The sequence below is a fragment of the Floridaenema flaviceps BLCC-F50 genome (genome assembly GCF_041929275.2).
In the GTDB taxonomy this organism is placed as follows: domain Bacteria; phylum Cyanobacteriota; class Cyanobacteriia; order Cyanobacteriales; family Aerosakkonemataceae; genus Floridanema; species Floridanema flaviceps.
In genome coordinates this window covers 1,744,946-1,802,616 of the sequence record NZ_JBHFNR020000002.1, presented here as the reverse complement: position 1 = coordinate 1,802,616, position 57,671 = coordinate 1,744,946, and the positions used below count along the sequence as shown (strand labels likewise).

General features: G+C 40.5%; 46 protein-coding genes and 2 pseudogenes (2 of these 48 running past the window's edge). 28 read left to right on the top strand and 20 right to left on the bottom strand.

Annotated features, from left to right (window positions below; genetic code table 11):
* Positions 1–1,794: the 3' portion of a GAF domain-containing protein gene (locus tag ACE1CI_RS28320; protein WP_413267658.1), read on the top strand. The gene continues 1,737 nt to the left of window position 1, outside the view; only the last 1,794 of its 3,531 coding nucleotides appear in the window; its start codon lies beyond the left edge, outside the window; its stop codon occupies positions 1,792–1,794.
* A 298-nt stretch (positions 1,795–2,092) separates the two neighbouring features.
* Entirely contained in the window at positions 2,093–5,323 is a 3,231-nt protein-coding gene (locus ACE1CI_RS28315; protein WP_496615875.1) for a response regulator, read from the top strand.
* A gap of 144 nt (positions 5,324–5,467) precedes the next feature.
* Here ACE1CI_RS28315 and ACE1CI_RS28310 read toward each other — a convergent pair whose 3' ends face one another.
* Positions 5,468–7,012, bottom strand: coding sequence for a DUF8628 domain-containing protein (locus ACE1CI_RS28310; protein WP_496615874.1), 1,545 nt, complete (start codon positions 7,010–7,012; stop codon positions 5,468–5,470).
* 364 nt (positions 7,013–7,376) lie between these two features.
* Between ACE1CI_RS28310 and ACE1CI_RS28305 the strand changes: the two genes are divergently transcribed.
* From ACE1CI_RS28305 to ACE1CI_RS28290, 4 genes are all read left to right on the top strand, one after another.
* Complete coding sequence (locus tag ACE1CI_RS28305; RefSeq protein WP_496615873.1) at positions 7,377–8,120, top strand: general stress protein; 744 nt, start codon at positions 7,377–7,379, stop codon at positions 8,118–8,120.
* Positions 8,121–8,256: 136 nt separating this feature from the next.
* Positions 8,257–8,769, top strand: coding sequence for a BON domain-containing protein (locus tag ACE1CI_RS28300; RefSeq protein WP_413263588.1), 513 nt, complete (start codon positions 8,257–8,259; stop codon positions 8,767–8,769).
* Positions 8,770–8,898: 129 nt separating this feature from the next.
* Entirely contained in the window at positions 8,899–9,186 is a 288-nt protein-coding gene (locus ACE1CI_RS28295) for a type II toxin-antitoxin system Phd/YefM family antitoxin (protein ID WP_413263587.1), read from the top strand.
* Between the two features lie 7 nt (positions 9,187–9,193).
* Complete coding sequence (locus ACE1CI_RS28290) at positions 9,194–9,523, top strand: Txe/YoeB family addiction module toxin (protein WP_413263586.1); 330 nt, start codon at positions 9,194–9,196, stop codon at positions 9,521–9,523.
* Between the two features lie 53 nt (positions 9,524–9,576).
* On the opposite strand, the gene bioF is transcribed toward ACE1CI_RS28290, so the two are convergent.
* Both bioF and ACE1CI_RS28280 read right to left on the bottom strand, forming a co-directional pair.
* On the bottom strand, positions 9,577–10,740 hold the full coding sequence (gene bioF / locus ACE1CI_RS28285) for an 8-amino-7-oxononanoate synthase (protein ID WP_413263585.1): 1,164 nt from the start codon (positions 10,738–10,740) through the stop codon (positions 9,577–9,579).
* A 114-nt stretch (positions 10,741–10,854) separates the two neighbouring features.
* Positions 10,855–11,082 (bottom strand): hypothetical protein, encoded by a 228-nt coding sequence (locus ACE1CI_RS28280; protein WP_413263584.1) that lies wholly within the window; start codon positions 11,080–11,082, stop codon positions 10,855–10,857.
* A 384-nt stretch (positions 11,083–11,466) separates the two neighbouring features.
* Here ACE1CI_RS28280 and ACE1CI_RS28275 point away from each other — a divergent pair, with 384 nt between their 5' ends.
* Positions 11,467–13,485, top strand: coding sequence for a putative bifunctional diguanylate cyclase/phosphodiesterase (locus ACE1CI_RS28275; protein WP_413263583.1), 2,019 nt, complete (start codon positions 11,467–11,469; stop codon positions 13,483–13,485).
* A gap of 55 nt (positions 13,486–13,540) precedes the next feature.
* The gene (locus tag ACE1CI_RS28270) at positions 13,541–14,323 is read left to right on the top strand and encodes a radical SAM protein (protein ID WP_413263582.1); all 783 of its coding nucleotides are present in this window, start codon (positions 13,541–13,543) and stop codon (positions 14,321–14,323) included.
* Positions 14,324–14,619: 296 nt separating this feature from the next.
* Here the strand turns inward: ACE1CI_RS28270 and ACE1CI_RS28265 are convergent, their stop codons facing one another.
* Positions 14,620–15,279 (bottom strand): class I SAM-dependent methyltransferase, encoded by a 660-nt coding sequence (locus tag ACE1CI_RS28265; protein WP_413263581.1) that lies wholly within the window; start codon positions 15,277–15,279, stop codon positions 14,620–14,622.
* A 253-nt stretch (positions 15,280–15,532) separates the two neighbouring features.
* Between ACE1CI_RS28265 and ACE1CI_RS28260 the strand changes: the two genes are divergently transcribed.
* Positions 15,533–16,594, top strand: coding sequence for a tetratricopeptide repeat protein (locus ACE1CI_RS28260; protein WP_413263580.1), 1,062 nt, complete (start codon positions 15,533–15,535; stop codon positions 16,592–16,594).
* 83 nt (positions 16,595–16,677) lie between these two features.
* On the opposite strand, the gene ACE1CI_RS28255 is transcribed toward ACE1CI_RS28260, so the two are convergent.
* Positions 16,678–18,156, bottom strand: coding sequence for an aminotransferase class I/II-fold pyridoxal phosphate-dependent enzyme (locus ACE1CI_RS28255; protein WP_413263579.1), 1,479 nt, complete (start codon positions 18,154–18,156; stop codon positions 16,678–16,680).
* A 199-nt stretch (positions 18,157–18,355) separates the two neighbouring features.
* On the opposite strand from ACE1CI_RS28255, the gene ACE1CI_RS28250 reads away from it, so the two are divergent.
* Both ACE1CI_RS28250 and ychF read left to right on the top strand, forming a co-directional pair.
* On the top strand, positions 18,356–18,580 hold the full coding sequence (locus ACE1CI_RS28250; RefSeq protein WP_413263578.1) for a gamma-aminobutyric acid A receptor, epsilon-like protein: 225 nt from the start codon (positions 18,356–18,358) through the stop codon (positions 18,578–18,580).
* 44 nt (positions 18,581–18,624) lie between these two features.
* Positions 18,625–19,716, top strand: a complete 1,092-nt coding sequence (gene ychF, locus ACE1CI_RS28245; RefSeq protein ID WP_413263577.1) for a redox-regulated ATPase YchF — start codon at positions 18,625–18,627, stop codon at positions 19,714–19,716.
* A gap of 16 nt (positions 19,717–19,732) precedes the next feature.
* Here the strand turns inward: ychF and ACE1CI_RS28240 are convergent, their stop codons facing one another.
* From ACE1CI_RS28240 to ACE1CI_RS28230, 3 genes are all read right to left on the bottom strand, one after another.
* Positions 19,733–20,266 carry a hypothetical protein gene (locus tag ACE1CI_RS28240; protein ID WP_413263576.1) on the bottom strand — a complete coding sequence of 178 codons (534 nt, stop codon included), beginning with the start codon at positions 20,264–20,266 and terminating at the stop codon, positions 19,733–19,735.
* Positions 20,267–20,386: 120 nt separating this feature from the next.
* Positions 20,387–20,854, bottom strand: coding sequence for a hypothetical protein (locus ACE1CI_RS28235; RefSeq protein ID WP_413263575.1), 468 nt, complete (start codon positions 20,852–20,854; stop codon positions 20,387–20,389).
* A gap of 71 nt (positions 20,855–20,925) precedes the next feature.
* Positions 20,926–21,864, bottom strand: coding sequence for a glycosyltransferase family 2 protein (locus ACE1CI_RS28230; protein ID WP_413263574.1), 939 nt, complete (start codon positions 21,862–21,864; stop codon positions 20,926–20,928).
* A 186-nt stretch (positions 21,865–22,050) separates the two neighbouring features.
* Between ACE1CI_RS28230 and ACE1CI_RS28225 the strand changes: the two genes are divergently transcribed.
* From ACE1CI_RS28225 to ACE1CI_RS28210, 4 genes are all read left to right on the top strand, one after another.
* Positions 22,051–22,590 carry a DUF3172 domain-containing protein gene (locus tag ACE1CI_RS28225; RefSeq protein WP_413263573.1) on the top strand — a complete coding sequence of 180 codons (540 nt, stop codon included), beginning with the start codon at positions 22,051–22,053 and terminating at the stop codon, positions 22,588–22,590.
* Between the two features lie 492 nt (positions 22,591–23,082).
* Positions 23,083–23,424: a hypothetical protein gene (locus tag ACE1CI_RS28220; RefSeq protein ID WP_496615872.1), complete on the top strand. Its 342-nt coding sequence runs from the start codon at positions 23,083–23,085 to the stop codon at positions 23,422–23,424.
* A 420-nt stretch (positions 23,425–23,844) separates the two neighbouring features.
* Complete coding sequence (locus ACE1CI_RS28215; RefSeq protein ID WP_413263571.1) at positions 23,845–26,313, top strand: HD family phosphohydrolase; 2,469 nt, start codon at positions 23,845–23,847, stop codon at positions 26,311–26,313.
* A gap of 340 nt (positions 26,314–26,653) precedes the next feature.
* Positions 26,654–29,389, top strand: coding sequence for an SBBP repeat-containing protein (locus ACE1CI_RS28210; protein WP_413263570.1), 2,736 nt, complete (start codon positions 26,654–26,656; stop codon positions 29,387–29,389).
* A gap of 263 nt (positions 29,390–29,652) precedes the next feature.
* Here the strand turns inward: ACE1CI_RS28210 and ACE1CI_RS28205 are convergent, their stop codons facing one another.
* Together ACE1CI_RS28205 and ACE1CI_RS28200 are read right to left on the bottom strand one after the other, a co-directional pair.
* Positions 29,653–30,450 (bottom strand): carbohydrate ABC transporter permease, encoded by a 798-nt coding sequence (locus ACE1CI_RS28205; protein WP_413263592.1) that lies wholly within the window; start codon positions 30,448–30,450, stop codon positions 29,653–29,655.
* A 76-nt stretch (positions 30,451–30,526) separates the two neighbouring features.
* Positions 30,527–31,093 carry a 5-formyltetrahydrofolate cyclo-ligase gene (locus tag ACE1CI_RS28200; RefSeq protein WP_413263569.1) on the bottom strand — a complete coding sequence of 189 codons (567 nt, stop codon included), beginning with the start codon at positions 31,091–31,093 and terminating at the stop codon, positions 30,527–30,529.
* A gap of 264 nt (positions 31,094–31,357) precedes the next feature.
* On the opposite strand from ACE1CI_RS28200, the gene ACE1CI_RS28195 reads away from it, so the two are divergent.
* Both ACE1CI_RS28195 and ACE1CI_RS28190 read left to right on the top strand, forming a co-directional pair.
* Complete coding sequence (locus ACE1CI_RS28195; protein WP_413263568.1) at positions 31,358–32,419, top strand: mannose-1-phosphate guanylyltransferase; 1,062 nt, start codon at positions 31,358–31,360, stop codon at positions 32,417–32,419.
* A gap of 191 nt (positions 32,420–32,610) precedes the next feature.
* The gene (locus ACE1CI_RS28190) at positions 32,611–34,257 is read left to right on the top strand and encodes an ABC1 kinase family protein (RefSeq protein ID WP_413263567.1); all 1,647 of its coding nucleotides are present in this window, start codon (positions 32,611–32,613) and stop codon (positions 34,255–34,257) included.
* 29 nt (positions 34,258–34,286) lie between these two features.
* On the opposite strand, the gene ACE1CI_RS28185 is transcribed toward ACE1CI_RS28190, so the two are convergent.
* A complete protein-coding gene (locus tag ACE1CI_RS28185; protein WP_413263566.1) occupies positions 34,287–35,666 on the bottom strand; it encodes a CmcI family methyltransferase in 1,380 nt (459 codons plus the stop codon).
* A gap of 239 nt (positions 35,667–35,905) precedes the next feature.
* On the opposite strand from ACE1CI_RS28185, the pseudogene ACE1CI_RS28180 reads away from it, so the two are divergent.
* Positions 35,906–35,995: pseudogene (locus ACE1CI_RS28180) on the top strand (fatty-acid oxidation protein subunit alpha); the annotation flags it as partial.
* Between the two features lie 5 nt (positions 35,996–36,000).
* A complete protein-coding gene (locus tag ACE1CI_RS28175) occupies positions 36,001–36,567 on the top strand; it encodes a transposase (RefSeq protein WP_413263565.1) in 567 nt (188 codons plus the stop codon).
* Positions 36,568–36,880: 313 nt separating this feature from the next.
* Here the strand turns inward: ACE1CI_RS28175 and cobJ are convergent, their stop codons facing one another.
* The 4 genes and pseudogenes from cobJ to ACE1CI_RS28155 all read right to left on the bottom strand — a co-directional run bounded on the left by cobJ (position 36,881) and on the right by ACE1CI_RS28155 (position 41,841).
* On the bottom strand, positions 36,881–38,821 hold the full coding sequence (gene cobJ, locus ACE1CI_RS28170; protein ID WP_413263564.1) for a precorrin-3B C(17)-methyltransferase: 1,941 nt from the start codon (positions 38,819–38,821) through the stop codon (positions 36,881–36,883).
* Positions 38,822–38,947: 126 nt separating this feature from the next.
* Positions 38,948–40,507 carry an NAD(P)H-quinone oxidoreductase subunit N gene (locus tag ACE1CI_RS28165; RefSeq protein WP_413263563.1) on the bottom strand — a complete coding sequence of 520 codons (1,560 nt, stop codon included), beginning with the start codon at positions 40,505–40,507 and terminating at the stop codon, positions 38,948–38,950.
* 748 nt (positions 40,508–41,255) lie between these two features.
* Positions 41,256–41,561: a hypothetical protein gene (locus tag ACE1CI_RS28160; protein ID WP_413263562.1), complete on the bottom strand. Its 306-nt coding sequence runs from the start codon at positions 41,559–41,561 to the stop codon at positions 41,256–41,258.
* Positions 41,548–41,841 (bottom strand): annotated as a pseudogene (locus ACE1CI_RS28155) (BrnT family toxin). Before ACE1CI_RS28155 ends, ACE1CI_RS28160 begins: the two are co-directional and overlap by 14 nt.
* 655 nt (positions 41,842–42,496) lie before the next feature.
* Between ACE1CI_RS28155 and topA the strand changes: the two are divergent.
* A complete protein-coding gene (topA, locus tag ACE1CI_RS28150; RefSeq protein WP_413263852.1) occupies positions 42,497–45,184 on the top strand; it encodes a type I DNA topoisomerase in 2,688 nt (895 codons plus the stop codon).
* Between the two features lie 97 nt (positions 45,185–45,281).
* Here the strand turns inward: topA and ACE1CI_RS28145 are convergent, their stop codons facing one another.
* Positions 45,282–46,055, bottom strand: a complete 774-nt coding sequence (locus tag ACE1CI_RS28145; RefSeq protein WP_413263853.1) for a PEP-CTERM sorting domain-containing protein — start codon at positions 46,053–46,055, stop codon at positions 45,282–45,284.
* A 512-nt stretch (positions 46,056–46,567) separates the two neighbouring features.
* Positions 46,568–47,701 carry an RNA-guided endonuclease InsQ/TnpB family protein gene (locus tag ACE1CI_RS28140; RefSeq protein WP_413263854.1) on the bottom strand — a complete coding sequence of 378 codons (1,134 nt, stop codon included), beginning with the start codon at positions 47,699–47,701 and terminating at the stop codon, positions 46,568–46,570.
* Between the two features lie 78 nt (positions 47,702–47,779).
* On the opposite strand from ACE1CI_RS28140, the gene ACE1CI_RS28135 reads away from it, so the two are divergent.
* The 4 genes from ACE1CI_RS28135 (at position 47,780) to ACE1CI_RS28120 (ending at position 51,299) form a co-directional block, all read left to right on the top strand.
* The gene (locus tag ACE1CI_RS28135) at positions 47,780–48,124 is read left to right on the top strand and encodes a thioredoxin family protein (RefSeq protein ID WP_413263855.1); all 345 of its coding nucleotides are present in this window, start codon (positions 47,780–47,782) and stop codon (positions 48,122–48,124) included.
* Positions 48,125–48,273: 149 nt separating this feature from the next.
* Entirely contained in the window at positions 48,274–49,443 is a 1,170-nt protein-coding gene (locus ACE1CI_RS28130) for an LL-diaminopimelate aminotransferase (RefSeq protein WP_413263856.1), read from the top strand.
* 253 nt (positions 49,444–49,696) lie between these two features.
* Positions 49,697–50,641 carry an NF038130 family PEP-CTERM protein gene (locus ACE1CI_RS28125; protein ID WP_413263857.1) on the top strand — a complete coding sequence of 315 codons (945 nt, stop codon included), beginning with the start codon at positions 49,697–49,699 and terminating at the stop codon, positions 50,639–50,641.
* A gap of 229 nt (positions 50,642–50,870) precedes the next feature.
* Positions 50,871–51,299: a response regulator gene (locus ACE1CI_RS28120; protein ID WP_413263858.1), complete on the top strand. Its 429-nt coding sequence runs from the start codon at positions 50,871–50,873 to the stop codon at positions 51,297–51,299.
* 16 nt (positions 51,300–51,315) lie between these two features.
* Here the strand turns inward: ACE1CI_RS28120 and ACE1CI_RS28115 are convergent, their stop codons facing one another.
* Complete coding sequence (locus tag ACE1CI_RS28115; protein ID WP_413263859.1) at positions 51,316–51,495, bottom strand: hypothetical protein; 180 nt, start codon at positions 51,493–51,495, stop codon at positions 51,316–51,318.
* Between the two features lie 346 nt (positions 51,496–51,841).
* Here ACE1CI_RS28115 and uvrC point away from each other — a divergent pair, with 346 nt between their 5' ends.
* Positions 51,842–53,734 carry an excinuclease ABC subunit UvrC gene (uvrC, locus tag ACE1CI_RS28110; RefSeq protein WP_413263860.1) on the top strand — a complete coding sequence of 631 codons (1,893 nt, stop codon included), beginning with the start codon at positions 51,842–51,844 and terminating at the stop codon, positions 53,732–53,734.
* A 111-nt stretch (positions 53,735–53,845) separates the two neighbouring features.
* Positions 53,846–54,367, top strand: a complete 522-nt coding sequence (locus ACE1CI_RS28105) for a pentapeptide repeat-containing protein (RefSeq protein ID WP_413263861.1) — start codon at positions 53,846–53,848, stop codon at positions 54,365–54,367.
* A gap of 58 nt (positions 54,368–54,425) precedes the next feature.
* Here the strand turns inward: ACE1CI_RS28105 and ACE1CI_RS28100 are convergent, their stop codons facing one another.
* Positions 54,426–55,697, bottom strand: a complete 1,272-nt coding sequence (locus ACE1CI_RS28100; RefSeq protein ID WP_459563997.1) for an aspartate aminotransferase family protein — start codon at positions 55,695–55,697, stop codon at positions 54,426–54,428.
* Between ACE1CI_RS28100 and ACE1CI_RS28095 the strand changes: the two genes are divergently transcribed.
* Together ACE1CI_RS28095 and ACE1CI_RS28090 are read left to right on the top strand one after the other, a co-directional pair.
* Positions 55,696–55,851 (top strand): hypothetical protein, encoded by a 156-nt coding sequence (locus tag ACE1CI_RS28095; protein ID WP_413262207.1) that lies wholly within the window; start codon positions 55,696–55,698, stop codon positions 55,849–55,851. The genes ACE1CI_RS28100 and ACE1CI_RS28095 overlap by 2 nt on opposite strands.
* 6 nt (positions 55,852–55,857) lie before the next feature.
* Complete coding sequence (locus tag ACE1CI_RS28090; protein ID WP_413262208.1) at positions 55,858–57,474, top strand: cation:proton antiporter; 1,617 nt, start codon at positions 55,858–55,860, stop codon at positions 57,472–57,474.
* A gap of 146 nt (positions 57,475–57,620) precedes the next feature.
* Here the strand turns inward: ACE1CI_RS28090 and ACE1CI_RS28085 are convergent, their stop codons facing one another.
* Positions 57,621–57,671: the 3' portion of a potassium channel family protein gene (locus ACE1CI_RS28085; protein WP_413262209.1), read on the bottom strand. Its footprint extends 627 nt past the window's final position; only the last 51 of its 678 coding nucleotides appear in the window; the start codon falls outside the window, past its right edge; its stop codon occupies positions 57,621–57,623.

Here is a 57,671-nt window from a genome sequence, read left to right as displayed (position 1 = left end):
GAAACCAAAGCTTACATGACAGTACCAATTTTTGTCGGCGATAAACTTTGGGGTTTATTAGCAGTTTATCAAAACTCAGCACCTCGTCATTGGGAAGAATCAGAACTGAATTTAATGACCCAAATAAGTAGCCAATTAGGAGTTGCATTACGCCAAGGTCAATACGTCGAAGAACTGCAAGCGAAAACCGAAAAACTAGCTTTAGCAATTGAACGGGAAAAAACCCTGACTAAAGTTGTTGACAAAATTCGCCTATCTTTAGATGTTAATAACATCTTCAAAAATGCTACTCAAGAAGTGCGACGCTTACTGAAAGCAGAAAGAGTTGCAGTCTATCAATTCCGTTCAGATTGGAGCGGTATATTTGTTGCTGAATCAGTCGCTACTGGGTTACAAAAATGGGTTGGGCCTGATATTACTACCGTTTGGGAAGATACTTATTTACAAGAAACTCAAGGCGGAAGATATCGGCAAAATCAAAAAAATACCGTCGAAAATGTTCACTCCAAAGCTGATGACATTAACAACGCTGGGTTATCTCAATGCCACGTTGAAATGTTGGAGCAAATGCAAATCAAAGCTTATATAATTGTGCCAATTTTTATTGGTGATAATCTTTGGGGTTTGTTAGCTGCTTATCAACATTCCAATATTCGTCAATGGGATGACGCAGAAGTAAATGTCTTGGCGCAAGTTGGTATCCAAATGGGTGTAGCTTTGCGACAAGCTAAATATTTGGAACAAGTAAAACAACAATCAGAACAATTAGCACAAGCAGCCAGAAGAGAGAAGGAAGCAAAAGAACTATTACAACAACGAGCAATTCAATTACTGAGTGCAATTCAGCCAAGTTTAAAAGGTGATTTAACCGTCAGACTTCCGGTAACAACTGATGAAGTTGGAACCCTCGCTGATGCTTACAATAATACCTTGCAAGCTCTGCGAAAAATTCTGATTCAAGTACAAACAGCTACGGAAAAAGTAGCGCAAACTTCCCACAGTAGTGGGGTATCAATTGCCGAACTTTCCCAACAAGCACAACAGCAATATCAAAAATTATCAGAAGCACTAAAATTAGTGCAAGCAATGGTAAATTCTACCCAAGCTGTAGCGAAAAATGCCGCTTTAGTAGAAGTGGCGGTACAAGAAGCAAATCAAACTGTTTTACAGGGTGATACAGCGATGAACCGCACCGTTGATGAAATTATGGCTATTCGGGAAACGGTGGCAAAAACAGGCAAGAAAATTAAACGCTTGAGTGAATCTTCGCAAAAGATTTCTAAGGCGGTGAATTTAATTGGTAATTTGGCAACTCAAACTAACTTATTAGCACTTAACGCTGCAATTGAAGCGACAAGAGCCGGAGAGTACGGTAAAGGCTTTGCAGTGGTAGCGGATGAAGTGCGGAGTTTGGCGCGTCAGTCAGCAGCAGCAACCACAGAAATTGAGCAATTAGTACAGGAAATTCAATCGGAAACTGGCGAAGTTGTGCAAGCAATTGAAACCGGAATTCAACAGGTAGTAGAGGGTACTAATTTAGTGAATGAAACTCGACAAAGCTTGAATAGAATTGTCGGTGCTACCGCACAAATTCAAGATTTGGTGCAAGGAATTACCCAAGCAACGCAACAGGAAACTCAACAGTCGAAGTTAGTTACTGAAGCAATGACAAGTGTGGCGAAAATTGCTAACCAAACCTCTGAGAATTCCTTACACATTTCTTCTTCTTTCCAAGAATTGCTGACAATGGCTGAAAATTTACAGTCAAATGTTGGTAAATTCAAGCTCAATTAATGTGAGTATTTAGTGATTGTTACTTGGGTTTGGTGCGTTACGTTTCACTTTTCTTGAATGCCGCAGGCTATACGCACCCTACTACTACAAAGTTACTTGGGTTTGGTGCGTTACGTTTCACTTTTCTTGAATGCCGCAGGCTATACGCACCCTACTACTACAAAGTTACTTGGGTTTGGTGCGTTACGTTTCACTTTTCTTGAATGCCGCAGGCTATACGCACCCTACTACTACTACTACTACAAAGTACGATCGAAATGACGAATGCAAATGACAATTGACAAATCACCGGAAAGTCATGAACAGTGATAACGAGATTCGCGAACAAGGCTATCAATATTTTCTCGCTGAAGCGCCAGAGTTGTTGCAGAATATTGAGCAGGAACTTTTAAATTTACGAGAAGATTATAGCTTGGTAAAAGTGCATAGTTTAATGCGATCGACCCACACTTTAAAAGGTGCTGCGGCGAATGTCGGATTAGATACAATTAAAACTATATCTCATCATTTAGAGGATGTATTTAAGGCGCTTTATAACCCGGAAGTAGAAATTGATTCTGACTTGGAAATGCTGCTTTATGAAGGGTATGAATGTCTGCGTCTACCGTTAATGGCAGAAATTACAGGTAGTTATGTAGATGAATCGGAAGCTTTAGATAGAGCGGTAAATGTTTTTGCTAAGCTACAAGAAAAATTAGGCGATTATTTTGGTAGAGAAGCACAGATTCCTAGTTCAGTAGAGTTGGGATTTGATATTACTAAATCTATTTTTGAGGTAGGCGTAAAACAACGCTTGGAAACTTTAGCGACGGCGTTAGATTATGAAAATTCTGAAGAGTTAGAGGCAGTTTTAAGAGAGGAAATACAAGTTTTTATTGGGTTAGGGGAATCTTTAAATTTACCTGGGTTTGGCGCGATCGCACAAACAGTTTTAACTGCTTTAGAACTGCATCCAGAACTAATAAAAACTATTGCTGAAGTAGCTTTAATGAACTTTAGCGAAGGGTGGTCTTTGGTAATGGAAGGCGATCGCACTTCTGGCGGACAACCTTCCCCTGCTTTACAACAATTAGCTTACACAAATCTGGAAACATTAGCAACAGAAGCGATCCTCACAGATGAATTTGTCGAGATTTCGACTGATAATTTAGAGATTATACCTGATACTGAATTAACAGTTGATGAATTACCAGAAACGGAAGTAGAAACAACTTTAGAATCTGACATTGAGGTTGAAGAATTATTTGCTGAACCTAGTTTAGATGATGTTTTTGGTAACTTAACAGAAACCGAAGATCAGCCAATTTTTGAAGATGAAATAGCAGAAACAGAAATCAGCTTTTCCGAAGTAGCAGCGGAAGTTACCCCAGAAGAGAGTTTAACTATTGCGGAAATAGAGGAAGCTCCACCGGAATATACTACAGAAACGCATGAATTTATTCTGGAAGAAAAAGCTGAAATTTCTCAATTTCTGCCCCATCAATTAGTCGATCGATCGCCAACAAAAGTGAAATTTCAAACTTCAGGAGCAACTCCGAAAACTGCGGCTAATACAAAAGCTACTCAGTCATCAGTGCGGGTAGATTTAGAATTACTAGAACGCCTCAGTCACTTAGCAGGTGAAATGTTAATTGGGCAAAATAGACAAGCGAATATTAGCGAACAATTGCAAGAATCGCTCGAGCAATTATGGTATCGTTTGCGAAAACACCAACAAACAATTAGCGAATTACGTGATTGGTCAGATCAATTATTAATCGCCCAAGAACGTCAGCGAGTTATGGAAAATTGGGCTGCTAGTTTTGATTCTTTGGAATTAGATCAATACAGCGAATTACATGAATTGTTGCAGGCGACTTTAGAAGATTTGGTGCAGCTAGAAGAAGCGATCGAATCTACTGATTACTTAGCTAAACAATCCAGTCAAATTTTAGCCAAACAACGCCGTCTATTAAATAATACTCAAGAAGACTTGCGGACGGCGCGAATGTTACCATTAGGCGAAATTTTTAGCCGTTTTCCCCGACTTTTACAACAGTTATCTTCGGTTCACAATAAACGAGTTAAATTAACATTAATTGGTAATGAAGTATTAGTCGATCGCGCCTTAGCAGAAAAGCTTTACGACCCTTTATTACATCTAGTTCGTAATGCTTTCGATCATGGCATTGAAGCACCTGAAATTCGCGCTACTCAAGGTAAACCAGAAATAGGTAACATTGAAATTTGTGCCTATCACCGAGCTAATAAAACCATCATTGAAGTTAGAGATGATGGTCAAGGTTTAGATTTAGACCGCATCCGGCGACGTGCTGTAGAAATGCAAATTTTATCTGTGGAACAAGCAGATAAAGCTTCCGAAACTATTCTGTTAAACTTACTATTTGAACCAGGATTTTCTACCGCTTCTCAAGTTAGCGACCTTTCGGGACGTGGGATTGGTTTAAACGTAGTGCGTTCCCAAATGGAAATGTTATCTGGTTCAGTAATAGTTAACTCAGAACCGCGACAAGGAACTACATTTTTGTTACAGTTCCCCTTAAGCTTAACTATGGCAAAATTAATGATTTGCGAAGCTAAGGGTGTTGTATATGCCTTGCTTTCCGATGCGATCGAGCAGATAATCTTACCCAAATCAGAACAAATACAATATAGTAATGGGCAAAAAGTTCTGCATTTAAATAGTAACGCCAAGGCGGTAATCCCTGTTTACAACATGGCAGAATTAATGACAGGAAACTCAGCCAATTATCGAAACAAATTACCAGAAATAGTTGAGCAGAACAATCCCCAAGTTGAAACCAACAAATTCTCGACAACTCCCTTACTATTACTTCGCCAAACTTCCCAAGTAGATTTATGGCAAGGAACAGAAATTGTAGCGTTAGAAATTGATCAAATTATGGGGGAACAAGAACTAGTAATTAGGGCTTTGGGAGGTGCGATCGCACCTCCTAGCTACATTTATGGTGGCAGCACTTTGGCAGATGGTCGTTTAACATTAGTAATTGACCCAATTATTTTAGTTAGTCGATTACTTGAACAAGTAGCAGGGAAAACCTCAAATTCCGATTGGCAATGGGAAACTAACAACAGCAAATCAACCCCTGAACTTTTCAGTTTCCCAATGGTTTCTACTGGGCCGAAAAAGATTTTAGTCGTAGATGATTCTATTAGCGTGCGGCAAACTTTAGCCCTCACTTTACAAAGGTCAGGCTATCAAGTATTGCAAGCCCAAAACGGTCGAGAAGCCCTGCATCAAATCCAACAAAATAACGGCATTCAATTAGTAATTTGTGATATTGAAATGCCCTCAATGAATGGTTTTGAATTTTTAAACAATTATCGTCAAGATGCAACTTTAGCCCAAGTACCTGTCATTATGTTAACCTCTCGTACTGGAGAAAAACATCGCTTATTAGCTAAAGAATTAGGTGCAGTGGGTTACTTTACTAAGCCCTATCGAGAAAGTGAAATGTTAAAGGCGATCGCTGATTTATTCACTCAAAAAATACCCACCTTAGCTTAATCTAGTAACCAGGTTCGTTGTGAGGACTTTAGTCCTTCAATCTAGCAAAGCAACGACTCAAGTCGTTACAACAAACCGTTGGCTACGACTGAAGTCGTTACAACAAACCGTTGGCTACGACTGAAGTCGTTACAACAAACCTGATTACTTAACTTTACTGTCGCCTATTGGTAAGAAGATGGTAAATACTTCACCTTGTTCGGGACGTTCCCGCACAATTAGCTTACCACCTAAAGCTTGAAAAAGGCTTTTTGTGACATTATGACTGAGGCTTAAACTGCCAGTTTCCGGCTGAAAAGTGAGCAACTGACCAATCAATTTCCGCTTGGAATGATGATTGGCAAAACATTTACCGTCACCATTACCATCTGAATCCTTGGTTTGAGTTAGTAATTGTAACTTTAACTGATCTCCTGCTGGCATTACCTGTACTTGGATATGACTACCTGCTGGTAAACTACGAGTAAAGTTATCGATTAAACTAGTAAGAATTCGCTCCAACATTGTCGGATCGCTAACTACTGGTGGCATTTGCTGCGGTAATAACACATCCAATGTTTGACTACGACGTAAAGCTTGTTTTTGCCAACGAGGAATACTATCTTGAAAAACTTGCGACAATGACGTAGTTGTTAAATAAACGGGTGCTTCTCCAGCATCGCAGGTTTCCATTTCTGCTGCTTGAAACAGCAATTCCATTCTTTCTATTTGTTCAGTACATTCATGATCGATCACTTCCAATTTTTTAATAATATCTTGAGTTAAATCTTTGCGTTTTAACAACAGTCTAGTAAAAGTGCGAATTGTTGCCAAAGGTGTTTTAACTTCATGAGCAAATGCTTGCAACAATTCTACTTCATTAGAATTTAAGTTCTGAATTTTAGCTTTTGAATTTAGCGAAGAATCAGGAGATTTTACATTTTGAATTGGGGATTTTGTACTTTCAGGATGTTCCTGTTCTTCTGGTTGGGGTAAATATTTGAGTAACAGACGACTAAACTGCATCACAGTTCGGTAATCTGGTGCTATGGGCGCAAACCGATGCACTAAAGTATCTAACTCTCCGATTTGATGAGGACAAGTTAGCAACATTCGCAACCGTAGAGAATCCCAAGCTTGCTGTACCACCTCTGGAGCGAAGGAAAATGAGAAAGCGGGATTTCCAAGGCGATCGTTCCCCAAAACCATGACTAAACTAAAATTGGTAGTGAAAACCAGACAAAAGTTTTCCGCACCTAAAGGATCGTTTGGTAATAAAGGTAAAGAACTGCTGCGATCGCTATTTGGCGTTTGGTTTTCTTTCGCCGGAGGTAGCTGAAACGGCATCCAAACCCAAGGTTTCCCTAATTGAGTAGAAAAAACCCAAGTGGGAAAATAATGAGAGAGAGTCGGATCGCTAAAAATTGGCAAAGGACCAGTTAAAATTAATCCTTGAGTTAAGGATGATGCTTCATCTTCATTGAGAGAACTTTCGTCAAATACCCAATTTGCCCGGAGTAATTTTTCTAAGGCGGCGATCGCCCCAAACCACTCTCGCTCTGCTTTCAAATGTTGCAACCCTACTTGACTGGCAGAGGATTGCTCACTTTGAGTCTTCGTCCCACCATTTGGCAATACAACATCTAACGCCGATTTTTCTGTCGTTTCGGCTAAAATTTCGCTTAAAGTTGGCAGCAACCACTTTTGCACTGATAATCACCCACCAAGACTTGCAACTATAACCCACAGGATTCTGTTATGAGCCTATCAGTATATGTTATCTATCAAGGGGGGTAAAACCGAACCCTTGGTTATGGATTACCGTTGTTATTGATAAGTTGTAGATTGATATAAATTTTTTTGAGCAATTTTAAAACAAATACTTAACATTTATTATTGTCTAAACTAGCAAATCACTATTACCTTTCTCTCGATAGAGAGCTAGTTACACCTAAAGACTGATCAATAAATTAGCTAAAAATAACAATATAGGAAATGGAACTAATAATAAACATTTTTACTAAATGTCTGCTTATTAGTTGTTGAGAAAAAGCTTGTGCTTAAGGAGGAAGAAATGGCTTTAGGTAATCACAGACGCGCTGTAGGAGTTTTTAGTAATTATCGGGCAGCAGAAGCTGCACTTCAAGATTTAAAAAATTCCGGCTTTCCAATGGATAGAGTTTCTGTAATTGCTAAAGATGCAGATAGAAATAGAGATCACATTGCAGGTGCAGAAGTTAAAGATGCGCGTGGCAACAAAGCTGATGAAGGTGCAGCTACAGGCGCGATCGCAGGCGGTACTCTAGGCGGATTAACTGGTTTATTAGTAGGTTTGGGTGCATTGGCTATTCCCGGAATTGGCCCTGTAATGTTAGCGGGTGCAACTGCTACGGCGATCGCAACTACCCTTTCAGGAACAGCGATTGGTGCTGCGGCTGGTGGCTTGTTGGGTGCATTAATTGGTTTGGGAATTCCCGAAGAACGGGCTAGAGTTTACAACGAGCGTGTATCTCGCGGTGAATATTTGGTAATTGTTGATGGCGATAGCGATGACATTGCTCGTGCGGAAGCAATTTTACGCCGTCACAATATTGAAGAGTGGGGAGTTTATGATTCCGATCGCGACTTAGATAGAGATGTCCGTCACGAACACATCCATGATCGCGATCGCGATCGCGATGTAGTGCGTCGTGATTACACCAATGCTAGTGATGCTGATGTAATTCATAGGGATGCTGATGTAGTTCACAGTGATGCTGATGTCGTCATTGTCGATCGTCGCGATCCAGTAGTCGATCCTCGCGATCCCGTACTTTAATTTACAACTCAAACAGAAAAAAGTTTCGGATTAATAGACAAAACTCCTCACACTTCAGTTAACAACTAATGCCTGGAGTTTTGTCAAATACTCAACTAGATTTTCAAAATTTATCCTCTTTAGGAGAAGGAAGAAAATGAAAAAATTAACCCCATTTTTACTCGCAGGTGCTTTAATGTTTGGTGCAGTTGCTTGTGCTGATAATGAAAAGACAACCCAAAATGCCCCAAATAGCACCAATCAAGCCCAAACTCAAACCCCCACAGCACAGAATGTCAAAGATGCTCAAGATGACGCTCAGAGTCAAGTGCGGAGAGATCAATTAAACTCTGATATTCGTGCCCGCGAACAACGCAATAATATCACTGGTGGCGATACCGATCGGGCTCAATCAGACCTAGAAAATGAAGTTCGCAATAAATTGGAAGCTAACATTCCCCGAAGTGAATTAACAATTGATGCTAAAGAAGGTGCTGTAACTGTAGCAGGAACAGTTGTCGATCAAAAAGATTTAGCTAAAATTGCACCTTTAGCCAAAGAAATTAAAGGTGTTAAAAGTGTAACCGTTAAGGCAACAGTTGCTCCAGTAAAACCAAACGCTAATAACCAAAACACTAACAACCAAACTAACACCAAGAAAGGTCAGTAAAAGTAACATCAAATTTCTCAGATCCCCGACTTCTTCAAGAAGTCGGGGATATAAATTCGTGGGCAAGGGTTTCTGTTCGTTTATACTAATAGATGCGATCTAATTAAACTAATAACCTGAGAAGCAAAAATGCTAAATCAAACAACTTATAATCAAGCCTGTAAAAACTTCGAGCAAATTTACGATGAAGTCATCTCCACCCGTGAACCTGTAGTTGTTAGTCGAGAAGGCTACGAAAGTGTATCTGTAATTCCTACAGATGAGTTAAATAGAATGATTGAAACTATCTATTTATTCCAGTCTCATGAGAATGCAGTGCGTCTTTTAGATGCTCTACAACGTGCTAAAAAACGGACGAATAAACCTCAAACTCTAGAAGATTTGCGGAAAAGGTTTGGACTGACTGAGGAAGTATAAAAAGTTTATGTCGGAGAATACAGAATCAGAAGATATTCCTCAATCAGAATCGCCTCAAGAGGAAAGTTCAAAACGAGATCTAGTTTTTGATGTTGGATTTCTGGAAGACCTCACATTCTGGGTAGAGACAAATAGGAAAACTGCTCTTCGCTTATTATCTTTAATTGAAGAGATTAGGCGCAATCCTTTTACAGGAACGGGAAAACCAGAACGATTGAAGTATCAGGATGCAAATGTATGGTCGCGCCGATTAACTCAAAGCGATCGAATTGTTTATCTTGTCAGTGAAGATAGAATTGAGTTTTTACAAGCTCGATATCACTATAGCGATCGCTAGTATAACGGCAACTCCCAGATCCCCGACTTCTTCAAGAAGTCGGGGATCTAAATTCACAAACTTTTTAAAGCTGCTACTAGTTTTTCTAGTTGATACGCTTCATGAGTTGCCATTATAGAAATGCGAATTCGACTAGTAGGAACTGTGGGCGGACGAATTGCTGGGGCAAAAATTCCGGCTTCTTTTAACTTGATTCCTGCTGCTAATGCAGTGGCGGCATCCTTTAGTTGTATGCACAAAATTGCTGATTCTGAAGGTAATAATTTTAAGTTAGGTAATTGTTGGGAAATTAAATCTTTGAGAGTTTTTATATTTTGCCATAATTGAGCGCGACGTTCTGGTTCTTGTTGCACAATGTTAATCGCTTCTAAGGCAGCGGCAGTGTCAGCAGGTGATAATCCAGTAGTATAAATCCAAGTTGGGGCGCGATTACGTAAAAAGTCAATTAAAGTAGCTGAACCTGCAACATAACCGCCTAAACTTCCCAAGGCTTTACTTAATGTACCAATTTGAATTAATGGGCGATCGCTACAATTAAAATGTTCTACAGAACCCGCACCATTTTTGCCTAAAATTCCGGTGGCGTGTGCTTCATCAACTAATACCATGCAGTGAAATTTTTCGGCTAAGTCCAATAATTCTGGTAAAGGGCATAAATCCCCATCCATACTAAAGACAGTATCGGTAATAATTAAGCAACGACGGTATTTTTCTCGATGTTGATTGAGGTGATTTTGTAATTGAGCTAAGTTGCAATGGTCATAATCAATTATTGTGGCACCACTGAGAATCGCACCGTTTTTGAGACTAGAGTGATTGTATCGATCGCAAAGAATTAAATCTCTTTTTCCGACTACAGAGGCGATCGCACCCAAGGAAGCTAGATACCCGGAACTAAATACAAGGGCGGCTTCTGTTTGTTTCAAAGAGGCGATCGCATTTTCCAATTCTCGATGTAATTTTCGATGTCCGCTTAGTAACCGCGAACCAGTGCTTCCCGTGCCGAATTTTTCCGTAGCAAATACAGCAGCGGCAATTAAGCGGCGATCGCCTGCTAAACCCAAATAATCATTACTAGCGAAATTAATTACAGTTCGTCCTTCTAGTTGGACAACTGCACCAGGAGCACCGGAAATAGTTTGCTCAAAACGATACCAATCGGCTCGATGAATGGTGGTAAGAGATGGTTCTATCCAAGCGTAAGGATCGATCGACATTCGATTTTAGATTTTAGATTTTAGATTTTAGATTGCAGGTTAAACCCCACAGATAAATCTGGGGGCTTAGACTGAGTTTATGGTATCTTAAATTACTGAGTAGCTAAACATTGACTAAGATTGGTTTTCTGAAGAGTCAGGTGGATTTTTAATTTGCTCATTCTTGCCTTTAACTGGTGGGAGTTGTTCCACTAAGCCCATCTCAAAGGCAACATCAGGCAAGTCTCCTACTATGTATTTTCCTGGCTCAAACACCCGTCCCGCAGTGAAACAGTACTGCTTTAGTACCACCTCTTGACCAGGAAGAAACATTTCTCTGGACATTCTTCTTTCTAGTGGCATAGCCGATTCTCCAACACATTTTTACTATTATTCAATTGTGACAGTTAACCTCCGATCTGAGTAAAAGATAACATTAATCTCTATGGTTGATCTTTCAAATAGGTGTATAATATTAAAAATTTTACTAAAACTAAGAAGTTGTACAAAACAAGACTGAACTATTGTTTTTACAGATCCGATCGCGTAAAAAAGTAACTTTCTCCTAAAGTGAAACCATATTACCTGAACTTGGACACCTATACCCTTAAACCAAACTTAATTAAAACTCTGCAATACATCTCTCAAATCCTTAGTGTTGCAGTTTTTATTTTAGGCTGCTTAGTTAGCTTAGGTTGGATATTTGATATTAGCATATTTAAAAGCCTGTTGCCTCACCTAGTAACAATGAAAGGGAACACAGCGATCGCTCTGATTATAGGATCTGTTTCTCTGCGCTTGTTACATCGAAAAGAAGAGAACAATGCCAACAAAAAAATATGGGTTAGAGTAATTAATTTTTTGGCTTTTATAGTTATTTCGATTGGCTCATTAACTTTAATTCAAGATATATTCTCAATAGACTTGGGAATCGACCGATTGATTTTTAAAGAAGTAAAACCCGAAAATATACCAGGTATTCCGGGAAGAATGGCACCGAATACAGCTTTATGTTTTATTTGGTTTGGTTTAGCTATAATTTTACTAAATAAAAGAGGATATTTTGCGGCTCAACTGCTTAGTGTCATTGGATTTTTATTAGGCTTTTTAGGATTATTAGGTTATCTCTATGGCATCACCGAATTTTATGGGATTGGGGCTAATACAGCAATGGCATTGCATACAAGCGTAGCCTTTATTTTACTATTTATTGGCAACTTGTTTGCTTATCCAAACCGAGGGTTAATGTCTGCAATTACTAACGAATTTGCAGGCGGAATTATGGCTCGGCGTTTGGCATTAGCTGTAATTGGGATACCACCTTTTTTGGGCTGGCTAATTTTAGAGGGAAAAAGATTAGGGCTTTACGACAGTGAAGTAGCAATAGCACTTTTGGGTGTATTAAATATCTTTGTTTTGGGAATTATCATTTGGTGGAATGCGAAAAAATTAGGAGCGATAGATTATCAAGCTTCCCACGATCCATTGACAGGTTTACCCAACCGCAAAATGTTTACTGATTTGTTATCTGCTTCATTAACAAATGCCTTCCGTCGTCAAGGAAAGGTAGCGGTAATGTTTTTAGACTTAGATCGCTTTAACAAGATTAATGATATTTTAGGTCATGATGTAGGCGATCGCTTATTAAAAGCAACAGCAAAAAGGCTAACTAGTTGCTTTCAAGAATATAATATAATTGCTCGGTGGGGAGGAGATGAATTTACGATTCTATTGCCCTACATTAACAATATCGAATATGCCGCTAAATTAGCTCAAAAAATTCTCGATACTTTAAAGCCACCTTTTATTATTGATAATCATTATCTTCATATCACTTGTAGCATTGGTATTGCCATTTATCCCGAAAATGGTGAAGATGGCGACACCTTGATTAAAAATGCTGATATAGCATTATACAATGTCAAAAGAGATGGGAGAAATAATTACAGTTTCTATAATCCTAGTATCAACGCTCAAAACTCAGAATTATTAATTTTAGAAAACCGATTACACTATGCTTGGGAGAGAGGAGAAATTTTACTTTATTATCAACCAAGAGTAAATATTGCCACCGGAAAAATTACTGGTGTGGAAGCTTTAGTCCGTTGGCAATCTCCTGAATTAGGTTTCGTTTCTCCGGTAGAATTTATTCCGCTCGCAGAAGAAACCGGATTAATTGTACCGCTAGGAGAATGGATACTTTATACTGCTTGCACAGAAATAAAAGCTTGGATCGATCGAGGTTTGCCAGAAATTAGGGTAGCAGTTAACCTCTCGGCGCGACAGTTTCAACAAACAAATTTAGTGTCAATGGTAACTCAAATATTAACAGAAACCGGATTAAGCCCCCAAAATTTAGAGTTAGAAATTACGGAAACAATTGCCATGCAAAATGTAAAAATTACTAAGGAAAAACTCAATCAATTATCTCAAATGGGAATTCATATTTCGATGGATGATTTTGGCACAGGGTATTCTTCCTTGAGTTATTTGAAACAATTTCCGCTGCATTCCTTAAAAATCGATCGCTCCTTTGTCAAAGATATCACTTTCGATCCTTGTGATTTAGCGATCGCATCAGCTATAGTCGCTTTAGGAAAAGGACTAAACATTAACGTAGTCGCAGAAGGCGTAGAAACAGAAGCACAATTAGAATGTTTACGCCAACTAGGATGTGCGGAAATTCAAGGTTATTTCTTCAGTCCGCCCTTACCAGCTAAAGATACTATTAAATTACTGAAAAAACATCAATCTGTACCTGGTTAAAGTTCTAAACTGAAGGCAGAAGGCTTTTATGCAGAGGGCAGAAGGTAAAGAAAAAATGTCATTTTGTTCAGTATATGGCCCGGTAAATTCTTGGCGTTTTGGTCGATCGCTTGGGATCGATCCCATTGGTGCTATTTCCACCTGTTCTTTTGACTGCGTTTATTGTCAATTAGGAGCAATTGAACGGTTAGAGAGCGATCGGCAAATCTTCACCCCCACCGAGCAAATTCTACAAGATTTACAACCCTTTGCGCCTTGGGATGTAGATGTAATTACCCTCAGCGGTAGCGGAGAGCCAACATTAGCATTAAACTTAAGAGAAATTCTCGCCAAAGTTAAAGAAATCACTGCTAAACCTTTAGTAGTATTAACTAACGGCACATTACTAAAAGATCCCGATGTCCGTGAAGCACTAGCATTAACAGACAGAGTAGCAGTAAAATTAGATGCTGTTTCGGCTGAACAATTGCGACGAGTTAATCGTCCCGTAGCTGAAATAAATTTAGCGGAAATTTGGCAGGGAATCCAACAATTTCGGGCTGATTATCCAGGTAAGTTAGCAGTACAAACCATGATTTTGTCCGCTTGGAATCAAGAAATTCAATCGGATTATATCAACCGAATGAAAGTATTAATTCCTGATGAAATTCAACTCAACACACCTTCGCGCCCCAAACCTTTAACTCATCAATTAGATGCTAGAGGTAACAATCAAATTGCAGATTGCGTTTATCCAGTAAATAGCCTCAAGTGTGTTGATGCTGATTACTTAAAAACATTTGCCGATCGCATTGAGCAACAAACTGGTGTTTCAGTTCGCTGGAAAATATCTGATTAAGAAAGGCTTTAGGACAGAAGTTTTGAGATAAATAAAGTTTTTGCACCAGATAAGATCCCCCCTAACCCCCCTTGCCAAGGGGGGAACTAGAACACCGATTCAGTATTATTTTTGGGGATGAGAAACTGAGATAAGAGCACTCCTGAGCAGAGCCTCTATTTCTCGTTCCCAGGTTGAACCTGGGAACGAGGTCTTGGAGGTTCTACCTCCAAAAGTGGCGCAAGATCTCAGAGAAAGAACATTATTCAAAGTCCCCCTTTTTAAGGGGGATAATGGGGGATTTGCAATGTGTTGTATTAAAACTCAAAACTTCTTTCTACTGTCCAATGCCTGTCGGAAGATTGATATATTTTCACGTCTTGTAAACCAGCTTGAGAAATTAGTTGATTGACCTCATCAAGAGTAAAAGCAGCATGGAGAGAATCAGCGAATAACTGTTTTTGGTGAGGGTCGTATTCTGTGCCGATACTTTCTACTAAATTATCCAAAGTTTCTTGATTAGCAGGTCGAATTAAATCACGAATTAGGATAGCACCTTTGGGTTTTAAAACTCGTTTAATTTCTTGCAAAAAAGGTAGGGGATCGGGTAAATGGTGAATCAAACTATTAGAAATTACCAGATCGAAATATGCGTTAGGGTATGGTAATTGCTTGGCATCTACTAGTTCTAAAACTATTTGTGGTTGTAAACCTGCGTTTTTTATATGTTCAGCGCCGATTTTTAACATATTTTCTGCTAAGTCGATGCCTGTTACTTGCCATTGGGGACGTTGCTGGCAAAGTAATAGGGGAATTCTGGCGGTACCAGTTCCGGCATCTAAAACTTTAGCTGCTGTTGGCGCTAGTGCGATCGCCCGTTGAGCAAAAGCAGCATTTACCTGGGTGAAATCCATCGCATCATAAGCGACAGCTTCTTCCCAACTGTCCATAACTTCCGGTTCTAAAACTCGCTGCATTGACGATTCTCCGAAATCTTGATTTGACCTCAAATATTTATTTTGGCGCAGTTGCTATTTATTTCTGGAAATTGGGGAATGATACAATTAGGGGTGGATTTTTTGTACGTAAATCGAATCGAGTTAACTTTTACTCAGTGATCTGTATCATTCACACAGAAGTAAAAGATGTGCATACTGCCAGGAGAGGACTTTTTCAGAGGTTGGAGATATGGATAGCCAGGGGTATCGGATATACCTAGAAGAAAATAAAATGCGTATTCCGAACGGCGATCGAACTACGATCGCTCACCCGCTACCTGAAGATTGGCAGGGTAACGAAAAGGAAGCGCTAGAAAAACAACCCAAATGTGCCAAAGCAATACAATTAATTGCACAAGCGTCAGATTGCCATCAAAATCAACAGTATAATGCAGCAATTAAATTTCTCCAACAGGCTCTTACTATCTACCGGGAAATTAAGTATCGTTCGGAAGAGGGAGTAGTCCTGGGGAAAATTGGCAACGCTTTATACGCTTTGGGTGATTATGTAAAAGCGATTAACTATTACCTACAATGGTTGGATGTAGTTAGGGAACTTAAAGATCTCCGTGCAGAAGGACTAGCGCTAGGAAATTTAGGTAATGCTTATCGCCACTTAGAAGATAATGTCAGAGCAATTGAATACCAACAGCAAAGTTTGGCAATTGCCAAAGCAGTAGGAGACGATCGCGCAGAGGTAGCGGCGTTAAATAATTTAGGATTGGCATTTAAAGCATTAGGCAATTATGAAAAAACTGTGGAGTACCTGCAACAAAGTTTGGTGCTGATGCAGAAGTTAACAGATCGACAAGGAGAAGCGCAAGTTCTGCGAAATTTGGGCAATGTTTATTATGCTTTAGGAAATTATGCTCAAGCGATCGATGCTTATCAAAAGAGATTAGCGATCGCAAAAGATATCCAAGATGGCAGAGGCGAATTACAAGTACTAAGAAATTTAGCCAGTGCTTGCTATGCTGTGGGTGACTATTCTAGAGCAATTGAATATTACCAAATGCGCTTAGAAATTGCGCGACAAATTGAAGATCATCGCGTCGAAGAACAAAGTTTAGGAAATTTAGGAGTTACATACGAAGCAGTGGGAAATTTCGCCAAAGCAGTAGAATGTTATGAACAGCGTTTAGCTGTAGCTATTTTTATGCAAGATAGCCGAGTTGAACAGCAATCTCTGGGGAGTTTAAAAGTTGCTTGCTATGCAATGGGCGATTACGCCAGAGCATTTAAATATCAAGAAATGCGGAATAATCCTTCCCAAAATTTCATCGGTAATCGCTAGTGTAAGAAGGCAGAAGGCTCCCAGGAAAGAAAGGTTTTGTTGATTAGTTATTGCTGTGTCCCTGCACTAGATTTTTGCTTTCATTACTCAGATTTTACGACTTTTAAAGTTTTCAGAGTTGCATCTACACAACCAGTAATTTCGCTGCCAATTGCCTGCATATTTAGCAAATATTCAAGAGCATCTGGAGTAATCACTTCTCCCGGCATCAACACTGGAATTCCTGGTGGATATGGGCAAATTATTTCTGCACAAATTCTAGAAATTGCACGCTTGATTGGTAAGGTTTCCGTCGCCGCAAAGAAAGCTTTACGGGGGGATATTGTTGGTGTTTCCTTCTGAAAATAAACAGGAAAATTATCCATTGATTCGGGCAAATTAGCAAGTGATTTTTCTCCTTGATGCTCTTGAGCTAATTTCTGAAAAGATTGCACTAATTTTTCTATATCTGTTTGGTTGTTTCCTAAACTAATAATAAAAGTCAGATGTTTTCTTGAGGAAAATTCAGCTATTATACCCTGTTGAGCGAGTAGATCTTCGGCAGCAAATCCTGTTAAACCTAATTCGGAAACTATCACAGTTAGTCTAGTGCGATCGAGATTGACAAACCCTGCGGAAGGATACAATTCTAAAACCGATAATTGTGGAATTTGACTAATTTCCGTTCTTGCTATTTCGGCAAGTTGTAAAGTGCGACTCATCAATTCTGCGCCACCCAAAGCCATTTGTTGACGTGCTGCATCTAAAGAAGCTAATAACAAATAACTCGGACTTGTAGATTGAACTAATTGTAAAGCTTTGGTGATGCGATCGCGATCGATCCTCTCACCTTGAACGTGCAAAATTGAAGCTTGAGTTAAGCCGCTTAACACCTTATGAACAGATTGTACAGTTAAATCAGCACCTTTTGATAAAGCCGAGGGAGGTAAATCAGCATGAAAAGCAAAATGAGGGCCGTGAGCTTCATCAACTAATAGTGGAATATTATATTGATGGGCGAGATTAGCGATTCCTTCCACATCTCCACAAACACCATAATAAGTTGGATAAACCATCATAACCGCTTTCGCATCTGGATGTTCCCTCAAAGCATCAGCAACACCTTCCGGCGTAATACTGTGAGCAATATCTAAAATTCGATCGGATTCAGGTTGTACAAAAATCGGAATTGCACCCGAAAGAATCAACCCAGAAATTGCCGATTTATGAACATTGCGAGGTAGAATAATTTTTTCCCCATCACCACAAGTCGCCAAAATAGCCGCAATAATTCCCGCCGTAGAACCATTAGTTAAAAACCAAGATTCCTCCGCACCAAAAGCCGCCGCTGCTAGTGCTTGCGCCTCCTTAATCACACCTTCAGGAGCCGATAAATTATCTAAATTTTCCAACTCCGTCAAATCAGCCTTAAACACCTGAGAACCCAACAAATCTCGCATCTTTTGCGAAACTCCCCGACCTTGTTTATGCCCTGGAGTATAAAAAGCCGCATGATCATCCTCAACATAACTTTTAATCGCATCTAATAAAGGTGTTTTTGCTTGAAAATTGCGATCGAACATTTAAAATTTCACCTTTAAAACTACAGTAACTCTAAATCAACTAACAAAACTTCTCCCTCTTCTCTTTCTTCTCTTGGCGTTCTTTGCGTCCTTTGCGGTTCCAAAAAAATCCAAAATCATAAGAAATAGCCAATCAGACAGAGGAAATAAAAGCAAAAATTTCCTACTTTTAAAATAATCGAACCACAAAACAACCCTTATGATTAATCCAGTCCCCAACCCAATTCCCCAACCAGGCACCCTACCCAGTCCCCTACCCGAACCTCTGCCCAACCCAATTCCCGCACCAGAACCAGTGCCAACACCCATACCCCAACCAGTTCCAAGTCCCGCACCAGAACCAGTGCCAACACCAATACCCCAACCAGTACCAGAACCAATTCCGCAAACAGTACCCGCACCAATTCCCCAAACCGTTCCTTAGAGTTTAAAATCAAATTTGCACCCAGTTTTTAACCTTGGACTAAGATGCTAAGAGCCGGAATTGTTGGACTCCCTAACGTTGGTAAATCTACATTGTTTAACGCTTTGGTGGCAAATGCTAAAGCAGAAGCCGCCAATTTTCCTTTTTGTACAATTGAACCGAATGTCGGCGTGGTTGCTGTTCCCGATGAACGGTTAAATGTGTTAGCCAAAATATCAGATTCAGCGCAAATTATTCCTGCTAGAGTCGAATTTGTGGATATTGCGGGTTTGGTGAAAGGTGCGAGTCAAGGTGAAGGACTGGGAAATAAATTTTTATCCCATATTCGTGAAGTTGATGCGATCGTTCATGTAGTCCGCTGTTTTGAAGATGATGATATTATTCACGTTGCGGGTTCTGTCGATCCAGCCAGAGATATTGAAGTCATTAATTTAGAATTAGGTTTAGCAGATTTGGATCAAATTGAACGAAAGATCGATCGCACCCGCAAACTAGCACGCACCAGCAAAGAAGCGCAACTGGAATTAGAAGCATTAGAAAAAATCAACGTAGTTTTAAACGCAGGAAAACCAGCCAGACAAGCTAGTTTAACCGATGAAGAGAAACAAGCAATTAAAGGTTTAGGTTTACTCACTAACAAACCAATCATCTATGCTGCCAATGTCTCGGAAGATGACTTAGCAAGCGGCAATGAATATGTAGAAAAAGTACGCGAAATCGCCGCCCAAGAAAACGCCCAAGTCGTAATTGTTTCCGCCCAAGTAGAATCAGAATTAATTGCTTTACCAGAAGAAGATCGAGGAGAATTTCTCGAATCTCTCGGAGTAGAAGAAGGCGGATTAAAATCTTTAATTCGCGCCACTTACGAACTTTTGGGATTAAGAACTTACTTCACAACCGGGCCAAAAGAAACCCGCGCTTGGACAATTCACGCTGGAATGTCAGCACCCCAAGCAGCAGGTGTAATTCACACAGATTTTGAGCGAGGTTTCATTCGTGCAGAAACCGTTGCTTACAAAGATTTAGTAACAAATGGATCGATGAATGCAGCTAAAGAAAAAGGTTTAGTTCGCAGTGAAGGTAAAGAATATGTTGTGCAAGAAGGTGATGTAATGTTGTTTAGATTTAATGTGTAAATAATTCCAGAGAAATCTAAGCATCATTAATATTTTCAAAGATAGATCTAGAAGGATAATCAATTTCTAGATCTACTGCAATCAATTCAAAACCATTATCATTCCTGTATTGTTCAATATCTAATCCCTTAGTCATTACTTTTTCCCAAGAAGCAGTTTTTCGGTGGTTTTCCCTAATAAAATTGATGGGAAAAGCATAAAATTCTGGTTCTTTTCTACCCTCTATGGAAGAAATTCCCTTTTTATAGAAGTAACCGATATTGAGAAATACAATTATTAAATAATCAAAGGCAGGAAAAGATTGCTCTTTTACAGGAAAACCTCGATCGCAGTCTGTCTGATAACGACTTTTCACTTGAACTCTAACCTGTTTTTTAGTTTTCCGAGGATCGGGATGAATGCAAATTAAGTCGTAACCTTCATTGTTTGGAGGTGCTTTGTAAGTAAGGATATTTCTTCTCATTAAATACCCTTGGACTAAAAACTCAGCACCATGAGAAACAACTGGGAACCTCAAAAAGCTTTTAGCTTTTTTTGCGGAATCATTCATGTTTAACAAAAATCTTTCAATATTAAGATAACTAAAATTAAAATTGGTCTGCTGCTTAGGAGTTGATAGTTAGTGATTTTTCCCAACTACCAACTACCAACTACCAATCACCAACTAAACTTAAAATGATGCAGCGTAAATCAATTCAAACTCACGAACAATTGTCACACAACAAGAGTTATTCGGTTGATCTACTGTTTGAAAGCCAATATTACCAGCAACCGTTGTAATTGGTCGTCTTAAGGGTTTATTATCATATTGACTGCGTTCGCGAGTACTCCAATCCATAATGGTAGCGTCGAGATTATTTTGAATTTCTGCTGCTAACATTAACAGGTCAAATTTATCTTTACTTAGCCCAACTATCGGAAATTTCATGATAATTAATTGGGTAATAATTGGTCTAGCATCGTTCGCAGTGACGTGAGTTTGGCAACTACCAAATTCTAGATCGTAATGCTCAAAGTGGAAAATTTCTTTGTACTCAGTAAAGTTCGTTTGGATATCTTTAATTGCTTTGTCTATCTGGGGGAATAGCCCTAAATTTGGATCGGATAGTAACTTGCGAATGTTGGAAATTTCAGTCATGGTACTGTTTACCTATTTAGGATATTGTTAAGGATGCTCTTTCTGCCACGCTGGATTAGTAACTATTAAAATTACTCATCACTAGCTAGTTCTAGTTTTGTTACCAAAGCCTCTGTCAGTAACTCCTTAACTCTCTGTGCTTGATACCATCTCAATAATATGATGCTTTTTGCTCCTTTAATTAAGAGAATTTTGATTAGTTCCTGTCTGAGATTTTGCCGTAAATCTTTGGGTAAGGAATGATAAGTTTTATTAAAAATAATTTTTAGCCATACTTTATAAATCTCAAACAAAGTGGCAATGCGATCGCCATTTAAATTCCGATTAGTTGTTTGTTCAGCATGAATGTGGAAAGTTGCCAATTCCTCATCGACAAAACCCACTTTATAATCAGCCATAATCCGCAACCACATTTCTAAATCACATAATTGCTTAAAACTTGGATCGAACAAACCAATTTGGGGAAACACTTCTCGACGAATTAACACATTCGTCGGTTCACCAATTTTATTGTATGGCGGCTTTAAAAAATTTGCATCTCTGAGCAAACTTAGACCAGATTGAATTGATTCTAACCGAGTCCAGCGCCGATGTAAATCTTGCATACCTTTAATAAAATTGGCATCGATCGACCGAGCGAAAACCAAGCGACGTGGACAGAAAACTAAACCTATTTCCTCATCCTGTTCAGCTAAATTTACCATTTTGGTAATGCAGTCTGGAGCGATCGTATCATCCTGAAATAAAAACTTGACATACTTACCTTGAGCTTGGGAAACACAAAAATTCCAATTCCCAACCAATCCATATCTAGCATGAGTAAAAATTCGACAATTGGGTAAATTCGCGGCTTGTAATAACCTTAAAGACCCATCTTGAGAAGCATCATCAGAAATAATAATTTCCGTATGCGGATAAGTATTGCTTTCAAGACACTGGACTAGTGGTGCAATAAATTCACCAGCGTTATAAACAGGAATACAAATACTGACTAGTGGATAAATACGCATTTACTAATCATCAGAAGCATTTTTTCCTAGCTAGCCTAAACTTAGCCTGATATAGTAACACTTAGCGCTTAAGTTGAGGTAGCACGTAAACTTTACCACACAACTTAAAATTAAGGGCATACTGGAAACAGTAGTACCAGTTCCGCTTACGCATTAAATAAAATTGGTAAAACTTGTCGAGTAATTATGAGACGTAAATCCCCCACTGTGACTAACAGACCTACATCATCCACCAGTAAACCTTCACTGTTTAATTACACATCATTAGCAATTATTGCAGGCGTTTTCATTTTAGGAATCGGAATTGGCATTGCCTTTAGTACTACAGCAACTTCTGATTCCGGCAATAACGTCTATTCCCGCGAATTTATCGATCGCAGCGCCCCCAACGCAGAACTTTGTGCTCAATTTGGTGCCAGTGCGATCGTCACCGACACCCGCGTTTTCGTTACCCTCAACCCCTTTAGCGTCTACATATCTCAACCAAAAATGCAGCCTGGATGCGTACTGCGTACCAACAACTGGTCAATCTTAGAGCAAAGAAAACTCATCAACGGCGAACAAGTGCGAAATTGTAAACTGCGGATGAACACCTTCGCTTATACAGGAGCCCTAGAAAGTTCACCCGAAATTGACTGTGTATACCGCAACGACAACGATCAAAACCGCTTCAACCAAATACCTGGTAGTGGTGGCCCACCTCCAGCAGACACCAGTGAATTCTAACTCTTAAACCGAAGGCAGAAGGGTTCCAAGGCAAAAATTCCCCTTGTCCCCTCTGCTCCCTTGTCCCCTGTTCCCTTGTCCCTTCCCTCACCAAAATATTCCGCTCTAGACTAATAAGATAAAAAGTATTAAAAAATACAAAGTTTTAGCGATCGAATTTACTTCTAGTTAAATTTTGTGGGTCTATTGTAAAGATACTGTGAAGTAACCGAACTTAGCTCGAAATTATGAAATTGGTACCAGTATAGTGAAAACACTTAAATTTAATACCGAACGAGTTAGGTTCTGACCAGAAATTACCAAAAATTATCAATCAAAGTGCAGAAAATTACATAATTACGCGGAGCTAAGGATTTTTCTGGTCAGGGGACTCTTTCTCAATTCCTAATCCTAACCTCGTATGATTGAGCTTTTTCCTGCATTCTCAGCCTCAGCCTGAGTTGCAAACACATTTTGCAGCCGATTCCCTGTTAGTCCTCCGAGTAAGCCATTATGTATCTCACTAAACCCGATCGTGAAGACAGTACCCCCCTAAGCGAGCTAGTTGGTTTTAGTTCCCAAACCGCTTACAAAATTTCCCGCAGCCCTGCTTTACGAAAATTTCATCAGATAGAAACCCAGGTAAGTAAAACTACGGAAAAAGAATACTCCCATGTAAATCACGCACCTCCCCTGTCTTCCCTAAGAGAAAGAGACTTACAAGCTTTAGCAGAAATGTTCGAGCCAGAGGATGCCGCAGAAGTAGAAGCCGAACTCGCCCACTATCTCAATTTAATGTGTCCAGAACCTTGCTGGGAAGAAGACCCTTTCGACTTTCTGCGCGATTACTTGTAATTAATTTGATTAACATAAATTATAGAAATGAAACACTAGATAGGCGGATGCTTGATCTTCTGCTAGACTTCCCATAAGCTAGGGATCAAAGCAAAATCGGCGATCCCACTGGTACAGTGTCGATCGCAATAGCATCTGTCTTGGATAAATCGCTGTTACTGCCTATGCTAGTGATTCATCTAAATTTAAAGACTAGATTAACGACTGGAGAAGCAAACCCTTACTACTCTTCAGCATTATTGGTATTTTTTATACAACCATCGATAGAGCCTCATTTTTCCATCAACCTTCTATAATAACCAAATGAGTAACACTTTGTCTCATCTAGATACCGAGTTCAGGGTGTACCGCCGCTCTTAGATGAAAACGTTTTATTCGTGGACAAAACAGCTTAAGCAATGGCGGAGAATTGCCCTCAGCATGGCTCTTTTAAAAACATTCAAACGTACATACCGTTCGTCAAAACCTAAACCCGACCAAGAGATTGTCTCTTCGCCAAAGGCTCCCGAACGGCATCAATCTATTTACAAGCTGGTGCTCAAACACCTGCGGAGCTTGCTTGTAGAAACAAATCCTTGTCAAACTCAAGCCCTAAACTGTCGGCGCTCTAAAACCGGAAAACGCCCCAAAGTTGCCTTAGTCATGGCAATGATTTCCCTGACCAGCGCTATGGGTCATCGCTTCTACAATCAGCCAAAACTGGACGTTGACACCTTAGCCCCCGCCACCATCGTTGCACCACGAGACGCAACAGTTGCAGACCCGAAAACCACAGAAGCAAAACAAAAAGCAGCCCGTCGGGGATTAATACCAGTATTAATGGTCGATGCCAATGTTAATCATCTTATTTATCAAGAATTACAGCAAAAAATTCAGCAAATCAACCAATCTCGCCGCATTGCTGGACAATTTCCCTTTACATCCGTTTTATCCACTGCCAGCCAAATTTACTTGCGGAGTTGCTCAGAATCGGAATGGCAAGCAATTCTAGTCGGATTAAACGATCCCAATGAGAAAATAGAGAATGTTAATGAACTTCCTGCCAATGCTTCTTCCCCAGAGGTCAACTCTCCACAAGTACCACAGGTCATTAACGAACTCAAAGCCTATCGCCGGATTAATCCAGAGGGATTAGCAACACTAATAAATACAATTTCCCAAGCCCGTCAGCGCTATGCCCAAGCAATAGCAAATTTGTCCAGTAAATTGCTTTCTGAAGCCGAAGATTCGCTAAATTTATCCTTTTTAGAGTTGACGGAAGCGGATTGGCGCAAAACTCAAGCCGGAATTTCTCAAGCACTACAACGCATTCTCACTCAAGGTATAGCTCCTGGTTTACCCTTGGTGTTGAAACAGCAAGCTGTGAAAATTCAGGTGACAAATTTAGTACCAGAAACCGCTCAACCTGTAGTTACTCAGCTGATAGTTGGTGCCCTAAAACCGAATTTAATCGAAGATGCAGAACAAACAAAGCTGCAAGCTGAACAAGCCGCACAGCAAGTCAAACCAGAAATAGTTGAAATACACAAAGGAGAAATAATTGTCAAAGCAGGTCAACAAATTACCCAAAGGGAATTTGTCTTGCTCGATCACTTTAAATTAAGCCGTCGGGAAGTAAATTGGTGGGGTTTAGTTGGCTGTGGCGTATTAGTTAGCGGTGGCGTGAGCGTTTTTTGGTGGGTAGAAAGGCGCTTTCATGCAGGATTGCGCCAACGTGACCACGTTTTAATCCTGCTTTTGGCTTTAAGTGTTCCTTTATTGGTCAGTTTTGGCGTGAATTACAGCAGTCTACCAGCTGTGGGTTTGCTGGTGGGAACTTTTTATGGTTCCGCTTTGGGTGTAACTACGGTTGGTTTACTGACTTTAGGTTTGCCTATTGGCATGGAAACTGTTTTTTGGGATCATTTGTTGGCGAATGCAGCTGGGGCGATGGTGGGGAGTTTGATGGCGGGGAGATTGCGATCGCGCGAAGAACTCGCTTTACTAGGAATTGGCATCGGTCTAACCGAAGGAATCGTTTACCTCACTCTGAATCTAGTTCTCAGCGCCGCCGCAGGTTCAATCTGGTTAGCCGTACTCCAAGAAGCAGCAATTTACAGTCTCACAGGCGTAGCTTGGAGTGTCGTAGCATTAGGAATTAGCCCCTATTTAGAACAGTTATTTGACTTAGTTACCCCCGTTCGTTTGGCAGAATTAGCTAACCCAAACCGTCCTCTTTTAAAACGTTTGGCAGAAGAAGCACCCGGAACTTTTCAACATACTTTATTCGTAGCAACTTTAGCAGAAGCAGCCGCCAAAGCATTAGATTGCAATGTCGAATTAGTCCGCACCGGAACTCTATATCACGACATCGGCAAATTGCACGACCCCCAAGGATTTATTGAAAATCAAATGGGCGGGCCAAATAAACACGACCAAATTAATGACCCTTATTTTAGTACCGCAATTATTAAAAAGCACGTCACCGAAGGGTTAGTTATGGCACGTCGCTATCGCCTACCTAAAGCAATTCAAGCATTTATTCCCGAACATCAAGGAACAATGCAAATTGCCTATTTTTATCATCAGGCAAAACAACAAGAAAAAGAACCTATAGATGAATCTTTTTTCCGTTATGCAGGCCCAATTCCTCAATCACGGGAAACCGGAGTTGTCATGTTAGCAGATTCTTGCGAAGCAGCTTTAAGAAGTTTGAAAGATGCCACTTACGAAGAAGCTTTGGCAATGGTTAACAAAATTTTGAAGGCACGTTGGCAAGATAATCAATTAGTAGATTCCGGTTTAACCCGCGCAGAAATGACCCAAATTGCCGAAATTTTTGTCCAAGTTTGGCAACAGTTTCACCATAAACGTATTGCTTATCCAAAAGCAGCGTTGAATAATGGATAGGGGACTGGTAAAAAAGTTTTGAGTTTGTAGGGGCGGGTGAAGTCGCCAATACTGTAATCGCAGCAGAAGAATTAACAACAAAACCCGCCCTTACAGAGTTTTGAATTAAGAAGAAAAGTTAACCAAGATTTACAGATTTAGCAGATTTTTTGATTAATCCTGTTCATTAATCCTATTACAGCAGATTGCAGGTAAGTGAAGTACACAAAAGAAACCCGGTAACTTCTGCGAAACCGGGTTTCTTTGTACCTCACTTACCTGAAAAGTGCTTTTAATCGCCTGGGAACCAAGGAAATCCCACTATCATCTAACTAAGGGAGGAGTTATTAGGAATTAGAGTATGAGCGATGGTATTTTGTTGGAAGATTTCGGTGATACCTCCAGCGAGGTTGGCAGCAGCATCGTCAGCGACAGTAGCGGCAACCTCTACATTACAGGTCAGTTCAGTGGCAGCGTTACCTTCGGAAGTACGATCTTAACTTCGATCGGAGAGCAAGACATCTTTACAGCCAAACTAGACAGCAGTGGCAACATCACTTGGGCAACAAATTTGGGAACTACTGCTGGTAGAACGGTGAGTTACAGTATCACCACCGACAAAAGCAGCAACCTCTACACCACAGGCGCTTTCTCTACTCCTGTCTCCTTGGGAACTATTCCCATAATCCAAGGAGATCGAGACATTTTCGTAGCCAAACAGGACAGCAATGGCGACTTTATTTGGGCGAAAAGTTTCGGTTCTAACAACAACGACCAAGGTAGCAGCATCTCTACCGACAGTAGCGGCAACCTCTACGTTACAGGCTATTTCTCTGATTCCATCAGCTTCGGGAACACAATCCTGACTTCCAGTGGCGATCGAGATATTTTCGCAGCCAAACTGGATAGCAGTGGTAACGTCACTTGGGCGAAAAGCTTGGGGGGTACTCAAGACGACATTGGTAGGAGTATTATCACCGACAGTAACGGCAACGCCTACATCATAGGCGAATTCAGGGACAAAGCGACCTTCGGGAATAGTTCCTTGACTGCTCAAGGAAGCAGCGGTGATATCTTCGTCGCCAGATTGGATAGTAATGGCAACGTACTTTGGGCGCAAGGTTTCGGTAATACCACCAACGCCACTGAGATTGGCAGAAGCATCGTGGGCGACAAAAGTGGCAACCTCTACATCACAGGCGAATTTTCTAACAGTATCACCTTTGGGAGTACCATCCTGACTGCCCAAGGAAGCAGTGACATCTTCGTAGCTAAACTGGACAGCAGTGGTAACATCACTTGGGCGAAAAATTTGGGGGTGAGTAACTCTGCTACAAGTAATGGCATCACGATCGACAGTAACGGCAACATCTACACCACAGGCGAGTTCATTGGTAGCGTCACCTTTGGGAGTACGATCGTCACTGCCCAAGGAAACAGTGACTTCTTCCTAGCCAAACTGGACAGCAATGGCAAAGTCACTTCGGTGAACACTGTGGGAGGTAATAATACCGGGAATAGTAGTAATTTAGCGATCGGCTACGGCATCGCCACCGACAATAATGGCAACATCTACACCGCAGGTATTTCCAGTAGCACTACCAACTTCGTCACCAAACAGGAAGTTTTACCCACCATCACCATTGCCTCTGACATTACTAGCAGAGAAAGAGGCAGCACCGATGGCACTTTTGTCATCACTTTAGATAACCCCGCACCAGCAGGCGGTCTGACCATCAACTATAGCATCGCCGGAACTGCCAGCCTCACTACCAACTACAACCTAGCGGCAAGCTCAAATATTACCAACCTGACTGCAACCAGTTTTACCATTGCTGCCGGACAAAGAACTGCTATCTTAAAAGTCACTTCTGTAGCAGGCGCAGTATTTGAAGCGGGTAAAACAGTCCAACTGGTTTTAACTAGTGGTAATGGCTACAACATTGGTACTTCTAATAACGCCAGCCTTCCTATTGTCGATCAGTTTGAGTGCTACTGTGATTTTATTACTCCTCCCGATCTGAATAATTTGTCGGCTCGTTTATCGAATTTGAATCCAGTTAACAATTCCATAAATAATGATGGCAACAATAAACTTATTGTCGGTACACAGTTAAACGATCAGTTTTTCGGTTTAGGTGGCAATGATTTTGTACTAGGCGAAGGGGGTAATGATAATTTAGTTGGCGGAACTGGAAGTGATAGCCTTTATGGTAGTAAAGGAAATGATTGGCTTTCTGGTGGTGAAGGCGACGATTTTCTCAACGGTAACGAAGATATTGATTTCGTAAATGGCAACCAAGGCAATGATACTGTTCGCGGTGGTCAAAAAAATGATTTGGTGCGCGGTGGTAAAGGTAATGATGTAATATACGGCGATCAAAATGATGATGTTTTAGCTGGAGATCTAGGCGACGATACCATTTTTGGTGCTGGTACTATTGATTCCTTGGGAGGCAGCGATAACGATACCATCTTTGGCGGTGAAGGTAATGATTTGCTTTACGGTAATGCTGGCACTGACTTTATTTTTGCCCAGAATGGTAATGATACTCTCTTCGGTGGTAAAGGAAATGATTTTCTGTTCGGAGGAACTGGAGACGATCGCTTTTTTGGCGATTTAGGTAATGATTTTCTCTGCGGTGGAGATGGTAATGATACTCTCAACGGTGGAGATGGTAATGATGAAATTTGCGGTGGTAACGGAAATGATTCCATCTTTGGCAATAAAGGTGCAGATTGGCTCTTTGGTGAAACCGGAAATGATACTCTTTATGGTGGTCAAGGTGATGACACCTTAGTTGGTGGTGATGGTAATGATTTGCTCTTTGGTGATAACGGAAATAATTATCTGGTAGGTGGCAATGGTAGCGATCGATTTGTGTTATCTGCTAAAGGCAGTGAGCTAATTAGTGATTTCCAAGTAGGGGTGGATTTGTTAGGTTTATCGGGTGGTTTAACTTTCCCACAATTGTCAATTGTGCAAAGCGAAAATAATACCTTAATTAGGTTGCTTGGCAGTAACGAATTGTTAGCAACTTTGAAGGGAATTACTGCTAATTCGATTACTCAATCTAACTTTATTTCTCTGCCTTGATTTGGGATATTTATTTTTTGAGTAACACCCCAGAAACCCGGTTTGGCAGAAGTTACCGGGTTTCTTTGTAAGGGTTTCTTTGTAAGTAAGTAGGTAGATCTAAATAAAGTAAAACAAGGGCGGGCTCTCCTGCCCACCCCACAAGATTTTCAGCTTTATTGTGGGGTGGGCATCTTGCCCGCCCCATTGATAGATAACTATTTTCACTTTATTTATTTGCACCTACTTAGGGTTCAGAAACCGGGTTTCTTTGTATCGGAAATCTAACCTTTAACACCACTGCCTAAATCGCTCTTAACTATGTATCTTTGCAGGATAATAAATAATAGCAAAATTGGGGCGATCGATATTACTGAACCCGCAGCTATTAACCGCCAATCTAAGGAAAATGTCCCGGCTAATCTGGCTACGCCTAAAGGTAAAGTGTAATATTCTGGTTGCTCAATTACTATTAAGGGCCATAAGAAATCACTCCAAGAACCTATGAAGGTAAAAATTGCTAAAGTTACTAATGCTGGGCGAATTGCTGGTAACATGATAAACCACCAAATTCCTAATTCGGAACAACCGTCCATTCTGGCGGCTTCTTCTAATTCTTTGGGTACTCCTTGAAAGGCTTGGCGCAATAAGAAAATGCCAAATGCTGAGGCTAAACTGGGAAATATAATTCCTAAATAGCTGTTTTTTAAACCTAATTGTACTGTTAAAATATACAAGGGAATCATCACGATTTGAAAAGGAATCATGATCGTAGAAACGATGATGGCAAAAATTATGTTTCTGCCTTTAAATTCCAATCTGGCTAGGGGATAAGCCGCTAAAGCACAAAATAACAAGTTTAAAATAACTGTTAATCCTGCTACTAAGGTACTGTTAAATAAGTATTGGGCAAAAGGTAGGGATTGCCAAACTCGGATGAAATTATCGAAGGTTGGTTGCGTCGGGAAAAATTGTGGTGGGAATTGAAAAATGTTTTCTGAGGGTGATTTAAAGGCGGTGCTAATTAACCAGAATAAAGGAAAGAGCATGATTAGAGCGATCGCACCCAGCAACCCATACATCAAAACATATTTTCCCCCTGACCATTGGGAAAATTTAGATTTAAAAATCTGCTGTTTATCAAACATTATTTAGCTTTTATCCCTGATGTTTATTAATAAGTTTTACCCCGGTTTCCGTACAAACTCCTGTTAAAGATTGATCCCATTCATCGATCGGGATCTCTACCAAATAAGTGAATTCAAACACAACTCCAATAGTTAGTTTATTTGACCATTCAGGTAAAGTTAATAAACGGTCATAATATCCCGCACCGTAGCCCAATCGATATCCTCGCACATCACAAGCCACAGAAGGAACTAAAATTAAATCAACTTTACTGGGATCTAAAGTAGGCGCATTGGCAAGAGGTTCTAAAATACCAAATTTGTTGGTTTCTAAGTGATCTCCCGCTTGCCAAAAGTGCCAAGAGAGTTCCTTACCAACGCAGCGAGGAAAGCCCCAACGTCGAGAATTGTCAGCAAACAAGGGTTTTAAGTCTGGTTCTTGGCGGAAACTAAAATAAGCTAAAACGGTTTTTGCTTCCTTAAAGATGGGAGAAGATTGTAAGTGGGTGCAAATGCGATCGCTTTTTTCCTGCCATTCTGTTTTCGGGAGAATTTGCCGGATTTTTAGTAGCGATCGACGTAAACTAGCCTTATCCATTCAATAACTAGCCTTATCCATTCAATAAGTTCTCTAAAAGAGAATCACTTCATAGTTTAAGATTTCCAGACATCAAGATTAGCATAAGAATGTTAATGATACAGATGGTCGATCGCAAAACTAGGTTTCCGCAGATCTCGGTATCCCTGACTGAATGAATCATCAATTTTTTAAACTTCCTTGTTCAAAAGTTTAAATTCGACCAGGAAAAACCTAGTACGATGAAGCCAAGTCGCTAATAGTACTAATATTTACTCAAGACCAATGACTAACTCGTTAATCCCCGTAATTCTAGCAGGTGGCAAAGGTGAACGCTTTTGGCCCCTCAGCCGCAAACAACGTCCGAAACAGTTTTTGAGTTTAGATGGTAGTGGCAAAAGTCTGTTGCAAGCAACGGCTGATAGACTATTATCAGTTGCAGGTGGTTGGGATAAATTGTGGGTTTGTACTTCTAAAATTTTAGCCGAAGGAGTGAAAGAACAACTCCCCCAATTACCAGAAGAAAATTTATTAGTAGAACCAGAAGGAAGAGATACTGCGCCTGCGGTTACTTGGACAACTTTAGAAATTGCCAAACGTTATGGTAATGATACAGTAGTTGGTTTTTTTCCTGCAGATCATTGGATTGCAGATGAAGCAGCTTATCAACAAATTTTAGAAGATGCTGCTAAATTAGCAACCCAAAAAGAGGCGATCGTCACTTTAGGAATTAAACCAAATCAGCCTTCTACTGGTTACGGTTATATTGAACAAGGAGAGGCGGAAGGTACTTTTGGGAAATCGTTAGTTTATCGGGTAAATCGATTTACAGAAAAACCCGATCGCGAAACAGCAGAAGAGTTTTTAGCGACAGGTAGATTTAGCTGGAACAGCGGAATGTTCGTGTTTCGGGCGGGAGTTGTCCTTAAAGAATTGGCGATTCATGCTTCAGAAATTCTCACTCCTTTAAAAGAACAAGGTGTAGCTGCTTATTCACAATTACCGAAGAAAAGTATTGACTATGCTTTGATGGAAAAAACTAATTTGGCTTATGTGATTCCGGCGGCTTTTGGTTGGGATGATTTGGGTGATTGGAACGCGATCGAACGTTTGTTAAAAGGCGAACAAGCGAATGTAGAATTAGCAACTCATGTGGGAATGGATACCCAAGGAAGTATCCTTTATGCTGAAGGTGAAGATGAGGTAATTGTTACTATTGGATTAGAGGATGTGGTGGTAGTGCGCGATCGTAACGTCACTTTAATTGTCAAAAAAGAACGTACTCAGGAAATCAAGCAAGTCTTGAAAAAAATCCAAGAAGATCCCAGATTTACTCATCTTTTGTAAAATCTAAAACTCTCGACAGATGTATAATTTCCCAGCTTTGGTTAGAATTAACTAAAGCTTTTTTGTTTTGGATTAAACCCATTCCTGTTAAAACAGTAAATGATTAATAAAAATCAGTGAAGTTGTAAAGCTAATTACATTCACGTATTACCAATCACCAACTACCAACTACCAACTACCAACTACCAATTATGTTTTTAACTCAAACTGTTTCCCGTCAAAGAGATATTGCAGAAGTCGTCCTTCGCAATGGTTGGGGTTATATGCGGGGTTTGTTGACTGGTGGTAGTGCTGAGAAGCCACAGTTGCCAACTCCGGCTGTTTTACGGAAAATTTTCATAGAATTAGGGCCAGTTTATGTCAAATTAGGACAATTATTAAGTACTCGTCCTGACCTTTTACCAGCATCATATATTGAAGAGTTATCGACTTTACAAAGTTCAGTTCCGCCAGTTTCTTGGCAAGATATTGAAGTAGTTTTGCGCCAAGAATTAAAACAGCCTTTAGAAGAGGTTTTTGGTTTTGTGAATCCCCAAGCGATCGCAGCTGGATCGATCGCGCAAACCCATCGTGCTAAATTAATTGATGGCAGAGAAGTAGCTTTAAAAATTCAGCGTCCCGGAATAGAGGTAATTATTGAACAAGATATATTTTTAATCAGAGGATTGGCGGAGTTGGTCGATCGGACCGAGATTGGACAAACTTACGACATCAAAGGTTTAGCTGACGAATTTACTAAAGCATTAAGAGATGAATTAGACTTTATTTTAGAAGCCAGCTACACTAAACAGTTGCACGAAAATATGTCTACGAGTCGCTGGTTTGATCCCAAAAAATTAGTGATTCCTGAAGTTTATTGGGATTTAACCACGCGCAAATTATTAGTATTAGAATGGTTGGACGGAGAACCACTTTTAACAGCAGATTTTAGTCAAAAAAATGGCGTTTCTCCCGAAGAAGAGAGAAGGGAAATTACGAGGCTATTATTTCGGGCTTTTATTCAACAACTTTATGTTGATGGATTTTTTCACGCCGATCCTCATCCCGGCAATTTCTTCTATTTAAAAGATGGTCGAATCGCATTATTAGACTGTGGTTTAGTTGGTCGTTTAGACCCCCGCAGTCAGCGCATTTTGACAGAAATGATATTAGCAATTGTCGATATGGACGCACAACGTTGCACCCAATTAACATTGCAACTAGCTGATTCTGCCAACCCGGACAACTTAGCGAATTTGGAAGTTTCTTATGAACGAATGTTGCGGAAATATTACAATTTAAGTTTATCCAAAATCAGCTTTGCCAAAGTATTTTATGAAGTTTTACAGATAGCTAGAGAGAATAAGATTAGATTACCCAGTAACATGGGTTTATATGCAAAAACTGTTGCGAATTTAGAAGGATCGGCAAGAATTTTTGACCCAGAAGTGAACCTGTTAGATGAAATAAAACCATTAATGACAGATTTATTTCAGAGGCAACTGTTGGGAGATAATCCTTTACAAACTTTATTAAGGACAGCTTTAGATGTTAAAAGTTTGTCTTTAGAATCTCCCCGACAAATAGAGTTACTTTTAGACAGAGTAACTTCCGAATCTTTGAAGTGGAATTTAGCTATCAAAGATTTCGATGGGTTGCGGCGAAGTTTAGATGTTTCCGCTAATCGCTTGTCTTTTAGTATTGTAGTTGGTTCGTTAATTATTGGCGCAGCGATTATTTCTTCTCAAGGGCAAACAAGTCAGTTTTCTGTGTTGAGTAATGCTTTATTTGGGGTGGCGAGTTTTCTGGGTTTGTGGTTGATTATTAGTATTTTAAGGTCGGGGAGATTGCGATCGTAACTGATTCTAGTGGCGAACGAGAATTGCTCTTATACTAAACTATCTAATTTCCAGACAGGTAAATTTTCTGCACCAGCTTGTAATATTGCTGATTGATTTTCATTTTCTAAGACAATCCGACCATGAATTTGAGGCAACAGATTAGACCACTGCCTTGAGTTAATCTTTGCCAGCAAGAAAATTTCTGGAATATCTGTTTCCTCGATCTCTGCTTCCATAAACAGATTTATAGTTACCGCAGATAAAGCTAAATTTGCATCTTCTTCAGGAATATTAGTTGTATCAAATAGTATGGCTATTTTGTTTTTATCAGGATGATTTAAAATATTACTAATTACTCTTTCTAACTCAAGATAAAGTAAATCTTCAGGTTGTTGCCAATCCGGGAAGAGAATTAAATTAATTTCTCTCAACTTTAAGCTATAAATGAATTCATCAGACTCTAGTGGAGCGGTTAATTTTTTGATAAACCCATTTGTACACCAGGTTATGTTATACCCAAAATAATCACAATAGCTACTGTCAATCTCATATTCATTTTGATACTTAGCCAAAAATTCTTTTAATGCCAGATGAGGCCCACTAGTATATGAAGTATCTTGCATTAAATCAGAAATAATTCCATCTTCAACAACAATATATTCTTCTTCTTTCAGATAAGGATGGAAAAATTCTAAAACGTTTTTACTGGTTTCGTAACTATGGTCTGCATCTTCAATTACCAATAATGGACGAGGCAACATATTCAGAAATTCTGATGATAATGTTTCTGATAATGTTCTTCCATTACCTTCCATAAAAGTTACACGAGGATGTGTTAAGGAGGTGACTTTAACGATATCGATCGAATAAATATGCCCGTCAATAGCAAAATTATTTAAAATATCCCCAAACCATAAAGCGCTACCTCCATCCTTAGAACCAATCTCTATAATTGTACGCGGTTTTAAATTCCAAATTAAGATGGGATAAATCGCCAAGTCAAAAGGATTTTTTAGCAGGGGAATACCACGATATGAATGGGTCATAGTGGCTTTTTGAATAGATAGAAGAGTGTCGTATGGAAGTGTTGTGTTCCAAGTACGTTCCTGAGTGGGAATTTTTGTTTCCGATTTACATAAGATTATAGTTAAATTGTCAACTTGAGCTTGTGCTTTGGCATGGTTTGGGTTAAGCAGTAATTCTGCTTGTGCTGCGGCTAGAGCTTCTCTATGCCGTCCTACATTAGACAAACAAATAGACCTGAGATAGTTCATTTCCGGTACATTTACTCCCATTGATGATGCTTTTTCCGCAATTCGCAGAGCATCAACTGGTTGACCACTATTGAGTGAGTTAATTGCTAGTTGCATCATTTCTTGCACTTGCTGTACTAAAACTTTCTCTTGTTCAGATGAATATTTAGACATTATTTAATTCCACCTCTGCTATGGCTAAATGACAGGCTAACTAACCAAACAAACAACCAATTTATAGTTATTTGGATACCAAACAATAAATTCGTCAAATGTAACTTGTTTGGATACAGCTTGAGTCATGGCGATCTTTCCTTAACTTTATAGCGATCGCATAAAATTTGTAAGTCCCAATTAATTTTACCAGTAAAATTGAAATAGCAGTCATGTTTTGAGGTGAAAAATTTGACCCAGGACGAAAACTTTATCTAGCCGTTCCTGAGTCAACTTATCAATCCTTCTTCCAACGTCGTTTTACCAGAGCGGTTCCCGGAAAATTCTGAATAATATGAATTATAATCCTGACATTCACCATCATCGTTCAATTCGCCTCAAAGGATATGATTATTCCCAAGAAGGTGCATATTATTTCACGATTTGCTGTCATCAAAAGCGATGTTTACTAGGGGAAATTATTAACGGAAATATGCAGCCAAATATTGCAGGTAAAACTGTTGCAGCAGTTTGGCATAATTTACCCCGTCATTTCCCATTTATTGAACTCGATGCTTTTGTAATTATGCCCAATCACTTACATGGGATTATTGTGATTACCGAACAGCAAAATAATACTGTTAACAACCAATCATTAACAACGCAAATTAATTCTGAAACATCTTTACCCAATGGAACTAAAGCAGGTTCATTAAGTGCAATTTTGCAAAACTTTAAATCAGTAAGTACTCGCCAAGTTAACCGCGTCACGCGAAACTCTGGCACAATTTGGCAACGTAATTACTACGAACAAATCATCCGTAACGAACAAGCGTATAATAATATCAGACGCTATATTATTGAAAATCCTCTCACCTGGGAAGACGATGAAGAAAATATTACCAAATTTAAACCGATTTAAAATTAGTTTAATTACACATAATGTAATCTGTAGGGGCGAAGCATTCGGGTATATAAATTGTCGGTTTTTATCAGAGATAGTCGCCCAAATGCTTCGCCCTGCCCCATATAAAAACAATTTAAATTTCTGTCATCCCCAACAGATTAAAAGCATTCGAGGATATCAATTGTCGGTTTTTATCAGAAATAGCATTCGTATGTATGAATTGTCGCTAAGGCAGGGCGAAGCATTCGGATATATAAATTGTCGCTTTTTATTAGAGATAGTCGCCCGAATGCTTCGCCCCTACAGTATTACAAAAACTCCTTAATTCCTACAAATCGCTGTATTCAATTCCCTCGACTTTGTAACCCCTTGGCGTAATCATCCATTCGCCATGAATCCGCGTATTTGAGTTACCAATTAACACAATTGTCAACATATCGATCGAGCTTTCCAGCAACTTTTCTAAAGTAGTAATCGTAATTTCTTGGGTTTCCCGATAAGCAGAACGGACGATCGCCACTGGTGTAGTCGGATTACGATACTTTAAAAAAATCTGTTGAGCAAAAGCAATCTGTTCAGTGCGAGTTTGGGATTTCGGATTATATAAAGCCGTGACAAAATCCGCTTCTGCTGCTGCAATCAATCGCTTTTCAATTACTTCCCAAGGCGTTAATAAATCGCTCAAACTAACCGCACAAAAATCGTGCATTAACGGCGCACCTACTAAAGAAGCAGCAGCTTGTAAAGCCGTGATTCCGGGAAACACTTGCACGCCCGGAACTTGCCCATCCCAACCATGCGCTTGCAGTTCTTCTAATACTAAACCAGCCATCCCATAAATCCCGGAATCTCCCGAAGAAATCACCGCCACAGTTAAACCTTTATCTGCTAATTCGATCGCTCTTTTCGCCCTTTCCACTTCCTGAGTAATGGGCAAAGATTCCACAATTTGACCTGGTTTTAATAAAGGGGTAATCAAGTCAATATATAAAGAATAACCAACCACAGCATCAGCTTGAGAAATTGCCATTTGTGCGGCAATAGTCATTTGTTCTAATTGACCTGGCCCCGTACCAATTAGTAAAATTTTCCCAGTGCGATCGCTATATTCCTTATCTGATAATCCCACAGCAATTGTCACAGCCCCACGTTCTCCTTCTAGACGAAAAATTTGTTTTTTAACTAATAAACTAGCCCCATCTTGTAGGACAGGCATCTTGCCTGTCATCCCTAATCCAGCACAAATCGCCGCAGCTTCCGCCACACTAGGAGTTCCCACTTCCGCTGCGACAATAGTTGAAGGATTGGGTACATTAATTTTACCTAAAACTTCCGCCGAAAAAGTTTTTAAAGGCCAATTTTTTTCTCGGCAAACTTCGATTAAACCGACTTCATCAGCTTTAATATCAATTGTAGCAATTCCGGCGATCGCACCTTCCGCCAAATGATACCTTTGACAAACCTGTTCAATTGCACTTTCAATTAACTTTTTAGAACTGCCTCTTTCACAACCAATTCCTAACCATAAAACTCGCGGATGCCATTGTACTTTCGGTAAATCTGAATCAGGGGAAAACTTTCTTTTGGTGAAACTAATCCAAATTCTTGCTTTTGGGGACTGGGGACTGGGGACTGGGGACTGGGTAATTTCATTATTTTCAAAATAGAAAGAATGACCTTCTGGGAGATGATTTTGCCAGAGAGTAGAACCTACTTCTTGGATTACTTGAACAGGTTCATTTCTGGCAATAGTAGCAGCTACTTTTGTCCAATCACCTGCGCCTTTATTCCAACCAAAAGGAACACCCAACAAATCGATAGCAGGTAAACCTAAACCATTAGCCGCACCCGTTAAAATTGGGGTAGCATTTAATTGAAGTGCGATCGCACGCGCCAACCGATCGGCACCACCTTGATGACCACCGCATAAACTAATTACAAACTTACCATTTTCATCAATAACAATTACTGCCGGATCGACAGATTTATCTTTCAATAAAGGTGCAATTAACCTAACAACAGCGCCAGTTGCCAAACCGAAAATAAAACCGCGATATTGCGACCAAATATTAGCAAGATGTTCCCTTAAAGAACCAGAATAAACTTCAGTTCCCTTAATTTCCCTTAAAGATTCTGGAACCCAAAGAACTGCATTTATCCCCTGACAAACAGGTAACAAAAGTTTAGCAGCAGTGGGAGTAGTTGCGATCGCAGCGATGGGCAAAAAATCAGCCAAAATCAAATTAAATCTGCGTTCATCTGCATTCATCTGCGTTCCTAAAAAACCTCAACCACCCAACAAAAAATCAAGTAAACATCTGTGTTTATCTGTGGACATCTGTGGTAAAAAAAACGCCCGACCTAAAAAGTCAGGCGTAACTCTTTTTTGACTAATTCACTGTTGAATAGCCGAAACCTGAGTCGCAGCTTCAACAACCTCCGAACTAATCACAGCTGATTGCAACATTTGAGTTTTCGCAACCGAACCATTAGCCAAATTAAACAGAGGATTTGACAAAATACCAGCCAAAGAAGTAGCGATTAAAGTCACCACCAAACCCACTTGTAAAGCCCGCATTCCTGGCAAATTCCAAGTAATAGCCGGATAATTTTTCACTGCATCGGACATTTCTTGAGGTTCCTTTACCACCATCATTTTCACGACGCGAATGTAGTAGTAAATCGAAACCACACTGGTAATTAAACCTAACAAAACTAACAGGTAAAGACCAGCTTGCCAACCAGCCCAAAACAGATACAACTTCCCGAAAAATCCAGCCAAAGGCGGAATTCCACCTAAAGAAAGTAGAGAAAGACTTAAACCCAAAGTTAACAAAGGGTCTTTTTGGTATAACCCAGAATATTCGCTAATTTGGTCAGTTCCCGTCCGCAGAGAAAACAGAATTACACAGGTAAAACCGCACAAATTCATGAACAGGTAAACCAACATATAAAACACCATGCTGGAGTAACCTGCTTCCGTACCAGCAATTAAGCCTAACATGACAAAACCAGCTTGAGCGATCGAAGAATAAGCCAACAATCTCTTCATGCTAGTTTGAGTCAAAGCCACCACATTTCCTAACACCATGCTGAGAATAGCAAGGGCGGTAAAAATGAAATGCCACTGTTCGCTAACTAAGGGGAAAGCTGTCACCATTAAGCGAATAGCTAAAGCAAACCCAGCCGCTTTTGAACCAACCGAAAGGAAAGCAACTACCGGAGTAGGAGAACCTTCATAAACATCAGGTGTCCATTGGTGGAAAGGTACAGCCGAAATTTTAAAGGCGATACCCGCAATAGCGAACACTAAAGCAATTACCAAAGCCAAAGATTGACCACTACCAGCAGCCAACCCAGCAGCGATCGCACTTAACTTAGTTTCCCCACCGGACAAACCATACAACAAAGATATACCATAGAGGAAAATTGCCGTACTAGAAGCGCCAATTAACAGGTATTTTAACGCCGCTTCATTAGAACGAGGGTCGCGCTTAGTGTAACCTGTCAGCAGGTAAGAGGAGATACTCAGAGTTTCCAAGCTGATGAAAATCATCACCAACTCATTTGCGCCAGAGAGAAACATCCCGCCAATAGTCGCAGTGAGCAAAATCGCAACAAACTCGCCCAAAGAAGTGCCTGATTGCTCAATGTAGCTAATCGACATCAAAATTGTCACTGCTGCGGACAAAGCGATAATGCCGCGAAACACTACACTTAAGGCATCACCGTTAAAGCCACCCAAAAATGAGATTGGGTTAGTGATATCCCACTGATAGAAAAGGGCGACAACGGAGGCGAGTAAACCTGCGACTGCTAGATAAGGAGTCCAGCGAGTCGAAGTCCGCCCCACGATTAAGTCAACCATTAACACTACAATCAGTGTGGCAATTACAATTGACTCCGGCAAAATTGTTCCAGCATTTAGCTGTGCTGCAAGTTCAGCAAAACTCATAGATCCTATAAAATTTGGGGATTAGCCATACAGACCAGGACACTTAATATTATTGCGTTCTACGTCACATATTCAACAACTTTTCCGGTTTCCTGGTATTGAGATGCCACAGTTGACACTCTCACCGTTAATCAAGAAAGGATGTAACGGGAGATTCTTGGGCTGAATCTTGCCACTTCCAACTTGTGTCAGATTTGGTCTTACAGTTTCATGTCTAGTCCGACTACACCTTTTAGGGCAAGCACTCTTATGGACTACTCCCCAAGCGTAACTTTCCTTGTGCCCCAAGGTAGTTTATTCAATTTCTTTCTCGTCCTTACCGTGTGGACTTAGTTTTACACCATTGACGGCTAGGAATTTCGAGATCACGGAGTAGGACGTTTTACCTGTTTCCTCACGTTCTCGCAGTTAACAACCTACATTTATACTTACATGAAGGTGGCGTTATGTGTACACATTATGAAAGAAAAGTCATTAAGATTTAGGTTGTCAGAACGCAGATACAACAAGCTAAAACTATACGCAGCAAGCAAGGAAAAAACCATGACTCAGGTTATCGAAGATTGGATAGATCGCTTGGCTAAAATCGATGCTTCGCTTCTGAGTTAGTTGGTCACATTCATCTCCCGTTACAACGCAGTTTAACGGGAGTCTTCTTGTTCCATTGAGATAAACCCCAATCTACACTTAGTATTGGTTAAAACTTATACCTAAAATTGCTCCCCAACGCCGAATTCAACTTTACCAATCAGCGATTTTTGGGCATAATTTCCCCTAGAATTTCTTGGATAATAGTAGAGATTTTCTCTTCAGAATCAATGTGTCGAGACAGCACTTGAGCAGTTTTTTCGATGATGCGATCGCCAAACATTCTAGCTAAATCTTGTCGTAAACCCTGACCGACATAAAATTTTAGCAAAGCAGACAAAGACATATCCCGTATTTGTGCTACTTCCTGCAAAGATTTTAAAGTATCTTGAGGAATTTCCAGAAAAACTGTTTCTGTAGGACGGGGACGTAACTGTAAATTAACTTCTTCCTCATGATTGTTCATACAATTTACTTTCATTACGGGTAGCAGGACGAGCAGAAATAATTCTAATTCGCAATCTACGTTCTACATAAATCACCAGTAACAATCGTTGAGCTAGAGAATATCCAATGATGAAATTGCGAAGTTCATTATTAGCACTAGCATCACCTTCTTGATAAAACGGATCGAAGAAAACTTCGGCTGCTTCTTCAAACGTTACACCATGTTTTTCTACATTGCTTTAGGCTTTGTTAACATCCCATTCAAAATCGACTCCTTGCAGACGATAGAATGTAGTCATTGAGTTTATAGATCCTTTCCTGAGTCAATTATTAACGCAAGTTGCTAGTTATTAATTTTTTCTTGTTCCCCCCTTCTGCAAGGGGGGCTAGGGGGGATCTAACGCTGTGTTTCCAAGTTTAGATCCCCCCAACCCCCCTTGATAAGGGGGGCTAAGAAAAATCTACAGTTATAACTAGCAACTTGCGTTATTAGACGATCGCTCCCCAAATTAAGATTTTAGATATCATAAGTAAAAGTTTCCTACTTCAAGAGCGATCGCCCGATCGCAACTCGAACTCAGCAATTCGGGAGTGACGGCAAACACTCAACAAAGAAAGTTAACAAACTTGCTTTAAAAAAATAAATTCCTCAAAACCTTACCACACAAGGCTTAAACTGCACATTAAATCAAATTGTAGTGATTCATATCCTATATAAGTGTAAATAGGAGAGCCAGATATCAAGAGTATGGTCAAAAATAGTTGGTTGAGACTGACGCGAGGACAACAAGACAAGGGGACAAGCGCAGGGTTAGGGGTTAGGGAAAAACTTCTGGAGTCCCTCTGCCCCTCTGCCCCTCTGCCCCTCTGCCCCTCTGCCCCTCTGCCCCTCTGCCTTCTGCTTGAAAAACTCTAAATTAACTCTCTAGCCTAGCTGCTGTTGTATAAGTTCTCATGTCAACCCTTGTTATAGTCGAATCACCCACCAAAGCACGCACCATTCGCAACTTCCTCCCCTCCAACTACCGGGTAGAAGCATCGATGGGTCATGTCCGTGACTTGCCCTCATCTGCTGACGAAATACCCGAAACAGTCAAAGGGGAAAAATGGGCACAGTTGGGGGTGAACGTAGAAGCAGACTTTGAACCCCTGTATGTGATCCCCAAAGAAAAGAAGAAAGTAGTCAAACAACTACAAGATGCCCTCAAAGAAGCTACCGAACTGGTACTAGCAACTGACGAAGACCGCGAAGGGGAAAGCATCAGCTGGCATTTAAAGCAAGTTCTTAAACCTAAAGTGCCTATTAAGCGGATGGTATTTCACGAAATTACCCAAGACGCTATCCGCAAAGCCTTAAAAAACTGTCGTGACATCGACGAACAGTTAGTCCACGCCCAAGAAACGCGGCGCATTTTAGACAGACTCGTAGGTTACACCCTCTCACCCCTACTTTGGAAAAAGATCGCTTGGGGACTCTCAGCGGGAAGAGTCCAGTCTGTCTCCGTTCGTCTATTGGTGAAAAGAGAACGTCAACGTCGCGCCTTCCATCAAGCAACTTATTGGGATTTAAAAGCCCTTTTAGAAAAAGAAAAATCGCCTTTTGATGCCAAATTAATAACTTTAGCGGGGACAAAAGTTGCCACAGGCAGTGATTTTGACGAAACTACAGGGCAAATCATCGCCGGACGCAATGTAGTTGTCCTTAATGAAGCTGAAGCTTTGGCTTTGCGAGAAAGACTTTTAGACAAAACTTGGACAGTTAGCAATATTGAAGAACGTCCAGTTACTCGCAAACCTGCACCGCCCTTTACCACATCCACATTACAACAGGAATCTAACCGCAAACTGCACCTTTCCGCCCGTGACACAATGCGGATTGCTCAAAGTTTGTACGAGCAGGGCTATATTACCTATATGCGGACAGATTCGGTGCATTTGTCCGAACAAGCGATCGCAGCTGCCCGGAACTGCGTCGAACAAATGTACGGTAGTCAATACCTCAGCCCCCAACCCCGCAAATACACCACCAAAAGCAAAGGCGCACAAGAAGCCCACGAAGCCATTCGTCCCGCAGGTAGCACTTTCCGCACTCCCCAAGAAACCGGACTTAGTGGTTTAGAATTCCGACTGTACGATTTAATTTGGAAACGTACCGTCGCCACCCAAATGGCAGAATCTCGCCAAACTTTAATTACCGTAGATTTACAAGTAGAAGACGCAGGTTTCCGTTCTACAGGTAAACGCATCGACTTTCCCGGATACTTACGTGCTTACGTGGAAGGTTCCGACGACCCAGATGCAGCCATCGAAGACCAAGAAGTAATTCTGCCACCTTTAAAAGTTGGGGATCATCCTGATTGTAAAGAACTGGAAGCAGTTAGTCACGAAACTCAACCCCCCGCCCGTTATACAGAAGCCTCTTTGGTGAAAACCTTAGAAAGTGAAGGCATTGGTCGTCCGAGTACTTACGCGAGTATTATTAGTACGATTATCGATCGCGGCTACGCCCAAATGAACGGCAACGCCCTAGTCCCCACCTTCACCGCCTTCGCCGTCACCAGTCTGTTAGAAAAACATTTCCCCGACTTGGTAGACACCAGCTTTACCTCCCAAATGGAACAAACCCTAGACGACATCGCCACAGGCGAAGCCCAATGGCTACCCTACCTGCGGCAATTCTATCAAGGAGAAAAAGGTCTAGAAACCCAAGTCAAAGAACGGGAAAGCCAAATAGACCCTGGAGAAGCGCGTACCGTAGAACTAGAAAATCTCGCTGCTAAAGTGAGAATCGGTAAATTTGGCCCCTACATCGAAGCCGAAAAAGGCGATGGTGTAGTTACCGCTTCTATTCCCAAAGACCTCACACCCGCAGACTTAGACCCAGAACAAGTAGAAACCATCCTCCGACAAAAAACCGAAGGGCCAGAAAAACTCGGCATTGACCCAGAAACCGGAGAACCAATTTTTATTCTGATTGGTACTTATGGTCCCTATGTGCAACTAGGGGAAGTTTCCGAGGAAAACAAAAAGCCCAAACGTGCTTCTCTGCCAAAAGGTGTTAACCAAGAAGACGTTACTTTGGAAATGGCTTTAGGTTTACTTGCTTTACCCCGAAATCTCGGCGTTCACCCAGAAACCGGAGGCAAAATCCAAGCAGGTTTAGGACGTTTCGGCCCTTACATCGTCTACGACCAAGGCAAAGAAGGCAAAGAATTTCGCTCTCTGAAAGCCAGTGATAATGTATTGACAGTTGACCTCAATCGTGCATTAGAAATCTTGGCTGAACCCAAGAAAACCAGAGGCGGTGCTCGTTCTAAGACTAAAACACCTTTGCGAGAACTGGGCAATCATCCCAGCGATGATGAACCAGTGAATATCTATGAAGGGCCTTATGGTTCTTATATCAAGCATGGTAAAACTAATGCAGCCATCCCAGAAGGGGAAACTGTGGAAACTATCACTTTGGAAAAAGCACTGGAAGCTTTAGCTGCTAAAAAATCAACCAAATCTACTACTAAGTCGAAAAAATCAACCACATCTACTAGTAGTAAAAAAACTAGTTCGGCAACTAAAACTAGCGAAAAAACTACCACTGCTAAAAAGACCACTAAAACCACTTCTACTAAGAAGAAAACTTCTTAGTCTATATTTAGATCCCCGACTTCTTGAAGAAGTCGGGGATCTGAGTTTTAGATCCCCGACTTCTTCAAGAAGTCGGGGATCTGAGTTGAAATATCCTCTAAGTTCTGCGTAATAGTCTGGAAGTAACACCTATGGCACCCAACGCTAGTAAACCTAAGATAGAACTAGGTTCAGGTACTGGTTTTGGCGAATGCAAACCGACTACATAAGTAATATCAGCATCGAATTTATCAGAAGTATAACTTCCAATGCCAAATGGACCAGTTAAAGGGGAAAAGTTACCTCCCACAAAACCTTGTCCGTCAGCACCACTTACTTTATCGGTTGCAATTAAATTCATGACTCGGATGGCATCAATTTCTTCCTTTTCACCAATGCCAAAATCGCTTAAATCGAAACCTGTAGCAAAAACGTTAGGTTCAAAACCACTACTAAATTGATAGAGAAACTGGCTAAAAGTGTTTTGACCAACTTTGCGAACAGCTACGGCAAATGCTTCCGGTGATCCTCCACTACCGTTTTCATATACTACAAAGTCTTTGCCATCTGCGTTTACTAAAGACTTTCCTTGTCCCCAGTTTAGTTCAATCATGCCCCGATTCGTGCTATCACCAAGGTCTACTGAGGTATTGGAACCAAAACCTAAAATTGAACCGACTGTTTGGCTTTCCCGGAAAGAAGCATCAAAACCAGAGATTTTTTCGCCAGAGACGATCGATCCACTAACTACCGAGTTAGCTGAATCCCAAGTATAACCACCAACAGTAAAGGTTGCGGCTTGTGCCGACCCAGCATGGATGACAGCTGTAACACTCAAGGCTGTTAGCGATAGACCGATTTGATAGTAGTTTTTGCCCGAAAAGCTTCTCATTATGGTACTCTCCCCCAACTTTAAATGGGTGTTAATCGTGAAAAATTCTGTGGTAAGTGCTTTTTCAGAGGGAGTAGGTAGATTGCACAGCTTTTACACTAATCGCCTATCATTCCGAATGCTGTGATGAACACAATTAGTAAATTCTCTGGATTTTTATTTAATTTTTATTAGCAGACAACCCTCTGAAAGTTATGTATAGATGCACGCTTACACACGCTAGCATATAATTTACAAGCCGATTCTCGTGTTTCCACCTAGTTTTGATGAAGAGTTTTTAAAGTTTTCTCTTGTTAAATATATAATTTCAGCTAATTTAGTCCCAGCAGAAAAACGAGGTGGTTAGCGCTTCGGGAGCCAAACTATACCAGCGATCGCTCTGTGCTTTAGGAACAACTTGTTGGAATGAGGCATTGAGTGGGATAAGCTGATAATTGACTGTTGTTGGGTGTGCTGTAAGCTTACTCCAATCTAAAGATACGGAGCTTTAGCCACAGATCTGAGTTATCGGTTCATAGAGACAACTGCCCCTCTAATTGACAACTCATCCCCGGACTTTCGGGACTGCTTACAAACGAAGTCCCCAAAGCAGCAATAACATTAGCCGCATTCACATCAGCATCATGTTCCAGCCCACAATGCCCACACTTAAAAACCTTTCCGTTGCGATACGATTTACCCTTGACTGGGTGAATGTGATAGCAGCGAGAACAGGTTTGGCTGGTGTAAGCAGGTGGAACAAATACAATTTGAATTCCAGCGATGTTGGCTTTGTATTGAGTAAACAACCTCAATTGATAGAAGGCCCAATTATTAGTTCTACGACGCTCAGTTTTGCTCCTTGGTTTTTGATTCAAGGACTCCCTAATATTGGTCAAATCCTCAAAAGCCAGTGCCGCATTAAATTGTTTAGCTTCCCGAACAAGCTGCTTGGAAATATTGTGGTTCAACCACTTCTGAAATCTTTGTTCTCTCCCACAAAGCCTTCTAAGAAGTCTTCTCGAATTCCTAGTGCGTTTGGATTGAACGTTAGCTCTAACTTTGCTGTATCGATCTCGAACGTTTTGAATCTGTTCCCCATTCCACAATTTACCTGTAGAAGTAGCAGCAATACTTCTTCTACCCAGATCGACACCAATTACTTTAGGTGTTTTGCCAGTGGGAGGGGTCGGCAGATCGACACAGATATTGATGTAGTAGTCGCCTCGTTTAGTTTTGTTGAGAGTGGCAGCAGTTGGGGATTGTCCCTTGAGCAAAGCCAACTGATAATTGCCGATACTCAATTTAAATTTAACTCGACCACACATCAAAGTAATGCCAACAGTTTGCAGTTCTTCAATGTATTGAAAAGTCCGAACATCCAGATTTATAGATGTCGGTCTAAATTTGTGGATTTGCTTAACAGCTTTGGCATTACCAATAACACGACGAATTGCTTGACAAACATGATTGGCTTTCAATCCTGTAGCTTCTCTCACTGGTTTATAAACCTTATGGTGAAGCTTGGTTGTATTCCAACAATTCTCTGCTGTAGCTACCTCATATATCTGGTTACAAGCATCGGCAAAACCCTGCAAAGTGCGGTCTATTTCTTGCCGCAAGTTTACAGGGACTTGAAGCTTGCATTTTACAGATATAGTCTGCATTCTGTTGTGGTCTTAACTCATCCTATTATCGTAACACAAAGTCGTGCTAAAGCATGGGCTTTCAGACCCAAGGAGTTTTTGATGAGCAGCGTGATAACCATCTTCGATACTGAGTTTGAAACCGAAGTGCTGAAAGCGACGCAGCCAGTATTGGTATACTTCTGGGCAGCTTGGTGTGGGCCATGCCGACTAATGGCTCCATTAGTTAGTTCGGTAGCCGAAACTTATGGCGATCGCCTAAAAGTAGTCAAAATGGAAGTAGATCCTAACCCCGAAGCAGTAAAAAACTACAAGGTGGAAGGAGTTCCTGCACTAAGGCTGTTTAAAAACGGCGAGGTGATTGAATCTCTTGAGGGAATCGAAGCAAAGAACACCAAACAGAGAATCACCAATATGCTAGAAGCACATCTGTCAAATCAGTAATTAGACTTCTTGCAGAAGTTAGGGGAAAAGGGTTGGGGAAAGGGTGAAAAATCCTTTGAACTTTACCCTTTGACCTTCAACCAAGTTGGAACCAAAAATACTTTAGCAAGCGGTCTAATGAACCATGAACGAAGAAGAATTTTCAGAATATGCAATTCGCTAAACGTTTAGAACCTCTACAACACAATGTTTTCGCTGATATGGATCAAGCGAAAGCTAAAGCCAGAGCATCAGGTTTGGAAGTTATAGATCTGTCGTTAGGATCTTTGGATTTACCCGCAGCAAACCATATCACCGACGCGATCGCACAAGCTTTAACAGATACTAGCACTCACGGCTATTTATTATTTCACGGAACTAGAGATTTTCGTCAAGCCGCTGCTGACTGGTACACTAAAAAATTCGGTGTTTCTGTCAATCCAGAAACCGAAGTTTTACCTTTAATTGGTTCTCAAGAAGGAACTGCCCATTTACCTTTAGCAGTTCTCAATCCAGGGGATTTCGCCCTACTTTTAGATCCTGGTTATCCTTCTCACATGGGAGGTGTTTACCTAGCTAGCGGTCAAATTTACCCAATGCCATTGCGGGCGGAAAATGGGTTTTTGCCTGTATTTGAAGAAGTACCATCAACAGTTTTAGCTCAAGCCAAAATGATGGTGTTGAGTTATCCTCATAATCCCACAACTGCGATCGCACCAATATCATTCTTCCAAAAAGCAGTGGCTTTCTGTCAGCAACATAACTTGGTACTAGTACATGATTTCCCTTACTTGGATTTAGTATTTACGGAGAACATCGCACCTTCGATTTTACAAGCTGATCCGGAAAAAACCGTTTCGATCGAATTTTTTACCCTGTCGAAATCCTACAACATGGGTGGTTTTCGCATCGGTTTTGCCATTGGTAATCCAGCTTTAATTAAAGCTTTACGCCAAGTCAAAGCAGCCGTTGATTTTAACCAATATCGCGGGATTTTAAATGGCGCGATCGCTGCTTTAAGTGGCCCGCAAGATAACGTTAAATCAAATGTGGCAATTTTGCGCGATCGGCGCGACACCTTTATTCAAGCCCTACATCGTATAGGTTGGGAAGTGCCTACCCCTCCTGCAACTATGTATATTTGGGCAAAATTACCAGAAGCTTGGGCTAGTGATTCCCTCACATTCGCTGCCAAACTCGTAGAAAATACGGGTGTTGCTGTAGCACCGGGCGCAGGTTTCGGTAAATTTGGTGAGGGTTATGTGAGATTTGCTCTAGTACATCAACCACAGATTTTAGAAACAGCAGTAAACAGAATTTCTAAGTTTTTGTATCCGTAAAATCACTAGCAAAAAAAACTTCTTTTCTCCGAATTCTTCATGGAAGCTTTAGGTGAAATTTATTTATATTTCACCTATTGCCGTTAGCTAATTGCTTAGAATAAACTTAGGATTAAATGAAGTCCTCTGCAATATCTGAGTGCATAATCAATTTATAAATCTTAAGAAATTGCATCTATATAAGAATCAAGCACTCAACCCTAGTAGTTGGCTCGGCTGTAAACACACCTGTAGATTCTGGAGATCAATAAAAATGTCTAGTATTATGAAGAAGTTTTTCATCGCTGCCTCAGCTGCTGGCATGAGTGCGATCGCCCAAGCCCCTAGCTTCGCCTACACCATCACAGGTAACAACGATGTCCTGCTTTACGACAACAACTACGGAAGTTGTGGGGCAACCAGCACCTGCTTGACTAACGACATGAGCAGGTTGGATGCTATCTTGGCAGGGAATAGCAGTGCCCCTGGCGGTAACGTTGAGTTATTTGCTAGCAGCGAACAACTTACAAAAGACCAATTTCTAGCCTCTAACGCTCGCACCAACATTGAAGGTACAGTTGCAGGTAAATCCCTCACCCTCAGTAGCTTGACCGCAACAGATTGGTTTGGCCCAACCTTAAATACAGCCTACGGTGTCAATAACTTTGCAAATACCTGGTTTAACGCTTTTTATGACGCTTCTGGTCTGGCAGCTAATGAAGGCGCAATTAAAGCAGCATTGCAGCTACCGAGTTTTTTACCTAGCTCAGCGCTGCGTCAATTAGCCTACATCAACTTTTTAGACGATCAGGTTAAAGGTTTCCAACGCAGCAGTGACCCCAATATCTCCTACGTCACCACCAGCGGCAGCGACCTCTTGATTGGTTTGGCAGGTCACTTCGATGCCAAAGCATTCTATGCTTCTCAGTTAGGACCATTTGCCTCATTCATCAATAATGGCTTCCAAGTCAGCGAAGTAGTTAAGGTTAACTATGGTGGTATTGAGCGATTCCTGTACAGCTTCAACGCTACAAGATCCGGTTTAGTTAATAATTCTGGGCTAGGTAACGATGGTTTATCTCACACTGGTAACTACGAAGTTGCACTCAGAGGTGTTGTTCCTCCCTCTGCATCAGTACCGGAACCTTCAGTAGTATTCGGTTTAATTGGTTTGGGTGGTTTGTTAGCTGCCAAACGTAAACAACAGCAAGCTGGATAATTTATTTACCAGTCGGTTGCTGATTTTCTTCAATACACTATAGTTTCTGAGTAATAGCTAATTGCTAAGAGCCAATTAGCTATTATTTTTTGATTTTTTATCTCAGGTTGCCTGTCATCCCAAGCTAATCAATCTACAACTATTTCATATACCGCATATTAATGTTTTACTAAATTAGCAGCAATGGCATTGCTGGAAATTACACTTAAATTTTAACCGTGCTAAAATTATGGCAAAATCAGGAAAAAATACTGTTATTCATTCAAAAACACAAAATTTTTTATCTAGCCGTATTCTACTGGTTGAAGACCATGAAATTTCTCGACAACTATTGAGTGATTACTTGAGTTGTTTGGGATATCAGGTGTTGGCGATCGCAGATGGCGCAGCATTCTTTCCCGCCCTGTCTAATTTCCGACCAGACCTAATTTTACTAGACTTGAAAATTCCTCACCTTGATGGTTACAGTATACTTAAACAATTGCAAGCATTACCGATCGCTCAACAAGTGCCAATCATTGTTGTTTCCGCTTATGCGTTTAAATCGGATCAACAACGTGCCTTCAGTTTAGGGGCGAAAAAATATTTCGTTAAACCAATCAATCTTTCTCAGTTACGCGAGGCAATTCAAGAGATTTTGGGTGGTTTAACATCATAAAATCTTTTACCTAAGATTATTGTTGATTTTGTGCTTCTATAATTTGTTCTACGATTTGGCAGAGATTTTGCATGGAATCTCTCACTTGTTCCATTTTAGATTCTATTTGCGCCACTAATAAATTGACTACATTTAGATGATTGAGTGTTTCATCTAAGGCTTCTCTATAATCGTTTTGTAGGTCTTCTAGAGACATAAATTTAACCATTGTTTAGTTGCGTCAATAAAACTTGTACCTGAATTCATATCTTAATTTAACCTGGAATATTTCCAAATTTTATCTAGTTATTCATAAATTTAATTTTTAAACTCGTAGGGTAAAAATTATTCAGCAAAGAATCGTTTTTTGGCTAGTTATGTCATAATTTTCCGCCAATTTTCAGTAACACTACCGAAAAAAATCAAATATCCATGAACAGTTTATAAATAAAGTTTCTATCATAGGAAGAGAGATTGTAAATTCATCTAGAAGACCTGTAATCTGAGTTTGAACAACCAGATTAATCTGTAGGGTAAATCTAAAATCTGAAATCCGAAATCGAATGACTACTTCTGCCAAAATCCTCCCATTGGTAAAAGACCCGGAACGCTTAGAAAAATGCCTCAAGCAAATTCCCCAAGAACCGGGTGTCTATTTTATGAAGGATGAGAACGATCGCATCCTCTACATCGGTAAATCAAAAAAATTGCGATCGCGAGTCAGTTCCTATTTCCGCGATTCCCAGCGATTAAGCGATCGCATCGCCATGATGGTGCGCCAAATCATCGATATTGAATTTATCGTCACTGACACGGAAGCGGAAGCACTAGCCTTAGAAGCAAATCTTGTCAAGCAACATCAGCCATACTTTAATGTTTTACTCAAAGACGATAAAAAATATCCTTACATTTTAATTACTTGGTCGGAAGATTATCCCCGAATTTTTATTACTCGAAATCGGCGGATTGGTAAAGAAAAAGACCGTTATTATGGGCCATTTGTTGACTCAGGATTGTTACGCACAACCTTACGATTAGCGAAACGTTTATTTCCCCTACGTCAGCGTCCCCAACCTTTATTTAAAGACCGAACTTGCTTAAACTATGATATTGGCAGATGTCCGGGAGTTTGCCAAGGTTTAATTACTCCTGAAGAGTATCGCAAAACCATTCAAAAAATCGCAATGGTGTTTCAGGGAAGGACAGAAGAATTAATCGATATTCTGACAGAAAATATGCAGAAAGCTGCTGAAGAATTAAACTTTGAAGTAGCAGCAAGGATTCGGGATCAAATTGAGGGAATTAAATCTTTAAATGCAGCGCAAAAAGTCTCTTTACCCAATGATAGTATTTCGCGAGATGCGATCGCCCTAGCCACCGACGAACAACACGCTTGTATTCAATTATTCCAAATTCGTGCAGGTCGATTAGTCGGGAGATTGGGATTTAATGCTGAAGCCAAATCGGGTACAGCAGGAGCAATTTTACAAAGGGTATTAGAAGAACATTATCAAAATGTTGAATCAGTGGAAATTCCCACAGAAATTTTAGTGCAGCATGAGTTACCCGATAGTGAAATGTTGGCGACTTATTTGAGCGATCGCAAAGGCAGAAAAGTCAGCATTGTTGCACCCCAAAGACAAACTAAAGCCGAACTGATCGAAATGGTAGAACGTAATGCTAAATATGAACTGGAACGGACGCGGAAAAATAGCGATCGCAACAATCAAGCCTTACAAGATTTAGCCAACATTCTCGACTTACCAGACTTACCCCATCGCATCGAAGGATACGACATTTCCCACATTCAAGGCTCAAATGCCGTCGCCTCTCAAGTAGTATTTATTGATGGATTACCAGCCAAACAACACTATCGACATTACAAAATTAAAAACCCTACTGTAACTGCCGGACATTCCGATGACTTTGCCAGTTTAGCCGAAGTGATTCAGCGACGCTTTCGGAAATATGCAAAAACATCAGAAACAGACCTTTCATCAAACCAAAATGCTGATTCTGACTGGCCTGATTTAATCATGATCGATGGTGGAAAAGGTCAACTTTCCGCAGTTGTCGCCGTCCTTCAAGAAATGAACTTATTAGAAGATTTGCGAGTAGTTAGTTTAGCCAAACAACGCGAAGAAATCTTTCTTCCCGGCGAATCTTTACCACTAGAAACAGATCCCGAACAACCAGGTGTACAACTATTACGCAGATTAAGAGATGAAGCGCATCGATTTGCCGTAACTTTCCATCGGCAACAAAGAAGCGATAAAATGCGTCGTTCTCGATTAGAGGAAATTTCCGGTTTAGGTTTTCAAAGGCAGAAACAGTTACTCGCGCATTTTCACTCGATCGATTATATCCGCGAAGCCTCCGTCAAACAATTAGCCGAAGTTCCCGGAATCGGTATGCGTTTAGCACAACAAATCTACGACTATTTCCATCCGCTTTAGATCCTTTAGATCCCCGACTTCTTGAAGAAGTCGGGGATCTGTGAGGGGATCTGGTGACTTTTTAAATCGAGGGAGTCAAGCTATGCTAATAAAGGTTACTTTGTTAGAAATATGACAATCAAACAACTAGCTTTTATTGTTTTGTTCACTATTCTTGGCTTGGCTACTCCCGCGAATGCCTATAATCTCCAACACTTAGAAATACTGCGACAAACTAAGCAATGTCGCGGCTGTGACTTAAGTGATGCTAATTTAAGTCAATTAGACCTCAGAGAAGCTGACTTGCGTAATGCTTATTTAGCAGGTGCTAATTTACAAGGAACTAACTTAAGTGGTGCTAGACTAGTGCGAGCCGACTTGAGCAGAGTTAATTTAAGCCAAGCTTTAATTGTAGGTGCTGATCTTAAGCAAGCGCAATTAACTAACGCTAACTTAAGTGGTGCTGACATGAGATTAAGTCTTCTGAGTTTCGCTAACTTTTTAGGTGCCGATCTTAGTTACGCTGACTTAAGTGGCGCTGTCTTGATGGGTACAGTTCTCCAAGATGCCAATATCGTTGGCGTTGACTTAAGCAGAAGTTTTCTCAAAAGAACTACTATGCCAGATGGAAAAATTCGTAGCAGTGATGATTAAGTACGTTGTTGCGCTTTAGCGCTACTGTTAATAAGAGCGCTAAAGCGCAACAACGTACTTAGGCAGTTAAATTGGCGATCGCTTTTCCAACAATTTGTAATGCTGAATCAATTTCGGGAGCAGTTACAATTAATGGGGGAACAAAGCGGACAACTTTTGGCCCTGCTGGAACTAATAACAAGCCTTCTGCCATTGCTGCTTTGACTATATCAGCAGAAGTTAAGTTACTTTCTGCGTTTAATTCCATACCATTAATTAAACCCCAACCTCTCACTTCGGTAATTTTTTCGGGATATTTAACGGCAATTTCTTTCAAGCCAGCACGCAATTGTTCGCCACGTTGTTGGACATTTTCTAAAATGTTTTCTTGTTCCAAAGTTTGACAAACAGCGAGTGCAACTGCACAAGCAAAAGGATTTCCGCCAAAGGTGCTCGCGTGTTCTCCGGGTTGGAAAATGTCGCATTTGGATTTACACAACATTGCACCGATCGGAATTCCACCACCTAAACCTTTCGCACTACTGAAAATATCCGGTTCAATTCCGAGATTTTCATATCCCCATAATTTGCCACTGCGACCCATTCCTACTTGCACTTCATCCATAATTAGAAGAATGCCAATGTCGTCACAAATTTGGCGAATTTCTTGGAAATATTCTTTTTCTCCGGGACGAACTCCGCCTTCACCTTGTAAAGCTTCTAAGAGAATTGCTGCTACTCTTCTGTCTCCGGTATCGATATCTGCGATCGCATTTTTAATCGCTGAAATATCGTTGTATTCTACATAATGAAAACCAGGCACCAAGGGATCGAAATACTTTTGATACTTCGGTTGTCCGGTAGCAGTAATTGTCGCCAAAGTCCGTCCGTGAAAACTGGCGTTTGCGGTCAAAATTACAGGCTCATCAATTTTTAAAACCGTGTGAGCATATTTCCGCGCTAATTTAATTGCGCCTTCGTTGGCTTCTGCGCCAGAATTGCAGAAGAAAGCGCGATCGGCACAAGAATGCTCTACTAACCATTTTGCCAGCAAACCTTGCGGCGAATTGTAATAAAGGTTAGAAACATGATGCAAAGTTTGAATTTGCTTAGTCACAGCTTCTACCATTACCGGATGCGCGTGCCCCAAGGTACAAGTAGCAATTCCCGCTACAAAATCTAAATACTCGCGCCCTTCATTATCCCACACGCGACAACCTTCGCCTTTTTCCAACACAAGAGGAAAGCGTCCGTAAGTGGACATGACAAACTGATCGAAGCTAGCGGGATCGTACTTATCTGTCTCTGATCCTGACTCTGTAGTTACTTTAGACTTTTCAACAACTTCTATGATCACTGTTCAATCCTTAATTCAAAACTTTTTTCCGATGCAATTTTACTGGTTTGGTTTGTCAGCTACATCGATCGAGGCTACCAAACCTGTATTGCAGGATATGCCAACGATCCAAAATTTTGCATATTTGGGTATTGTAACTCTGGGTTGAATATTTATGTCGTGCTTTCTGCAACAGTTTATCCTTGCCAATTCTAACACCGCAAACCCTTCCTCCGAAGCAAAATTTGCGGAATTGGTCATTGCATTGATTATTCTGCTATTAGTAGCTACTGGCGTTGCCTTAATATCCCGACAGTTCCGTGTCTCTTATGTTACTGGCTTAGTGTTAGCAGGTTTAGCAATTACTGAGCTATTACCTCGGAGAATTGGTTTAGATCCGTCCCTAATTTTCAATCTATTTTTGCCTATTCTGGTATTTGAAGCCGCAATTAATACAGATATTAGCCGTTTACGGAGCACGGTAAAACCGATTTTACTCCTAGCGGGACCCGGCGTGCTAATTTGCACAGGGATTACAGCTTTATTATTAAAATTTGGACTCAATTTGTCTTGGATACCAGCATTATTAGCTGGAGTAATTTTAGCGATTACTGATACTGTTTCGGTAATTGCTGTATTTAAGGAAGTGCCAGTACCGCCTCGACTTTCCACAATTGTCGAAGGAGAAAGTTTATTTAATGATGGTGTAGCTTTGGTTTTATTCAGCTTAATTCTCAAGGTGAATTCTACTGGTAAGTTGGTTTTCCTCGATGGATTGCAAGAGCTTTTTGTGGTGATTGTTGGTGGAATTTTAGTAGGTTTAGCTTTGGGTTATTTAAGTACTGGGTTGCTCACTCGTTCTGACGATCCCTTAAGCAGTATGTTACTCACAGTAGCAGTGGCATTGGGTACTTTTCAATTTGGACAATTTATTGGTGTATCTGGTGTTGTGGCTGTGGTAGTAGCCGGATTAATTGTGGGAAATCTAGGGATTTCTGGGAATATTTCGGCATCGAGTCGAATTGCTTTGTTGAGTTTTTGGGAATATGCAGGTTTTGGGGTTAATACATTTATTTTCTTGCTAATTGGGTTAGAAATCGATCTGATTACTATCTGGCAGACTTTGCCAGCAGTTTTACTGGCAATAGTCGCTTATCAAGTGGGGCGATTACTTTCTGTTTATCCATTATTATGGGGAGTGCGTTGGTTCGATCGCCCAATTCCTTTACGTTGGCAGCACGTCCTATTTTTTGGTAATATTAAAGGCTCTCTTTCAATGGCTTTAGCTCTTAGTTTACCCGCAACTATCCCCGGAAGAGAAAGATTAATTGCTTTGGTATTTGGTACTGTCTTATTATCTTTAGTCGGACAGGGATTAAGTTTACCTTGGTTCGTGCGACAGTTGAAACTTTCTCATTTTTCCGAGTTTCGTCAGCAAACAGAAGAATTGCAAGCTCAATTAATGACTTCTAAAGCCGCACAAGATGAATTAGATAGTTTATTAAAGGCGGGAGTTTTGCCAAAATCAATTTATGAGGAAATGCGATCGACTTACCAAGTCAAAGTCGCCGCTGCCGAAAAAGCATTACGAGATTTATATAACCGTCGGGAAGATGAATTTGATACTAATGATAGTAATCGCAGCAAGTTTGATGCAATTAAACGGCGTTTATTATTAGCAGAAAAAGGCGCTTTAAACGAAGCTATCAGAAAACGGATTATTTCTGACGAAATTGCCCAAAACCGCATTCGTAATATCGATCGACAACTTTTACAATTAGAAGATGATTAATCAAGATACCCAGATCCCCGACTTCTTCAAGAAGTCGGGGATCTAAGATACCCAGATCCCCGACTTCTTCAAGAAGTCGGGGATCTAAGATACCCAGATCCCCGACTTCTTCAAGAAGTCGGGGATCTAAGGGATCTGGGTAGCGATTAAGGACAACCTTCAATAAAATCAATCACTTGATGTAAAGTTCCTGGTTT

Bases quoted from the DNA above. Each gene is read 5' to 3' on its own strand.
- ACE1CI_RS28315 (WP_496615875.1), top strand. From the start codon at position 2,093: ATGAACAGTGATAACGAGATTCGCGAACAAGGCTATCAATATTTTCTC.
- ACE1CI_RS28305 (WP_496615873.1), top strand. From the start codon at position 7,377: ATGGCTTTAGGTAATCACAGACGCGCTGTAGGAGTTTTTAGTAATTAT.
- ACE1CI_RS28300 (WP_413263588.1), top strand. From the start codon at position 8,257: ATGAAAAAATTAACCCCATTTTTACTCGCAGGTGCTTTAATGTTTGGT.
- ACE1CI_RS28295 (WP_413263587.1), top strand. From the start codon at position 8,899: ATGCTAAATCAAACAACTTATAATCAAGCCTGTAAAAACTTCGAGCAA.
- ACE1CI_RS28290 (WP_413263586.1), top strand. From the start codon at position 9,194: ATGTCGGAGAATACAGAATCAGAAGATATTCCTCAATCAGAATCGCCT.
- bioF (WP_413263585.1), bottom strand. From the start codon at position 10,740: ATGTCGATCGATCCTTACGCTTGGATAGAACCATCTCTTACCACCATT.
- ACE1CI_RS28280 (WP_413263584.1), bottom strand. From the start codon at position 11,082: ATGCCACTAGAAAGAAGAATGTCCAGAGAAATGTTTCTTCCTGGTCAA.
- ACE1CI_RS28275 (WP_413263583.1), top strand. From the start codon at position 11,467: ATGAAAGGGAACACAGCGATCGCTCTGATTATAGGATCTGTTTCTCTG.
- ACE1CI_RS28270 (WP_413263582.1), top strand. From the start codon at position 13,541: ATGTCATTTTGTTCAGTATATGGCCCGGTAAATTCTTGGCGTTTTGGT.
- ACE1CI_RS28265 (WP_413263581.1), bottom strand. From the start codon at position 15,279: ATGCAGCGAGTTTTAGAACCGGAAGTTATGGACAGTTGGGAAGAAGCT.
- ACE1CI_RS28260 (WP_413263580.1), top strand. From the start codon at position 15,533: ATGCGTATTCCGAACGGCGATCGAACTACGATCGCTCACCCGCTACCT.
- ACE1CI_RS28255 (WP_413263579.1), bottom strand. From the start codon at position 18,156: ATGTTCGATCGCAATTTTCAAGCAAAAACACCTTTATTAGATGCGATT.
- ACE1CI_RS28250 (WP_413263578.1), top strand. From the start codon at position 18,356: ATGATTAATCCAGTCCCCAACCCAATTCCCCAACCAGGCACCCTACCC.
- ychF (WP_413263577.1), top strand. From the start codon at position 18,625: ATGCTAAGAGCCGGAATTGTTGGACTCCCTAACGTTGGTAAATCTACA.
- ACE1CI_RS28240 (WP_413263576.1), bottom strand. From the start codon at position 20,266: ATGAATGATTCCGCAAAAAAAGCTAAAAGCTTTTTGAGGTTCCCAGTT.
- ACE1CI_RS28235 (WP_413263575.1), bottom strand. From the start codon at position 20,854: ATGACTGAAATTTCCAACATTCGCAAGTTACTATCCGATCCAAATTTA.
- ACE1CI_RS28230 (WP_413263574.1), bottom strand. From the start codon at position 21,864: ATGCGTATTTATCCACTAGTCAGTATTTGTATTCCTGTTTATAACGCT.
- ACE1CI_RS28225 (WP_413263573.1), top strand. From the start codon at position 22,051: ATGAGACGTAAATCCCCCACTGTGACTAACAGACCTACATCATCCACC.
- ACE1CI_RS28220 (WP_496615872.1), top strand. From the start codon at position 23,083: ATGTATCTCACTAAACCCGATCGTGAAGACAGTACCCCCCTAAGCGAG.
- ACE1CI_RS28215 (WP_413263571.1), top strand. From the start codon at position 23,845: ATGGCTCTTTTAAAAACATTCAAACGTACATACCGTTCGTCAAAACCT.
- ACE1CI_RS28210 (WP_413263570.1), top strand. From the start codon at position 26,654: ATGAGCGATGGTATTTTGTTGGAAGATTTCGGTGATACCTCCAGCGAG.
- ACE1CI_RS28205 (WP_413263592.1), bottom strand. From the start codon at position 30,450: ATGTATGGGTTGCTGGGTGCGATCGCTCTAATCATGCTCTTTCCTTTA.
- ACE1CI_RS28200 (WP_413263569.1), bottom strand. From the start codon at position 31,093: ATGGATAAGGCTAGTTTACGTCGATCGCTACTAAAAATCCGGCAAATT.
- ACE1CI_RS28195 (WP_413263568.1), top strand. From the start codon at position 31,358: ATGACTAACTCGTTAATCCCCGTAATTCTAGCAGGTGGCAAAGGTGAA.
- ACE1CI_RS28190 (WP_413263567.1), top strand. From the start codon at position 32,611: ATGTTTTTAACTCAAACTGTTTCCCGTCAAAGAGATATTGCAGAAGTC.
- ACE1CI_RS28185 (WP_413263566.1), bottom strand. From the start codon at position 35,666: ATGTCTAAATATTCATCTGAACAAGAGAAAGTTTTAGTACAGCAAGTG.
- ACE1CI_RS28175 (WP_413263565.1), top strand. From the start codon at position 36,001: ATGAATTATAATCCTGACATTCACCATCATCGTTCAATTCGCCTCAAA.
- cobJ (WP_413263564.1), bottom strand. From the start codon at position 38,821: ATGAATGCAGATGAACGCAGATTTAATTTGATTTTGGCTGATTTTTTG.
- ACE1CI_RS28165 (WP_413263563.1), bottom strand. From the start codon at position 40,507: ATGAGTTTTGCTGAACTTGCAGCACAGCTAAATGCTGGAACAATTTTG.
- ACE1CI_RS28160 (WP_413263562.1), bottom strand. From the start codon at position 41,561: ATGAACAATCATGAGGAAGAAGTTAATTTACAGTTACGTCCCCGTCCT.
- topA (WP_413263852.1), top strand. From the start codon at position 42,497: ATGTCAACCCTTGTTATAGTCGAATCACCCACCAAAGCACGCACCATT.
- ACE1CI_RS28145 (WP_413263853.1), bottom strand. From the start codon at position 46,055: ATGAGAAGCTTTTCGGGCAAAAACTACTATCAAATCGGTCTATCGCTA.
- ACE1CI_RS28140 (WP_413263854.1), bottom strand. From the start codon at position 47,701: ATGCAGACTATATCTGTAAAATGCAAGCTTCAAGTCCCTGTAAACTTG.
- ACE1CI_RS28130 (WP_413263856.1), top strand. From the start codon at position 48,274: ATGCAATTCGCTAAACGTTTAGAACCTCTACAACACAATGTTTTCGCT.
- ACE1CI_RS28125 (WP_413263857.1), top strand. From the start codon at position 49,697: ATGTCTAGTATTATGAAGAAGTTTTTCATCGCTGCCTCAGCTGCTGGC.
- ACE1CI_RS28120 (WP_413263858.1), top strand. From the start codon at position 50,871: ATGGCAAAATCAGGAAAAAATACTGTTATTCATTCAAAAACACAAAAT.
- ACE1CI_RS28115 (WP_413263859.1), bottom strand. From the start codon at position 51,495: ATGTCTCTAGAAGACCTACAAAACGATTATAGAGAAGCCTTAGATGAA.
- uvrC (WP_413263860.1), top strand. From the start codon at position 51,842: ATGACTACTTCTGCCAAAATCCTCCCATTGGTAAAAGACCCGGAACGC.
- ACE1CI_RS28105 (WP_413263861.1), top strand. From the start codon at position 53,846: ATGACAATCAAACAACTAGCTTTTATTGTTTTGTTCACTATTCTTGGC.
- ACE1CI_RS28095 (WP_413262207.1), top strand. From the start codon at position 55,696: ATGATCACTGTTCAATCCTTAATTCAAAACTTTTTTCCGATGCAATTT.
- ACE1CI_RS28090 (WP_413262208.1), top strand. From the start codon at position 55,858: ATGTCGTGCTTTCTGCAACAGTTTATCCTTGCCAATTCTAACACCGCA.